Annotated in this window: 51 protein-coding genes and 4 pseudogenes (1 of these 55 running past the window's edge); 23 read left to right on the top strand and 32 right to left on the bottom strand. The window is 59.6% G+C overall.

Annotated features, from left to right (window positions below; all coding sequences use genetic code 11):
* Positions 1-564, top strand: partial view of an ABC transporter ATP-binding protein gene (locus AACY18_RS18820; protein ID WP_339432549.1) — the end only. The gene continues 1,248 nt to the left of window position 1, outside the view; the window shows 564 of its 1,812 coding nt (coding positions 1,249-1,812); the start codon falls outside the window, past its left edge; its stop codon occupies positions 562-564.
* On the opposite strand, the gene AACY18_RS18815 is transcribed toward AACY18_RS18820, so the two are convergent.
* The 3 genes from AACY18_RS18815 to AACY18_RS18805 all read right to left on the bottom strand — a co-directional run bounded on the left by AACY18_RS18815 (position 561) and on the right by AACY18_RS18805 (position 3,868).
* The gene (locus tag AACY18_RS18815; protein ID WP_339432548.1) at positions 561-1,505 is read right to left on the bottom strand and encodes an alpha/beta hydrolase; all 945 of its coding nucleotides are present in this window, start codon (positions 1,503-1,505) and stop codon (positions 561-563) included. The genes AACY18_RS18820 and AACY18_RS18815 overlap by 4 nt on opposite strands.
* Before the next feature lie 112 nt (positions 1,506-1,617).
* Complete coding sequence (locus AACY18_RS18810) at positions 1,618-2,616, bottom strand: NAD(P)H-quinone oxidoreductase (protein WP_339432547.1); 999 nt, start codon at positions 2,614-2,616, stop codon at positions 1,618-1,620.
* Positions 2,617-2,677: 61 nt separating this feature from the next.
* Positions 2,678-3,868, bottom strand: coding sequence for a YbfB/YjiJ family MFS transporter (locus tag AACY18_RS18805; RefSeq protein WP_339465668.1), 1,191 nt, complete (start codon positions 3,866-3,868; stop codon positions 2,678-2,680).
* 109 nt (positions 3,869-3,977) lie between these two features.
* Here AACY18_RS18805 and AACY18_RS18800 point away from each other — a divergent pair, with 109 nt between their 5' ends.
* Both AACY18_RS18800 and AACY18_RS18795 read left to right on the top strand, forming a co-directional pair.
* Entirely contained in the window at positions 3,978-4,853 is an 876-nt protein-coding gene (locus AACY18_RS18800) for a LysR family transcriptional regulator (protein ID WP_339465667.1), read from the top strand.
* A 205-nt stretch (positions 4,854-5,058) separates the two neighbouring features.
* A complete protein-coding gene (locus tag AACY18_RS18795; RefSeq protein WP_339432544.1) occupies positions 5,059-5,397 on the top strand; it encodes a hypothetical protein in 339 nt (112 codons plus the stop codon).
* Positions 5,398-5,804: 407 nt separating this feature from the next.
* Here AACY18_RS18795 and AACY18_RS18790 read toward each other — a convergent pair.
* Positions 5,805-6,022, bottom strand: a pseudogene (locus AACY18_RS18790) (hypothetical protein).
* A gap of 110 nt (positions 6,023-6,132) precedes the next feature.
* On the opposite strand from AACY18_RS18790, the gene tnpA reads away from it, so the two are divergent.
* The 4 genes and pseudogenes from tnpA (at position 6,133) to AACY18_RS18770 (ending at position 8,680) form a co-directional block, all read left to right on the top strand.
* Positions 6,133-6,465 carry an IS66-like element accessory protein TnpA gene (gene tnpA / locus AACY18_RS18785; RefSeq protein WP_339465666.1) on the top strand — a complete coding sequence of 111 codons (333 nt, stop codon included), beginning with the start codon at positions 6,133-6,135 and terminating at the stop codon, positions 6,463-6,465.
* A complete protein-coding gene (tnpB, locus tag AACY18_RS18780) occupies positions 6,462-6,797 on the top strand; it encodes an IS66 family insertion sequence element accessory protein TnpB (protein ID WP_339432541.1) in 336 nt (111 codons plus the stop codon). Before tnpA ends, tnpB begins: the two co-directional genes overlap by 4 nt.
* Before the next feature lie 61 nt (positions 6,798-6,858).
* A pseudogene (gene tnpC / locus AACY18_RS18775) lies at positions 6,859-8,408 on the top strand (IS66 family transposase).
* Positions 8,318-8,680: an ASCH domain-containing protein gene (locus AACY18_RS18770; RefSeq protein WP_339432591.1), complete on the top strand. Its 363-nt coding sequence runs from the start codon at positions 8,318-8,320 to the stop codon at positions 8,678-8,680. Before tnpC ends, AACY18_RS18770 begins: the two are co-directional and overlap by 91 nt.
* 424 nt (positions 8,681-9,104) lie before the next feature.
* Here AACY18_RS18770 and AACY18_RS18765 read toward each other — a convergent pair whose 3' ends face one another.
* Complete coding sequence (locus tag AACY18_RS18765) at positions 9,105-9,500, bottom strand: RidA family protein (protein ID WP_339465665.1); 396 nt, start codon at positions 9,498-9,500, stop codon at positions 9,105-9,107.
* Between the two features lie 140 nt (positions 9,501-9,640).
* Here AACY18_RS18765 and AACY18_RS18760 point away from each other — a divergent pair, with 140 nt between their 5' ends.
* Positions 9,641-10,555, top strand: coding sequence for a LysR family transcriptional regulator (locus AACY18_RS18760; RefSeq protein ID WP_339432539.1), 915 nt, complete (start codon positions 9,641-9,643; stop codon positions 10,553-10,555).
* 99 nt (positions 10,556-10,654) lie between these two features.
* On the opposite strand, the gene AACY18_RS18755 is transcribed toward AACY18_RS18760, so the two are convergent.
* From AACY18_RS18755 to AACY18_RS18745, 3 genes are all read right to left on the bottom strand, one after another.
* The gene (locus AACY18_RS18755) at positions 10,655-11,023 is read right to left on the bottom strand and encodes an antibiotic biosynthesis monooxygenase family protein (protein WP_339432538.1); all 369 of its coding nucleotides are present in this window, start codon (positions 11,021-11,023) and stop codon (positions 10,655-10,657) included.
* A 53-nt stretch (positions 11,024-11,076) separates the two neighbouring features.
* Positions 11,077-12,039 carry a zinc-dependent alcohol dehydrogenase family protein gene (locus tag AACY18_RS18750; protein ID WP_339432537.1) on the bottom strand — a complete coding sequence of 321 codons (963 nt, stop codon included), beginning with the start codon at positions 12,037-12,039 and terminating at the stop codon, positions 11,077-11,079.
* A 62-nt stretch (positions 12,040-12,101) separates the two neighbouring features.
* A complete protein-coding gene (locus AACY18_RS18745) occupies positions 12,102-12,404 on the bottom strand; it encodes an ArsR/SmtB family transcription factor (RefSeq protein WP_017338400.1) in 303 nt (100 codons plus the stop codon).
* Between the two features lie 137 nt (positions 12,405-12,541).
* On the opposite strand from AACY18_RS18745, the gene AACY18_RS18740 reads away from it, so the two are divergent.
* Entirely contained in the window at positions 12,542-12,838 is a 297-nt protein-coding gene (locus tag AACY18_RS18740; protein ID WP_339465664.1) for a hypothetical protein, read from the top strand.
* 48 nt (positions 12,839-12,886) lie between these two features.
* Here AACY18_RS18740 and AACY18_RS18735 read toward each other — a convergent pair whose 3' ends face one another.
* Positions 12,887-13,609: a pirin family protein gene (locus tag AACY18_RS18735; protein WP_339432535.1), complete on the bottom strand. Its 723-nt coding sequence runs from the start codon at positions 13,607-13,609 to the stop codon at positions 12,887-12,889.
* 219 nt (positions 13,610-13,828) lie between these two features.
* Here AACY18_RS18735 and AACY18_RS18730 point away from each other — a divergent pair, with 219 nt between their 5' ends.
* Positions 13,829-14,779: a GlxA family transcriptional regulator gene (locus tag AACY18_RS18730; protein WP_339465663.1), complete on the top strand. Its 951-nt coding sequence runs from the start codon at positions 13,829-13,831 to the stop codon at positions 14,777-14,779.
* Positions 14,780-14,869: 90 nt separating this feature from the next.
* Positions 14,870-16,339 carry an ATP-binding protein gene (locus tag AACY18_RS18725; protein ID WP_339465662.1) on the top strand — a complete coding sequence of 490 codons (1,470 nt, stop codon included), beginning with the start codon at positions 14,870-14,872 and terminating at the stop codon, positions 16,337-16,339.
* Here AACY18_RS18725 and AACY18_RS18720 read toward each other — a convergent pair.
* Complete coding sequence (locus AACY18_RS18720; RefSeq protein WP_339465660.1) at positions 16,304-19,111, bottom strand: ATP-binding protein; 2,808 nt, start codon at positions 19,109-19,111, stop codon at positions 16,304-16,306. The two genes, AACY18_RS18725 and AACY18_RS18720, sit on opposite strands and share 36 nt — an antisense overlap.
* Before the next feature lie 357 nt (positions 19,112-19,468).
* Here AACY18_RS18720 and AACY18_RS18715 point away from each other — a divergent pair, with 357 nt between their 5' ends.
* On the top strand, positions 19,469-20,038 hold the full coding sequence (locus AACY18_RS18715) for a flavodoxin family protein (RefSeq protein ID WP_339432531.1): 570 nt from the start codon (positions 19,469-19,471) through the stop codon (positions 20,036-20,038).
* Between the two features lie 8 nt (positions 20,039-20,046).
* Here AACY18_RS18715 and AACY18_RS18710 read toward each other — a convergent pair whose 3' ends face one another.
* Positions 20,047-20,499, bottom strand: coding sequence for an AraC family transcriptional regulator (locus tag AACY18_RS18710; RefSeq protein ID WP_339432530.1), 453 nt, complete (start codon positions 20,497-20,499; stop codon positions 20,047-20,049).
* A 358-nt stretch (positions 20,500-20,857) separates the two neighbouring features.
* Here AACY18_RS18710 and AACY18_RS18705 point away from each other — a divergent pair, with 358 nt between their 5' ends.
* From AACY18_RS18705 to ycaC, 5 genes are all read left to right on the top strand, one after another.
* A complete protein-coding gene (locus tag AACY18_RS18705) occupies positions 20,858-21,781 on the top strand; it encodes a LysR family transcriptional regulator (protein WP_221729543.1) in 924 nt (307 codons plus the stop codon).
* Positions 21,782-22,017: 236 nt separating this feature from the next.
* Entirely contained in the window at positions 22,018-22,434 is a 417-nt protein-coding gene (locus tag AACY18_RS18700; protein WP_339432529.1) for a DoxX family protein, read from the top strand.
* Entirely contained in the window at positions 22,427-23,053 is a 627-nt protein-coding gene (locus AACY18_RS18695; protein ID WP_339465659.1) for an antibiotic biosynthesis monooxygenase, read from the top strand. Before AACY18_RS18700 ends, AACY18_RS18695 begins: the two co-directional genes overlap by 8 nt.
* 30 nt (positions 23,054-23,083) lie before the next feature.
* The gene (locus AACY18_RS18690; RefSeq protein ID WP_339465658.1) at positions 23,084-24,922 is read left to right on the top strand and encodes an amidohydrolase; all 1,839 of its coding nucleotides are present in this window, start codon (positions 23,084-23,086) and stop codon (positions 24,920-24,922) included.
* A gap of 69 nt (positions 24,923-24,991) precedes the next feature.
* Positions 24,992-25,618, top strand: a complete 627-nt coding sequence (gene ycaC / locus AACY18_RS18685) for an isochorismate family cysteine hydrolase YcaC (protein WP_339432525.1) — start codon at positions 24,992-24,994, stop codon at positions 25,616-25,618.
* Between the two features lie 91 nt (positions 25,619-25,709).
* On the opposite strand, the gene AACY18_RS18680 is transcribed toward ycaC, so the two are convergent.
* Complete coding sequence (locus AACY18_RS18680; protein WP_339432524.1) at positions 25,710-26,729, bottom strand: alpha/beta hydrolase; 1,020 nt, start codon at positions 26,727-26,729, stop codon at positions 25,710-25,712.
* A 160-nt stretch (positions 26,730-26,889) separates the two neighbouring features.
* Here AACY18_RS18680 and AACY18_RS18675 point away from each other — a divergent pair, with 160 nt between their 5' ends.
* Together AACY18_RS18675 and AACY18_RS18670 are read left to right on the top strand one after the other, a co-directional pair.
* Complete coding sequence (locus AACY18_RS18675; protein ID WP_339432523.1) at positions 26,890-27,789, top strand: LysR family transcriptional regulator; 900 nt, start codon at positions 26,890-26,892, stop codon at positions 27,787-27,789.
* Positions 27,790-27,905: 116 nt separating this feature from the next.
* Positions 27,906-28,712, top strand: a complete 807-nt coding sequence (locus AACY18_RS18670) for a class I SAM-dependent methyltransferase (RefSeq protein ID WP_339432522.1) — start codon at positions 27,906-27,908, stop codon at positions 28,710-28,712.
* 61 nt (positions 28,713-28,773) lie between these two features.
* Here the strand turns inward: AACY18_RS18670 and AACY18_RS18665 are convergent, their stop codons facing one another.
* From AACY18_RS18665 to AACY18_RS18585, 17 genes are all read right to left on the bottom strand, one after another.
* Positions 28,774-29,466, bottom strand: a complete 693-nt coding sequence (locus AACY18_RS18665; protein ID WP_339432521.1) for an N-acetyltransferase — start codon at positions 29,464-29,466, stop codon at positions 28,774-28,776.
* A 114-nt stretch (positions 29,467-29,580) separates the two neighbouring features.
* On the bottom strand, positions 29,581-30,372 hold the full coding sequence (locus AACY18_RS18660) for a ChbG/HpnK family deacetylase (RefSeq protein ID WP_339432520.1): 792 nt from the start codon (positions 30,370-30,372) through the stop codon (positions 29,581-29,583).
* Complete coding sequence (locus tag AACY18_RS18655; RefSeq protein WP_339465656.1) at positions 30,344-31,528, bottom strand: GNAT family N-acetyltransferase; 1,185 nt, start codon at positions 31,526-31,528, stop codon at positions 30,344-30,346. Before AACY18_RS18655 ends, AACY18_RS18660 begins: the two co-directional genes overlap by 29 nt.
* Positions 31,529-31,532: 4 nt before the next feature.
* Positions 31,533-32,222, bottom strand: a complete 690-nt coding sequence (locus AACY18_RS18650; RefSeq protein ID WP_339432518.1) for an N-acetyltransferase — start codon at positions 32,220-32,222, stop codon at positions 31,533-31,535.
* 67 nt (positions 32,223-32,289) lie between these two features.
* Complete coding sequence (locus AACY18_RS18645) at positions 32,290-34,212, bottom strand: hypothetical protein (RefSeq protein WP_339465654.1); 1,923 nt, start codon at positions 34,210-34,212, stop codon at positions 32,290-32,292.
* Complete coding sequence (locus AACY18_RS18640; RefSeq protein ID WP_339432516.1) at positions 34,209-35,516, bottom strand: oligosaccharide flippase family protein; 1,308 nt, start codon at positions 35,514-35,516, stop codon at positions 34,209-34,211. Before AACY18_RS18640 ends, AACY18_RS18645 begins: the two co-directional genes overlap by 4 nt.
* Positions 35,513-36,514 (bottom strand): polysaccharide deacetylase family protein, encoded by a 1,002-nt coding sequence (locus AACY18_RS18635; protein ID WP_339465653.1) that lies wholly within the window; start codon positions 36,512-36,514, stop codon positions 35,513-35,515. Before AACY18_RS18635 ends, AACY18_RS18640 begins: the two co-directional genes overlap by 4 nt.
* 13 nt (positions 36,515-36,527) lie before the next feature.
* The gene (locus AACY18_RS18630) at positions 36,528-37,664 is read right to left on the bottom strand and encodes a glycosyltransferase family 2 protein (protein WP_339432514.1); all 1,137 of its coding nucleotides are present in this window, start codon (positions 37,662-37,664) and stop codon (positions 36,528-36,530) included.
* Complete coding sequence (locus AACY18_RS18625; protein WP_339432513.1) at positions 37,657-38,625, bottom strand: glycosyltransferase; 969 nt, start codon at positions 38,623-38,625, stop codon at positions 37,657-37,659. Before AACY18_RS18625 ends, AACY18_RS18630 begins: the two co-directional genes overlap by 8 nt.
* Positions 38,622-39,992 carry an O-antigen ligase family protein gene (locus AACY18_RS18620; protein WP_339432512.1) on the bottom strand — a complete coding sequence of 457 codons (1,371 nt, stop codon included), beginning with the start codon at positions 39,990-39,992 and terminating at the stop codon, positions 38,622-38,624. Before AACY18_RS18620 ends, AACY18_RS18625 begins: the two co-directional genes overlap by 4 nt.
* Entirely contained in the window at positions 39,989-41,080 is a 1,092-nt protein-coding gene (locus AACY18_RS18615) for a glycosyltransferase family 4 protein (protein WP_339465651.1), read from the bottom strand. Before AACY18_RS18615 ends, AACY18_RS18620 begins: the two co-directional genes overlap by 4 nt.
* A complete protein-coding gene (locus tag AACY18_RS18610; protein ID WP_339432510.1) occupies positions 41,077-42,672 on the bottom strand; it encodes a GumC family protein in 1,596 nt (531 codons plus the stop codon). The genes AACY18_RS18615 and AACY18_RS18610 overlap by 4 nt, the downstream gene beginning before the upstream one ends.
* 17 nt (positions 42,673-42,689) lie before the next feature.
* Complete coding sequence (locus tag AACY18_RS18605; RefSeq protein WP_221729562.1) at positions 42,690-43,715, bottom strand: polysaccharide biosynthesis/export family protein; 1,026 nt, start codon at positions 43,713-43,715, stop codon at positions 42,690-42,692.
* A gap of 21 nt (positions 43,716-43,736) precedes the next feature.
* Entirely contained in the window at positions 43,737-44,384 is a 648-nt protein-coding gene (locus tag AACY18_RS18600; RefSeq protein ID WP_339465650.1) for a CpsD/CapB family tyrosine-protein kinase, read from the bottom strand.
* Positions 44,384-45,130 carry a sugar transferase gene (locus AACY18_RS18595; protein WP_339432508.1) on the bottom strand — a complete coding sequence of 249 codons (747 nt, stop codon included), beginning with the start codon at positions 45,128-45,130 and terminating at the stop codon, positions 44,384-44,386. The genes AACY18_RS18600 and AACY18_RS18595 overlap by 1 nt, the downstream gene beginning before the upstream one ends.
* Positions 45,131-45,148: 18 nt before the next feature.
* Positions 45,149-46,186 carry an NAD-dependent epimerase gene (locus tag AACY18_RS18590; RefSeq protein ID WP_339465649.1) on the bottom strand — a complete coding sequence of 346 codons (1,038 nt, stop codon included), beginning with the start codon at positions 46,184-46,186 and terminating at the stop codon, positions 45,149-45,151.
* Positions 46,183-47,535, bottom strand: coding sequence for a UDP-glucose dehydrogenase family protein (locus AACY18_RS18585; protein ID WP_339432506.1), 1,353 nt, complete (start codon positions 47,533-47,535; stop codon positions 46,183-46,185). Before AACY18_RS18585 ends, AACY18_RS18590 begins: the two co-directional genes overlap by 4 nt.
* A gap of 390 nt (positions 47,536-47,925) precedes the next feature.
* On the opposite strand from AACY18_RS18585, the gene AACY18_RS18580 reads away from it, so the two are divergent.
* Positions 47,926-49,623 carry a sulfatase-like hydrolase/transferase gene (locus AACY18_RS18580; RefSeq protein WP_339465648.1) on the top strand — a complete coding sequence of 566 codons (1,698 nt, stop codon included), beginning with the start codon at positions 47,926-47,928 and terminating at the stop codon, positions 49,621-49,623.
* Positions 49,624-49,639: 16 nt separating this feature from the next.
* On the opposite strand, the gene AACY18_RS18575 is transcribed toward AACY18_RS18580, so the two are convergent.
* Entirely contained in the window at positions 49,640-50,581 is a 942-nt protein-coding gene (locus AACY18_RS18575) for a YncE family protein (RefSeq protein ID WP_339465647.1), read from the bottom strand.
* Between the two features lie 159 nt (positions 50,582-50,740).
* Between AACY18_RS18575 and AACY18_RS18570 the strand changes: the two genes are divergently transcribed.
* From AACY18_RS18570 to AACY18_RS18560, 3 genes and pseudogenes are all read left to right on the top strand, one after another.
* Positions 50,741-51,394, top strand: coding sequence for an ABC transporter ATP-binding protein (locus AACY18_RS18570; protein ID WP_221729569.1), 654 nt, complete (start codon positions 50,741-50,743; stop codon positions 51,392-51,394).
* Positions 51,391-53,862, top strand: a complete 2,472-nt coding sequence (locus tag AACY18_RS18565) for an ABC transporter permease (protein WP_339465645.1) — start codon at positions 51,391-51,393, stop codon at positions 53,860-53,862. The genes AACY18_RS18570 and AACY18_RS18565 overlap by 4 nt, the downstream gene beginning before the upstream one ends.
* Positions 53,852-54,909, top strand: a pseudogene (locus AACY18_RS18560) (lipocalin-like domain-containing protein). Before AACY18_RS18565 ends, AACY18_RS18560 begins: the two are co-directional and overlap by 11 nt.
* A 404-nt stretch (positions 54,910-55,313) precedes the next feature.
* On the opposite strand, the gene AACY18_RS18555 reads toward AACY18_RS18560, so the two are convergent.
* The gene (locus tag AACY18_RS18555; protein WP_339465643.1) at positions 55,314-56,141 is read right to left on the bottom strand and encodes a glycosyltransferase family 2 protein; all 828 of its coding nucleotides are present in this window, start codon (positions 56,139-56,141) and stop codon (positions 55,314-55,316) included.
* Between the two features lie 357 nt (positions 56,142-56,498).
* Positions 56,499-56,813 (bottom strand): annotated as a pseudogene (locus tag AACY18_RS18550) (transposase domain-containing protein); the annotation flags it as partial.

The following is a 56,813-nucleotide window of genomic DNA, read 5'->3' as shown; positions in this document are numbered from 1 at the left end:
GATGGCAGCGATTTGCAGGATTGGCAGGAAACCGCGTTACGCCGTCGCATTGGCGTGATTTTCCAGGATTACATCCGCTACCAGTTCAGCGTCGGGGAAAACATCGGCGTCGGCGATACGCTGGCGTTCAACGACCAACAACGCTGGAAGGAGGCCGCTGCCGAAGGGATGGCGGCGCCATTCATCGAAAGGCTCGACCGTGGTTATGCCACGCAGTTGGGGCGCTGGTTTGCCGGTGGCCAGGAGTTGTCCGGGGGGCAATGGCAGAAGATTGCGTTGTCCCGGGCGTATATGCGCCGTGATGCCGACATCCTGATCCTCGATGAGCCAACCTCGGCCCTGGACCCGGCGGCGGAAGCCGCGGTGTTTGAGCATTTCAGCCAGCACACGGCAGGGCGCATGACCTTACTGATTTCCCATCGTTTTTCCAGCGTGCGCAATGCCGATCACATCATCGTGCTGCAACAAGGAAAGATTCTGGAACAGGGTGGCCACGGTGCGCTTATCGCCGCGGCCGGGCATTACGCGCAACTGTTCGATTTACAGGCGCGTGGTTATCGTTAGGTGTCCCGTGCGCTGCGCACAGTCGCGGGGCCGGCGATACGAGGGGCGGGCTGGGTTTGCATCAACGCATCAATAGCCTTGCGATAATGTTGCCCGCCCAACGCCATGCTGTTGTTGTGCGTCGCTCCAGGCACCAGCAGCAAGCGTTTGGGTTGCTGTGCCGCGTTGAACAGTTGTTCGCTGAAACGCGGGGGGACTAAGGCATCGGCCAAGCCATGCACCACCAGCAGCGGCATATGAATCTCGGCGATCTTGTCGATGGAATCGAACTTCTGCGACAGCAGCCAGCGCACCGGCAGCGAGGTATTGGCCACCGCCGCGGCGACATCCGCCAGAGAGGTGAACGTGGACTCGATCACCAGTCCGCGCACGGGCAGTGGCGTGTGATCGCGGGCGGCGTCCTGTCCGAGTTCGGCTGCCAGATCGATTGCCACGGCACCGCCGAGGGAGTGACCGTAGATCAGGCGTTTGTTCGGATCCGGTTGCAACAGCTTGAAACGCTCCCACGCCACTCGCGCATCTTCATAAACACTGCTTTCGGACGGCAGATCACCCTTGCTCTTGCCAAACCCACGGTAATCGATGGCCAGCACCGAATAGCCCGCTGCGCGCAGTTGCTCGATGCGGAACAATTGCCCGGTGAGGTTCCAGCGCACGCCGTGCAGATAGAGGATGGCCGGGGCATTCTTGCGTTCTGCAGGCCACCACCAGGCATGAATGTTTTGCCCGGCCTTGAAACGTTTGGGTTGCAGATCGAGTTCCTGCACGCTGCCGGGCAAGCCGTGATACCAACCCGCCGTGCCCGGTTCGATGCGAAACAGCAGTTTGCGCTCGGTATGTTCCAGCACGGCACAACTCGCCGGCACGCCGATAATAAGCGCGGCCATGCAGGCGAATGCCAAGCGGCGACGTCGCAGGCGGGTCATGAAGGAAAGGAACATTAAACGGTTCACCACTGCGCAGACAAAGAACGCTTTTTACCAGATGCCTCGGTCTGTGCACGACATTTTCGACCATCGCCCGTGTGCAACGATTACAAAATGCTGCGGCGGCTCAGTCCACGCGAAGCACGATTTTGCCGATGTGATCGCCGGCTTCCATGTGGGCATGGGCTTTGGCCGCGTCGGTCAGTGAGTAGACCTTGTCGACCATCGGCAGACAGCGTCCGTCGGCCAGCACCGGCCATACGTGTTCGCGCAGTTGATCGGCGATCGCGGCTTTCTCGGCAGCGGTGCGTGCGCGCAGCAGAGAACCCGTTACAACGGCGCGTTTGCCGAGGATTGCCAGCAGATCAATGTCATTGGCCCGGGCGCCGCCAAGGAAACCGAGCATCACCACTCGTCCATCCATCGCCAGGGCGCTGATGTTTGCGTTGAGGTAGGAGGCGCCCATGATGTCGAGAACGATATTCACGCCTTGACCGGCAGTTTTCTCGGCGATGACGTCAGCGAAATTCTCTTCGCGATAGTTGATTGCCTGACCGCCCAGCTTACGGATCACTGCGCATTTCTCGGCGCTACCGGCCGTGGCAAATGCCTCAATGCCGAACTCACGACACAGCATCAGCGCGGTGGTGCCGATACCGCTGGTGCCACCGTGAATCAGCGCACGTTGCCCGCTGCTGGCACCACCTAGGCCGAACAGGTTGGCCCACACGGTAAAAAAGGTTTCCGGGATCGCGGCGGCCTGCACCCAATCAATCCCGGCGGGGATTGGCAGGGTCTGGCCGGCCGGTACTGCGCAATATTCGGCGTAACCGCCGCCATTGGTCAGCGCGCAAACGCTGTCGCCAAGCTCAAACTGGCTGACACCGGCCCCGAGCGCGACCACTTCGCCGGCTACTTCAAGACCGGGAATCGGGTTCATTCCGGGCTTCATCGGGTATTTGCCGGCGCGTTGCAAGGCGTCTGGCCGGTTGATGCCGGCGGCGTGAACGCGGATCAGCACTTCACCCTCAGCGGCGACCGGCAACGGTACGCGTTTGGCTTGCAGAACATCGGGGCCACCGGGTTCAGTGATTTCGATGCGAGTCATTTCGTTGGGTAAGGACATTTGGATTCCTGTTGCCAGAGGTTCTATAGATGGGAGCGCGGCCTGCCGGTAATGATTCCGTTCAATTTTCACAGAACCGCGGTTTAGGCGAAGAGGGTAGCCATTTCGGGGCATGCTCCAGCAAAATTGCCACCGTGATCGCGCCCGCGGCGATCATGAACAGCCAGGCGTGATGGCCACCTGTGGCATTGAACAACGCCGAATAGGCAAACCCGGCCAGCGCCTGGAACGTGGCAAACGATACGGTGGCGCGGCTCCAGGCGATTTGCTGGCGATGATGATCCGGCACCAGTTCATGCACACGGGCCAAGGCCAGTGGCACGATACCGGGTGGGAATGAGCCGATAATCACCGCCAGCACGGCCAGGGCCATGAAGGTGTGGGAAAACGCCAGCAGCCCCAGCGCAATCACCTGCACCATCAATACCAGCCGGATGCCTGTCCGCGCGCCAAGTCGATCAGCGAGAAAACCATAACTCACCGGCCCGACAATTGCGCCCAGGCCATACATGACCCACACCCGTGCACCCATATGCGCCCCGGCACCGAGCCCGCGAGCCACGTAATCCACCAGGAACACCATGGCCGGCACCAAACCTGCGGCCATGAACGCATATTGGCCGAACAGCAAATAGACGGCGGGAGGTGTTGGCTCAACCGGCACAACCTCGTGAGTCGCAATCGCATGCGGTAAATCGGCGGGCCAGCCAAACCAGCTCAGTGCGGTCAGCAACAACGACAAACCGCCCAGCCCCAACCAGGTGGCCTGCAGGCCCAGGCTCAGCAGCGGCGGCACGATTGTCCCGGAACCGGCAATCCCCAGGCCGATACCGAGGAAGATTGCGCCGCTGGCCAGCCCTTTACGGGACGCCGGCACATGGGGCAGGACGGTCGCCGCCACCAGCACCATGATCGCGCCACCGGTAATCCCTGACAGCAAACGCCAGCCAAAGAACCAGCCCACCGACAACGGAAACGCACAGGCAAAAAACGCGGCGGTGACCAGCAGCATCATCAGTCGCAGGGCGTTTTTATTGCCAAGTTGCCTAGCTATCGGCCGACCGAGCAGGGCGCCGATCAGGTAACCGACCAGATTGGCCGCGCCGAGATAGACCACGTCGTTGGCAGAAAACCACTGCGCCTGAATCAGCGAGGGAATCAACGGTGTGTAGGCGAAGCGCGCCAGGCCGATGCCGACCAGGCTGGCGCAGAGTCCGGCGAAGATCGGTAACGCTGAGGATGATGTACGCATGGGAGCGATCCTGAGAGGTATATGGCGCTCAGCATATCGGCTATTGTTGCTGCGCTGGTGCAGCGAGTTGGCATCGTATTGATGCATATCTGCATCATCAGGAGGCAAGATGAATTGGGACGATGCGCGGGTATTTCTCGCGGTATGCAGGGAGTCGACGTTACGCGGCGCGGCGCGGGTACTGGGCGTGGATCAGGCGACTGTCGGACGACGGATCACGGCGTTGGAAAAGTCGCTGAGTGCGACGTTGTTTTTGCGCACGTCCGACGGTTACGCGTTGACAGCGGTCGGCGAAGCGGCGCTTAAAAGCGTCGAAAAAATGGAGCACTCGGCGCTGGAGCTGGAGCGGCAGATTCAGGGCCTGGACGATCGCCTGACCGGCAACGTGCGCGTCAGCACCACCGATTCGCTGGCCATCGATTTCCTGATCCCGGCCATCGCCCGACTGCACGAACTGCACCCGGACGTGCGCGTGCAACTGGATGCTTCCACGCAGATCCTCAGCCTGGCCAAACGCGAGGCGGATATCGCCGTGCGCAACACCCGTCCCGACAATCCAGACCTGATCGCTCGGCGGATTGCCCGCTGGCCGGTGGGATTGTTTGCGTCACAGGCGTATATCGACGCCAAGGGCATCCCTCAGCAGGGTAAGGCGTTTGAGGGGCATGACCTGGTGGTTTACGAACCCTATCTAAAGGGTAACAAGGACATGACACTGGTCTGCGAGCCGTTGCATCGCGGGCGAATCGTCGCCAGCCTGAGTTCCAGCTTGTTGGTGCGTCGCTCGATTGCGGCGAGCCTGGGTGTAGGAGAAATCCCTGTTTACATGGGCGAACGTGATGGCCTCGTCAACCTCTGGCCGGCGCGCAATCGCCCACAACCCTATGAAGTGTGGCTGGTGACCCACGCAGACTTGCGCCATACGGCGCGGGTAAGGGCCGTGATCGAGCAGATTGTCGAAGCGTTTGCGCAGGAGAATGAGTGAGCGCTGAGTGGCTTTGGAGAAGCTACGTAGCCTGACGAAACGGCCTACACCCAGAGCAGAATTCGCTGGCTTGTGGGTGTTGGGGAGGGGCTCCATGGTTGTTGCAGCTCGCGGTCATACAACACTCGCTTTTTGAGAGATGAGCCAGGAAAGGTATCGGTCACCCAAGGAAGGGGATCGGATTGAAAGCCAGGGAATTTTTGTAATGGTCAAATTGGTAGGCTTTCATCGCAGCGAAGCTTTCATCCTGCGTGAGGACGATGAGGTAATCGTCGTTTTGCCAACCTTCGTTCATAAAATACTGACTCACTTCCAGGATTCGGTTTGCTATCAGTTGCCCATGGCTGCAAGCCGCCTGTTAGTACATATCATATTGCCCATCACCGCGAGGAGTCTATGTGACCGTAACAGCGAGAACCGCCAAATTTCCCACTATACCGAGAACCACCCACGCAAACGCTACCAGCGCCTTGAATACCTTCCGCGAGGGGCTGAAAACAACGCCAAGCAATGCCCCAATGAGGATGCCTGGAAAGCTGAATAAATAGAAAAGCCACCCCATGGAGTCTGTGACCCAGAGGTCGAAAAGGAACAAGTACAGCCCCATGGCAGTAGCCATTCCCCCCAGCGATTCTCGTGACGCTTTGCACAGCAGCGCTATGCAAAGCACTGCCACTTGCGGTAACCAGGAGTATGCAAAGTTATCTAGGAAGAAGGGGCCTTTTCCAGTTGTATAGACGGCAACGGCAAGGCCCAGCCCGACGCCGATGGCTGCCAGCGGAATACGAGTGAACTGTGGAGGATTATTTTCTATCGATCTCATTCCCTGTGACCTTTTTGAAGCGGGTTGTTCGTTGAAAGTCCGCAGCCTTTTTACAGTGAAATCCCGTCAAATCAAGCGACATTCGAAATGCCAGCTTTCAGCCGATCGCTGCCTTCTAGGGCGACACCCTAAAACTGCCTTAGTCGTGCAATCGCATCTGTAATCGCTTTGGCATTTATGTCTAAGGTTTCCATCGCCACAAGTGCGTTCTCGGCGACAGTATCTACGCCATTCTCTGAAAGCCACTTGGTGACCTCCTCTATTGGGCTCCCAAGGCATGCTGGTTGTGTAGAACCAATGTCAGTGCATCCCCAGTAGCAATGTTGGACTCTGAGTCATGCGCCATGAAAATCGTATGCGTCCGGCCAAGTCATCTACCCAACCTCGCAAGGCCAAGACATGGTGTGCACTTAAATTTAAGTGGGCACCAGTTCTAGCCTTTTAAGCGGGTATTTCATGCAACCAACACGCCGTTCCTATTCAAAATCCTTCAAGGCCCAGGTCATTCAAGAGTGTGCCCAGCCCGGCGCTTCTATTGCCAACATCGCACTCGGCCATAGCCTCAACGCAAACCTGGTCCACAAATGGATTCGGATGCACGCGCAGAAAAGCATGGCGCTGCAACCTGCATTTATTCCGTTACCCATGCAGTTGGGCGGAGCAAGTTCGCAAGCTACATCGTCGAATATCTACGTCGAGATCCAGCATTCGCGCGGCACCGTCAAAGTGAACTGGCCAACCGAAAATGCTGCTGCTTGCGCCACCTTTCTTCGAGACCTGCTGCGATGATCCGCATCGACTTCATCTGGCTCGCTACCGAGCCGATGGACATGCGAGCGGGCACCGAAACCGCGTTGGCCAGGGTGATCGCGGTGTTCGGTGCGGCGAGGCCGCACTGTGCTTATCTATTTGCCAACCGCCGCGCTACTTGCATGAAAGTTCTGGTACATGACGGCTTCGGTATCTGGCTGGCTGCTCGTCGGTTGAACCAGGGCAAATTCCATTGGCCAAGCATCCGTCATGGAGCTGAAATGCAGTTGGACACCGAGCAACTTCAAGCTCTGGTAGTGGGCCTGCCATGGCAACGTGTGGGTTGCGGCGGCGCGATCACACTGCTTTAACGGCTGCAATTCGGCTATCGGTCTATCCCCGCGAACTGCCTGCTCTGGCAAAATCCGCAGCATGACTTCTTCGCCCAATCTCGACCAAATGTCCTCCGACCAACTGCGTGCCTTGGCAGCGCAGTTGCTGTCGCAAGTCGACACCATGGGCAAGAAGATCAACCGAGACCAAACGGTGATCGAGAAACTGACTCACGAGATCGCGCAGCTCAAGCGATTGAAGTTTGCCAAGCGCAGCAAGCAGATGAATCCCGAGCAGGCCAGCCTGCTCAATGACCTGATCGATACCGATATCGCGGCGATTGAAGCAGAGCTTCAGGCGTTGCAAACAGTGCCAGCGGCGACCGAGAAAAAGCAAAAGCCCAAGCGCACTGCATTGCCGGCAGGGTTTCCACGCACGTTGATCCATCACGAACCGGACAATACTCACTGCCAATGCGGCTGCGCACTCAGCGCATCGGTGAAGATGTCAGCGAAAAGTTAGACTACACGCCCGGCGTATTTACCGTAGAGCGTCATGTCCGTGGCTAGTGGATCTGTAATGACTGTGAAACACTGATCCAGGCGCCGGTTCCGGCACAGGTCATTGATAAGGGCATCCCGACCGCTGGGCTGCTTGCTCACGTCATGATCGCCAAGTTTGCCGACCATCTTCCGCTTTACCGGCAAGAGTCGATTTTCGGACGAGCTGGCTTGGCCATTCGACGTTCAACCTTGGCGCAATGGGTTGGCATGACGGGCGTACAGTTACAGCCTCTGGTCGATGCGTTGCGTGATGTAGTGCTCGGACAGCAGGTCATCCATGCCGATGAAATACCATTGCAGATGCTCACGCCGGGTGCGAAGAAAACCCACCGTTCTTATGTTTGGACCTACGCCACCAGCCAGTTCTCGGACTTGGCGGCGGTCGTTTACGACTTCAGCCCCAGCCGTGCCGGAGAGCACGCTCGCAACTTTCTGCAAGACTGGAAGGGCAAGCTGGTCTGTGATGATTTTGGCGGTTACAAGGCAAGCTTCGAACTTGGCGTTACCGAAATCGGCTGCATGGCCCATGCGCGACGCAAGTTCTTCGAATTGCATGCCACCAACAAGAGCCAGCTCGCCGAGCAGGCTTTGCGATACATCCAGTTGCTTTACGAAATCGAGAGCGAAGTCCGCGACCTGGAACCGGATTTACGGCGCCGAATACGGCAAGAAAAAGCCGTACCAGTGATGGACATGCTGCATGCTTGGATGATCGCCCAGCGCGATGTTGTGCCCGAAGGTTCGGCTATCAGCAGAGCACTCGATTACAGCCTGAAACGCTGGGCAGCGCTGTCGCGCTACCTCGATGACGGGGCCGTACCCATTGATAATAATTGGGCAGAGAACCAGATCCGGCCGTGGGCTCTTGGGCGCAAGAACTGGCTCTTTGCAGGGTCGCTACGCAGCGGGCGAGTGAAATCGATCAGTTGCTGCCGCATAAGTGGAATCCCATTAAGGCGACTATTTTCCAAGCGCCCAACTGTTAGGAGAGAACCATCAAGGCTTTATCAATTGTACGGCCCAGTGGCGGTCGAATCGCTTCTGGCGAGAAAACCCTCGAAGTTCGTCGTTGGTTTCCAGACTTAGATCCTTTCGAGGATCTTCTGATTGTCGAAAACGGGAGGTTTCTTCATAACGATGGTGACGAAGACGATAACGGTATTGCCGTCGCAATTGTGCGCGTGAAAGCCGTGCGCCCATTCGTCCTGGCTGACATGCAAGCGGCCTGTGCAAGTTATTTTGAAGACGGCTGGCTCGCATGGGAGCTGAGTGACTTAAGGCCAGTCACACACTCAGTGGCCATCCGAGCGGCGCGCGGTATCTACGAGGTAGACTTCTTGCTTCCAGACAAGCGCTGACCATTAAGCAAGACGTGTTGAGCAGACGCTTACTGAAAATCGGCCTTGGATTCGGGTTCGCAAAAGCCTAGTTCATATCGTCAAAGGCGAAGACTGATCACTCATCCAGTCGGACCAATTTACGCACCAAAATAGCGCACCAGTCCCATCTCAGTCCCATATGGCTTTTTTTCAGACACCAAAAACCACAAACTCCCAACTTTCTCTAGGAAAATCAGGAATTTGCGTTTACTTAATGTGGCGGTGAAGTAGAGATTCGAACTCTAGAACTCCTGCGACCATAAATATTCATCACGATAACTTCCCACTGGCAGCATCCGGCCAAAAGCGGACGGTGACAACAGGTAGCGAACGGTAGGGAGCGGAGGGGCGCGCCAGAAAAAAAAGGGTTCCCTTTGGCGGTCGGAGGAGTGCTGAGCCGATTCTATTGGGGTAGTTTGGCGATCACTTTGATCTCGAAGTCGAAGCCGGACAACCAGGTCACGCCGATAGCAGTCACTGTCGGGTAGGGAGCTTCGCCCCAGTACTCGGCCGCTACTTCCCAGATAGTTTCGAATTTCGAGTCGGGGTCGACCATGAAGATGGTCGTGTCGACCACATCCTCGAAACTACTGCCGGCCTCGGCCAAGATCGCGTTGAGGTTGGCGAAGGCCAGGCGAACCTGTGCCGCAAGGTCCGGCTCGGCCGAGCCATCCTTGCGGCTGCCGACCTGACCGGATACGAACAGAAAACCGTTGGAGCGAATCGCCGGCGAGTAGCGGTGGAGTTCGTACAGTGCATGGCGGTCAGGCGGGAAAACGACATCACGTTTGCTGGTCATTGCATACCTCCTTCGGGGCCATCGCGGCCCGCTGTTTACGATGAAGCCACTGTAAAAAAACGACCAACCTGAATAAACAAGCAACTCTGGTCATGACTGTTTGTAGAATCCAAACTATCCAGACCCGAGTGAGGCGTGAAATGGACCGTTTCGATGCAATGCAGGCCTTTGCCCGAGTGGTGGAAACCGGCAGTTTCACCAAGGCGGCAGCCACCCTGCACATGAGCAAGACCACCGTGACGCAGCTCGTTCAGCAACTGGAAGCGAGGCTGCGCGTGCGCCTGCTCAACCGCACCACACGCAAGGTCAATGTCACCGCCGATGGCGCGGCCTACTACGAGCGCGTCATCCGGCTACTGGTCGATATGGACGACGCCGAGACCAGCTTGTCCAGCGCTTCGATGACACCGCGCGGGCGGCTGCGGGTGGATGTACCCAGTCCGCTGGCGCGAATGCTGCTGATACCAGCCTTGCCGGGGTTCTTTGCACGCTACCCGGAAATCCAGCTGACCGTGGGCGTGAGCGATCGCATCGTCGACATCATTGGCGATAACGTAGACTGCGTGGTGCGCGGCGGCGAGATCATCGATCAGTCCCTGGTGGCAAGGCATGTGGGCGATCTGAAACTCGGCATCTATGCCGCGCCCGGCTATCTGCAGCGCTTCGGTACGCCGGCGCACCCCAGTGAGCTGGAGGAGGGCAGGCACAGTACCGTTGGCTTCCTCTGGTTTCGTACAGGCAAATCCTTGCCCTACGCGATGCAGCGGGGTGAGGAACGCATCGAGGCCCAGGGCCGCCCGCAACTGACGGTCGACGACGGCAATGCGTACCTCGCCGCCGGCTTGGCTGGTCTGGGCATGCTTTGGCTACCGCAGTACATGGCCAAACCGCACCTGGTCAGCGGTGAGCTGCTGCCGCTATTTGAGGACTGGCACATGGCGCCAATGCCGATGTATCTGGCATTCCCGCCGAATCGCCATGTCAGCGCCAAGGTGCGGGTATTTATCGACTGGGTAATAGATTTGATGGCCGAGCATGCGCCGGTGGTTAGGTGAAACAGGTGTAAAGCCATTTCAGGACTAGACACTCTAAACGTCCATTTTTGACAAAAGTTGTCGGTCATGAACGTCTGTTTCCGACAACGGCTATTTGCTTTAAGGCCACAAGCCTCTTAAGCCGCTGGTAGCACCCATGCCAACGGTATTGTTTGGATCATCATGTTCGTCAGTCCTAAAAGCGGTCTCCTCAATATGGTAGACCTTCGGTTCTTCCGAAAAGTATCCCTCTAAGCCCATCATGAACAGCCGATGGTCTTCACTCGCTTCGAAGCCCGGCGTGTGATCTTCGAGTGATTGCCATCTCACTATCAGGTTGAACAGCTCGGGGCTTTCGATCCCTTGCGCTAGCAAGTGGCCGCCGTAGCCCTTTGCGCGGCTGAGCAAAGGAGCGACCTCGGCAAATGCACATCTGAACTTATCAATGTGTTCTTTGTGTACGGGGAGCAAAGCAATTTCATAAATCATGGCGTGCCTTTAAGTGAGTTCAACGGTTAAAAATACGCACTTACGGGATGAGCCTATGGCTCGACTGCGATCGCGATTTTTCCTTGAATGCCGTTGTTGGGACTCTCCAACCGGGCATGGGCGAGCGCAATGTCGGCAAGCGAATAGACAGCGCCAACGTGTGGCCGCAGCTGACCGCGCGCTACCAACGCGCTCAGTTCATCAAGCTTGCCGCGGTTTTGCCTGGTGAAAACGAAGTGATAACTCGCGTTCTTGCCCCAGGCCTGAACGACGTTTTGTGGCAGTGCAATGTCCACAATCGTGACCACGCGGCCAAGTTGTGCGAGCACGTCGGGGCTACGCGACAGTGTGTTGCCGCCGATGGTGTCAAACACGACATCGACTCCGCGGCCACCTGATTCCCGGATGATGGCGTCGACGTAATCCTCCTTTTCGTAGTCGATGACCACATCGGCACCTAAACTTCGTGCGAACTCGGAGTTTGCCTCGCGCACGGTCGTGTACACCCTTGCCCCCATGGCTTTTGCCAGCTGGATCGCCACATGACCGACTCCCCCCGCGCCACCGTGTATGAGGATGCTTTCCCCCACTCTGAGCGCTGCACGCACGACCAGTGCTTCCCACGCCGTCCCGCCAACCAAGGTCAGGCTTGCCGCCTCAAGATGGCTCAGCGAGGGAGGCTTCTTCCCGACAATGCTTTCTGCAGCGACGTGGTACTCGGCATAACTTCCTGGCCCGTCAAATATTTGCGGGGTGTACCAGACTTCGTCTCCTGGTACGAAGGTCGTCACACCTGGCCCAACTTCTTCGACAACGCCAGATACGTCGTGTCCGGTAATGGCCGGCAGTTGCACCAGGTCGGGATAATCGCCACGTCGAACCTGGTAATCCAGTGGATTGATGGAGGTTGCGTGTACCCGGACCAGGACCTGTCCCGTGTGTGGCACGGGCTTGGGCACGTCGCAGAGTTCGAACGATTCAGGACCGCCAAATGATTTAAGTATCATCGCTTTCATAGTAAATCCTCGTATCTACAAAAAGGAATATCGAGATATCTAGATATATTGCGGTAAAAAAATTACAGATCTTTCCCAATGATCTCGGCAAGAGCACTGATGGTTGCCTCATTTCGTTTGTAGTAGGTCCACTGACCGATGCGCCTTACTTCGACCAGGCCCACTCGTTGCAACGTGGCAAGATAACCGGACACCGTTGACTGCGACAGTCCGATACCTTCTTGAATACTACTGACGCAGACTCCGACCGTGAGAACGTCACCTTCATCCTGCGGAGGGAAGTTCTTTGCGGGATCCTTCAAACCTTTCAAGATTTCAAGACGCGTAGGGTTTGAGAGGGCTTTGAATATTTCGATCAATTCCATAAGCTTAGGGTATCGAGATTTATCGATATGTCAATACGGGAGATTAGAACAATTTTGAACTTCGAATTGCCAACGGTTTCGTTGGCTAGACCGAGTGTCCGCTTCTGGCCGTTCTCTGCCGATCATGGTTACAAAGCGTGCTGGTCAAATCCGATGCGATCGGTGGTCAGGTCGAATGCAAACGGGTGGTCAAGTGGAGTGCAATTTCGCAGACAAAAGAGGCGGTCCGACAGGCCTCTACGATCAAGGCAAATTATTGGGCTTCAACCGCGGTGTATTTTCTTGGCATCGTCGGCATCGTCGTTGCGACCTATTACGCCAATCAGGCCAACGTCTTTGTAGCGATTCAAACGACTCTATCGGCGGTTCAAGCAGGCAAGGTTACCCCTCCACCTAACCCCGCGATGTTGCCATTACCGATCACGCCACCCTAAAAAACGGCCTTCAAAAGAAGGCCGTTTTTGTGGGCGTTAAACACTCGTTTATGGCATCTGCGGCAACTCTTGCGGGCGCAAGTCAAACACCAGCACTTCGGCATCCACGCCATTGCTCAAGGTCAGCACCTGCTCCTCGCGAACCCGCACGCCGTCACCTTCCTGCAACCGCTGGCCGTTCAGTTCAACGCTGCCACGCGCCACATGCACATAGGCGTAACGGTTGGCCGGCAAATCCAGCGTGGCGCTCTCTTTGCCATCGAACAGCCCGGCGAAGACTCGCGCATCCTGGCGCACGGTCAGCGAACCATCACGGCCATCCGGCGAGATGATCAGTTGCAGGCGACCGCGTTTTTTCTGCGCACTGAAATGCTCCTGTTGATAGCGCGGTTTGGCGCCGCCGACGTCCGGCACGATCCAGATTTGCAGGAAGTGCACAGGCTTGGTCGCCGAATGGTTGAACTCGCTGTGCGCCACGCCACTGCCGGCGCTCATCAGTTGCACATCGCCGGGGCGAATCACTGAGCCTGTGCCCAGGGTGTCTTTATGTTCCAGCGCGCCTTCGAGCACGTAGGAAAAGATCTCCATGTCGCGATGTGGGTGCTGGCCGAAGCCTTTGCCGGCGGCAACACGGTCATCGTTGATCACCAGCAGATCGGAAAAACCCTGTTCACGCGGGTTGCGATAGCTGGCGAAAGAAAAGGTGTGGAACGACTTCAACCAGCCATGATTAGCGAGGCCACGATCGGAGGCTTTACGAAGAGTCAGCATGATGAAATCTCCTTGCGGGACGTGAATTCGTCCGAGTGAGGAGAAGGTTACTGGTTACTTTGCGATGCAATAAGTAGATGAAAATTGAAATACTGTCCCTCTCAGGTTGACAGTTTTGCGGTTCAGTTCACGCATTCTTTTTTAACGACTTCGCTGTACTTGGCCATAATGCTCACTCTGCCTCATGCCTTTCATTTTTGCTCTCAGTGAAGTCTCCCCATGAAAACCGTGGCAATGGTGTTGTTCCCTGACTTTCTTCTGCTCGACATGGCCGGGCCGCTGGAGGTGTTTTCGGTTGCCAACCGGTATTTGAAACCGCAACTGCATTATCAATTGACCACCCTTGGCACTGAACGCGGCCCTCTGCGCGCATCCAACGGTGTGCAAGTGCTGGCCGACTGCTCTATCGAAGACGCACCGCAGCGCTATGACTTGTTGCTGGTGCCCGGTGGTCCCGGCGCTTACAACGAAAAGCCTCCCGCATTGCTCGCTTGGCTAAAAGAGGCCGTCCCGCGCGCCGAGCGCTACGGCTCGATCTGCACCGGCGCGTTCATTCTTGGGCATGCCGGATTGCTCGACGGTTATCGCGTCACCACGCACTGGAATTACACCGAACGCCTGATCAAGGCATTCCCGAAGGCGAGCGTCGCGACCGATCAGATTTTCATTGAGGATCGCAACCTGATTTCCTCGGGGGGTGTCACTGCCGGCATCGACCTTGCGCTGGCGTTAGTCGCCCAGGATCACGGCAAGAAGCTGGCTCAGGATGTCGCCAAAGTGTTGCTGGTGGTGATGAAACGGCAGGGCGGGCAGGCGCAGTTCAGCCCATTGATGGCGGCAGTGGCGCCCCAGGAAACCCCGATCACGCGGGTGCAGACTTACGTGCTCGAACACCTCGACGAAGCCTTTAGCGTCGAACGCATGGCTCATTTGGCGAACATGAGTACGCGGCACTTCGCGCGGATTTTCGCCCGTGACATCAATATGACTCCCATGGAATTCCTGCAGAGTGCGCGCATCGACTGTGCACGCAACCTGTTGGAAACCAGTGACCTGCCATTGAAAACCGTGGCCTACAAGAGCGGTTTCGGCAGCGTGCGGCACATGCGCTTGTTGTTCGCTGAAAAGCTCGGTCTGACGCCTGTGCAGTACCGCGAACAGTTCAGCTAGAGCCATTGTGTCCGTCACGCGCACTCGTATGTCCGTGATGCGCCCTGTGTGGTGGTTGTACCGTCAGCCGGGACTGCCAAGATAGCGGGTATGAACAACCGCCACGATGTGAACCCGGCGTCGGTGCTGTATTTCGGCCCCTACGCGTTTCATTTGCGCCAACGGTTGATCCTGGAAGGGGATCGGCCACTGCGTATGGGCGGGCGTGCGCTGGACATTCTGCAGGTGCTGGTCGAGCGAGCGGGGCGCGTGGTCAGAAAGGAAGAGTTGATTGCGCGGGTCTGGCCGACGTCAGTGGTTGAGGAAATCAACCTTCGCGTTCACATCGCGGCACTGCGCAGAGCATTGGGTGAGGGTGAGAAGGGGCATCGCTACATTGTCAATGTGCCGCAATGCGGCTATCGCTTCGCGGCGCCGGTGCACGGTGACAGCGCCGGGCAAGTGGTGTTCGAAGGTCTGCAAGCGCCCCTGCACAACTTGCCGGCGCGACTGACGCCGGTCACGGGTCGCGATTCATTGGTGGGTGCCATGGTGCGGCAATTGCCGCTGTGCCGGCTGATGACCGTGACCGGCCCGGCGGGCGTCGGCAAAACCACCGTCGCGTTGCGCGCGGCAGAGTTGTTGCTGGAGCATTTTGGTGACGGCGTGTGGCTGGTGGATCTGTCTGTGATCGACGAGCCCGCGTTGCTGTTCGATCATCTGCTGCAAACACTCGAAACCGATTTCGACACGCTATCTCGCCGCCACACCTTGCTGGTGCTGGATAACTGTGAGCACCTGCTCGACGCTTGCAAGGCGTTGGTTGAACGCTTATTGGACGCAGCGCCCAGGCTGTCGATTCTTGCGACCAGTCGTGAAGCCTTGCACGCCAGCCTGGAGACCGTGCAACAACTGCCGCCGCTGGCCATTCCCAAATCCACGGCACTGAACAGTGTTGCAGAAGTCATGGGTTATTCGGCGGTGCAGTTGTTTGTCAGTCGTGCCCGCGCGCGGCAGCAGGGATTTACGCTGCGCGAACAGGATCTCAACGCTGTGCGTGACATCTGTCGGCGACTCGATGGTTTGCCGCTGGCGATTGAACTGGCAGCGGCACACATTGATGCTTTGGCGATGGTCGGGTTGCAGGCCCAACTCGACAACTGTCTACAGATGCTCAGTCATGGTCGGCGCACCGCCGTGCCTCGTCATCAAACCCTGACGGCCGCGCTGGACTGGAGTTATCAGCACCTGAGCAAGCAGGAACAACGGGTGTTGCACCGACTGTCGGTGTTCCAGACGGCGTTTGCCCTTGATGCCGCGTTGAGTGTGATCAGTTGCGCACAACTGCCGCCCTCGATGCTGGCCTTGATGATTGAGCGGTTGGCGCAGAAATCGTGGCTGGTGGTGGTGCGGGGCACCGGTGGGCTGCGCTATCGCATGCTCAACACCACCCGGCGTTATGCTCGCGAACGACTGGAACGCAGTGGTGAGTCGAGTGATTTCGAACACCGCCATGCACGCAGCCTAAGCCGCAGCCGTTGGCCTTCAGACTCGCAGTTGACTGCTCAGCTCGTCGAGTAGCGAGCGCACCTTGCGCAAGTCCGGCGTGGCGTAGCCTTCGGTGAAGCGTTGGTAGATCGGGTTCAGCAGATCCAGCGCTTCGCGGCAGCGGTTTTGCCGTTGCCACAGTTGGGCCAGCGACGTGGCGCTGCGCAGTTCCCAAGCCAGGGCGCCCTGGCTTTGGGCGATCGAGAGTGCCTGTTGCAATACTTCTTCTGCCTGGCGGGTATTGCCGCCCGAACACCCTGATTCTTCAGCCAACAACCGATCCGCGCGAGCGCGCAAAATCTCCGCTGTACTCCAACCCGCTGCGCCGCTTTGCGCGCGTTCAAGCAATGCATCATCAACAAATCCGCTGTCCAGGGTCACCATGACTTCTCTGACCAGACCGCTGCTCTGCAACGGCATTGGCGTAGCGCTATCCGCGTCGATCACCTGCGCGTAGTGCCGTGCCCACGTATAGAACAGCATGACCGAATGCTTCTGTGCCTGCTCCAGCAACAGATGCAGCAGCGCGCGGGCGTTTTGCCGGTCACCGTTGTAATGAGCAATCAAACAACTGGCCAGCGCCAAGGTGTAACAGATCGAGGTGCCGTGGTTGATCTGCACGGCAATATCCAGCGCCTGTCGCGCGGTGCGCCAGGCTTGCTCCGGGAAACCTTGCAGCCACAGCACACGGGCGAGCACTGTCAGCGAGGCGACGCTCTGGTCGTACTGCACGCCAAAACCGTGGGTAAAACGGTTGAGGTGACCGCTGTGTGCCATCCGTTCGATCACCTGCTCGGCATGAATGCGCGCCTGCGTCTGGTCGCCCGCGTAGTGCAGGGCCAGCACCCGCAACCGGTGCATGCTCAGCGACAGCAGCGGGTCGCCATGCAGGCCAATGCGGTCGAACTGCTCGCTCTGCTCCAGCGCTGCCTGGTAATGACCGCAACTGAGATTGACCGCCATGTGTCCGGACACCGCCCGCAGTTGCCCGGCGATATCGTCGTGTGCTTGCGCCAGCGTACGGGCGTCGACGAAGGCTGCGATGGTTTCCGGGGTGCCGCCCCAGGTGTGGTAGCAGGCACTGCCGAGCGCCAGTTTCAGAGCGATTTTCACACGCGGACAAGGTTCGGCGGCCTTGTCGAGCAGGGCCAGCGCCCGACGCACGTAACCGCCGTACTCCTTGAGCAGCGACAACTCTTGCCACAACGGTGCCGAGGTCGCGGCCAGATAAATCCCCACTTCATTGGGCCCGGCACCGTTCAGGCTCCAGTCCAGCGCAGCACGCAAGTCTTCGAGACCGCGTGCATAGCGTTCGATCCACAAAGCGGTCGAGGTGCTCTCCCAATCACTTTGCGCTTGATGCATCAGCGCCAGGCAGCGTTCGGCGTGGCGTTTGCGGGTGTCGGCAAGTTCCGCGCAGTGGTCGAGTTTTTCCAGGGCGTAGCGCCGGGTGGTGTCGAGCAAGCGGTAGAACACCTCTTCATCACCGACCTCGACGTTGAGCAGAGATTTGGCGACCAGTTGTGTGACGGAGCCAAAGACCTCGTCGGGTTCAATGTGCTGACCGACAATCACGGCGGCAGCGGACTCCAGTGTGAAACCGCCACGAAAGACCCCCAATCGTCGCAAGCAAGTCTGTTCGCAAGGCGTGAGCAGATTGAAGCTCCAGTCCAGCGTCGCGCGCAGGGTATGGTGGCGTTCCAGGCTGCTCTGATTACCTGCTGGCGAGGCGGGCAGGCGCCCCTGCAATTGGCTCAGCAAACCGCTCAGCCCCAGTTCGTTGACCTGCGCCGCCGCCAGTTCCAATGCCAGGGGGATGCCATCCAGCCGTCGGCAGATTTCAATGACATGAGGCAACTCGGCATCCTGCAATTCGAAGCTCTCGTGAGCGGCAAGGGCTCGTTCGACAAACAGTTGCAGTGCCGAAAAGCTCAAGGCTTGCGCACGATCGAGCACCGCAATCGGCGGCGGGTAATCCAGGGATTCCAGGCGCTGCACATACTCGCCTTCGGCGCGCAGGCTCTCTCGGCTGGTGGCCAGAATGTGCACTTGCGGCGCGCCGCGCAAAATGTGCTCGCTGAGCAGCGCTACGGCATCGATCAGGTGTTCGCAGTTGTCGATCACCAGCAACATTTGCCGTTTGCTCAAGCCGTCGATCAACCTGTTAAGCGGTTCGCCATCGTGCAGCGACAGGTCGAGCAAGGTCGTCAGGTGCGAGCAGATCATTTGTGGGTCGTTGATTGGCGCCAGGTCCAGCAGCCGGATACCGTCCTGGTAGCGGCCGATCATCTGTTCGGCCACACGCAGGGCCACGGTGGTTTTGCCGATCCCGCCGGGGCCGACCAACGTGATGCAGCGCTGACGTGGCAGTTGGGCCACCAAGCTGTCGACCAGTGGCTGACGGCCGATCATCCGTGTGCGGCGCAGCGGCAGGTTATGCCGGGTGCCGCTATCGGCGAGCGGGCGCTGCCCGATGGACTCCAGCAGGGTCGGCGCGACAAAACTGTAGCCACGCTGCGCCACCGTGATGATGTAGCGCTGGCCGGCCTGGCCGTCGCCAAGGGCTTTGCGTAGCGCCGCCATGTGCACCCGCAGGTTGATGTCTTCCACAACACTGTTCGGCCACACCTCGGCGATCAACTGCTGCTTGCTCACCACTTCGCCGGCGTTCGCCAGCAGGATCAGCAGAATGTCCATGGCACGTCGCCCCAGACGCAACGGCTGGTCGCCCTCAAGCACCAGCCGTTGTCCGGGATGGATCCGATAGGGGCCGAAACCGATGGCCTGATTCGGGGAAAGACTCAACAGCTCACTCCTGCAATGTTTTTATGATCCTGACCGTACTGTGCGAAGCCTTTGTGACGAGCAGGGCGGAGGAAGAGAACAGCGCACGCAAGCCCTCTAATCCGCAGTATCGGGACATATTCCTCAGGTTCTTGCCTGCGTGCAACGTGCAGAAGGACGGCCTCGATGAACGCGAAGCGGCGTAACCCCCGTTTTTACGGACTGCCATGTTCCAAGCCGCGTCTTCAGGCACGCCACAATTAACAACGATTAACTCGTCTGTGTCCGGTCTAGCCCCAAAAATCCAATCAGACAAGTTCAGCGACAGGCACCGGCCTGCTGGCTGCAATGGAATGCACACGTCCGGAGGACGGCGCAATGAGCAACGTGGTGGTTGTCTATCACAGCGGCTATGGGCACACGCGGGTCATGGCCGAAGCCGTGGCGCGAGGCGTCGAACGGCATTTGGGCAGCACCTGTCGGTTGATTGCGGTAGAGGAAGTGGATGCCCATTGGGATGAGTTGCATTACGCCGATGCGATCATCTTCGGTGCGCCGACCTACATGGGCAGCGCTTCGGCGGGGTTCAAGCAATTCATGGAGGCCAGCGCGGCGTTCTATCTGGCCAAACCGTGGCGCGACAAAATCGCCGCCGGGTTCACCAACTCGGGCAGCCTGTGTGGCGACAAGCTCAACACGCTGCTGCAAATGGCGGTGTTTGCCGCGCAACATTCGATGATCTGGGTCGGTCTCGACCTGCTTCCGGCGCGTTCAGCGGCCGGATGCTTTGATGGGCAATTGAATCGTCTCGGCAGCTCACTTGGCGCCATGTCGCAATCCAATGTCGAACAGACGCCCGACCAGGCGCCACCGCCTGAAGACCGGTGCACAGCGGCGCACTTGGGCGAGCGGGTCGCGCGTTTGGCGCAGCGCATGGCGCAAACGTGAGCCCCACCCTACAAAGCGATGCAAACGCTTGCGACTGGCGCAGGCTGCGATCGTTTGATTTTGCTGCCTTGCGCCTCACGACAGCGCCAGGCGAACGGATTGATCCCCTCGCTGCGGGTGAAGATGTGACAGAAGTGCGCCTGATCGCAGAAACCGCATTCCAGGCTGATTTGCGTCAGGCTCAAGTCGGTGTGCAGGATCAAAAGCTTGGCGCGGGCGATGCGTTGGGTGCGGATCCATTCTTGCGGTGAAAGCCCGGTGCTGCACTTGAACGCCCGGGAAAAGTGACTGCGCGACAGCGAACACGCTTGCGCCAGTTCCGTGACTTCCAGACTGTCGTCCAGACGCTCCAGAATCAACTGTTTGACCCGCCGTTCGCGTTGCGGACTGAGACCGCCGAGGCGCGGTGCGTGAGGTTCGCTGGCAGGGGCGAGGGCGACGCTGTGTTGTACGTGAACCATGGCCAATGTCCGTGTCGGTGGGGAACGCACGTTCGGCACTTTCCCCCAGGTCAAAAAAACAACGTTTCGCTGAGGGTTTCATTGTTGGGCGGGGCCAGAGGGCTGACGAGTTAAACGTTGTTAATTGCGCCGCGAAGCGTTGAACTCAGCACATCGCTGCAAGTCAGCCTGTGGCAGATCGGCGAAGATGATGAAGACGCCGGGCGCGTCCGCGTGTCCGCTGATGTTGGAGGCACGCAGAGTGGCTGTCGGGGATGTAAGGCCCTGACAAACCCGCCGCCAAAGTGCCGTTGATCGAGTAAAGTAAGTCGCACTCGCGCCTGACTGAACAAGACTTCCAAGTAAGGAACAGATGCTCATGAACCGTAACGATCTGCGTCGCGTCGACATGAACCTGCTGGTGATTTTCGAAGCCCTGATGTTCGAAAAAAACCTCACCCGGGTCGCGGAAAAACTGTTCATGGGTCAACCCGCCGTGAGCGCGGCGCTTGGTCGTTTGCGTGATCTGTTCGATGATCCGCTGCTGCTGCGCAACGGTCGCGCCATGGAGCCGACCGCCCGCGCCCTGGCCATTCTCAAGGAATTGCAACCGGCGATGGACGTCATTTCCGGCGCTGTCAGCCGGGCCAAGGAGTTCGAACCGGCGAGCAGTTGCGACGTGTTCCGCATCGGCCTGTCGGACGACGCCGAATTCGGTCTGTTTCCGCCGCTGTTGCGTAACCTCCAACAAGAGGCGCCGGGGATCGTTGTGGTCGTACGGCGTGCCAACTACCTGCTGATGCCGGCGTTGCTGGCCTCCGGCGAAATCTCCGTCGGCGTCAGCTACACCACCGACCTGCCGGCCAATGCCAAGCGCAAGAAGCTGCGCGACATCCCTTGCAAAGTCCTGCGCGGCGACGACCGCCCGGGGCCAATGACGCTGGACGAATACTGCGAGCGTCCGCATGCGATGGTGTCGTTCTCTGGCGATTTGAGCGGCAACATCGACCTGGATCTGGCCAAGCTCGGCCGTTGCCGTCGCGTGGTGCTCGGCGTGCCGCAATTCAGCGGCTTGCGCGCGTTGCTCGCCGGCACCGAAATGATCGCCACCGTGCCCGATTACGCCGCGTGCGCGCTGGTCGATGGCTGCGCTCTACGCGCTGAAGACCCGCCGTTCCCGATTGATGCCGCGCAACTGTCGATGGCCTGGAGCGGGGTGCATGACAACGACCCGGCCGAGCGCTGGCTGCGATCCAGGATCAGTCAGTTCATGTCGGCATCGCTGGACATCCCGCCCGCCTGACGCTGCACACCTTTCCTGAAAATGACACAACACCCTGTGGGAGCGGACTTGCTCGCGAAGACGTCGGATCAGCCAGCATCATCGTTGAATGACACAGCACTTTCGCGAGCAAGCTCCGAAAGGTCTCTTTAGTTCCTTTTGGTTTTTGCTCGATCTGAGAAGAGAGCACATCCATCCAATTTCGCCCCGCCCCGCATTGGCATTATTGAGCTCAATGACATTTAAAGGGTCGGGTCATGAATGCCTTGCAACGCGACGAACGGGCGCGCGACGTCGGTTTACTGTTTCTACGGGTCAGCGGCGGTCTGTTTCTGCTGTGGGTGCACGGTTTGCCCAAGCTGCTGGACTTCACCGCGCAACTGCAACTGATCGAAGACCCATTCCACCTCGGTGCCCACCTCACGCTGATTCTGGCGATCTTCGCCGAAGTCCTCTGTCCGCTGTTGATCGTCGCCGGTGTCCTGGCGCGATTGGCCTGCTTGCCTATTCTATTTGTGCTGCTGGTCGCGCTGTTGGTCGTGCATCCGCAATGGAGTGTGGCCCAAGGGCAGTTCGGCTGGTTGCTGTTGATCGTGTTTGCCACTGTGTTTATCGCCGGGCCGGGACGGCTGGCGCTCAATGTTCGCCTGCCCGGAGTGCTGCGTTATGCCTGATAGCCCCTTTCAGAATGCACCCGGGAGCGATGAGATTGTCACGCTGATCGTCAAGCATCGGGTCAAGGCCGGTTTTGAAAAGCCCTATGAGGCCTGGTTGCGCAATATCGTCAGTGTGGCGGGGCGCAGCGACGGGCATCTGGGGGTCGATGTGATGCGCAGCAAGCATGGCGGGCTGGATCTGTTCACCTGCGTGCTGCGGTTTTGCTCGACCGAGGCGATGCAGCGCTGGCTCGACTCTGAGCAACGCCAGGCCCTGATCAATGAAGCCGCACCGATGCTCGCCGACGGCGACCAGACCGAAGTCGCACCGATCAACGAGTTCTGGTTCTCCCCACTGGCCGATGCCGCGTCACCGCCACCGCGCTGGAAACAAGCGGTCATCACATTGCTGGTGATTCTGCCGCACACCTTGCTCGTGCCGCTGATCTGGGGGCCGCTGCTCAAGCTGCATCCGCTGCTTTCCAACTACGTGGTGGCCACGTTCCTGATCACCCTGAGCATCGTCGTGTCAGTGGTGTACGTGTTCATGCCCCGCGTGACCCGTTTGTTCGCGCCGTGGCTGGAAGCCAGTCAGGCCCATGAACACATTGACCCCGACGAACACCCGTCACGCTGAACCCCATTCACTTTTGTCGAAGGAACTGCGATGAACGCTGATCTGATTCTGTTCAATGGCCAATTTCATACCGTAGACCGAACCAAACCGCTGGCCAGCGCCGTGGCGATCAAGGACGGTCGCTTCGTGGTCGTCGGTAACGACACCCAAGCCATGGCCCTGCGCGGCTCGGCCACACAAGTGGTCGACATGCACGGGCGCTGCGTCATCCCCGGTCTCAATGACTCGCACTTGCACCTGATCCGTGGTGGTTTGAACTACAACCTCGAACTGCGCTGGGAGGGCGTGCCATCGCTGGCCGATGCGCTGCGCATGCTCAAGGAGCAGGCCGACCGCACACCGACCCCGCAATGGGTACGCGTGGTCGGCGGCTGGAACGAATTCCAGTTCGCCGAAAAACGCATGCCGACCCTTGAAGAACTCAACCAGGCCGCGCCGGACACCCCGGTGTTTGTCCTGCACCTGTACGACCGCGCCTTGCTCAACCGCGCCGCGTTGCGTGTGGCCGGTTACACCCGCGACACGCCCAACCCGCCGGGTGGCGAGATCGTGCGCGATGCCAACGGCAACCCGACCGGCATGCTGGTGGCAAAACCCAACGCGATGATTCTGTACTCGACCCTGGCCAAGGGGCCGAAGCTGCCACTGGAATATCAGGTCAACTCGACCCGCCAGTTCATGCGTGAACTCAATCGCCTCGGCCTGACCAGCGCGATTGATGCCGGCGGCGGTTTCCAGAACTACCCGGACGATTACCAAGTGATCGAGCAGTTGGCCAAAGACGACCAACTGACCGTGCGCATCGCCTACAACCTGTTCACCCAGAAACCGAAAGAAGAGCTGACCGATTTCCAGAACTGGACCGGCAGCGTAAAGTTGCACCAGGGCGACGACTTCCTGCGGCACAACGGCGCCGGCGAGATGCTGGTGTTCTCGGCAGCGGACTTCGAAGACTTCCTCGAACCGCGCCCGGACCTGCCGCAAACCATGGAACAGGAACTCGAACCGGTGGTGCGTCACCTGGTCGAGCAGCGCTGGCCGTTCCGTCTGCACGCCACCTACAACGAATCGATCAGCCGCATGCTCGACGTGTTCGAGAAGGTCAACCGCGACATTCCGTTCAATGGTCTGCCGTGGTTCTTCGACCACGCCGAAACCATCACCGCGCAGAACATCGAACGCGTAAAAGCGCTGGGCGGCGGCATTGCGATTCAGGATCGCATGGCGTTCCAGGGTGAGTATTTCGTCGACCGCTACGGCAAGCAGGCCGCTGAAGCCACACCACCGATCAAACGCATGCTCGCCGAAGGTGTGCCGGTTGGCGCGGGCACTGACGCAACGCGGGTTTCGAGCTACAACCCATGGACGTCGCTGTACTGGATGGTCAGCGGTCGCACCGTCGGTGGTCTGGCCTTGTACGAGGAAGGTTTGCCGCGCACCACCGCGCTGGAACTGTTCACCCACGGCAGCGCCTGGTTCTCGTCCGAGCAGGGCAAGAAAGGCCAGATCAAGGTCGGACAACTGGCGGATCTGGCGGCGCTGAGCGCCGACTTCTTCCACGTCGAAGAAGAAGCCATCAAGTGGATCGAGTCAGTGCTGACCGTGGTCGGCGGCAAGATCGTTTACGCCGCAGGCGACTTCCAGGACCTCGGCCCGGCCAGCGTGCCGGTGCTGCCGGACTGGTCGCCGGTGGCGAAAGTCCCGGGCCACTGGCGCCAGAACGCGCCATTGCAGGCGCAAGTACACCAGTGCGTCGGCGCGTGCGCCGTGCACTCGCACAGCCATGAAAAGGCCCGCCTGTCGAACGCACCGGTCAGCGATTTCGCCGGTTTCTGGGGCGCGTTCGGTTGTTCCTGCTTCGCGTTCTGATCCTTACAACAAAGCGCCGACCCCGACGGTCGGCGTCTCACGCAACAACCATCCACCGAGGAGTTTCACATGAGCAACGTTCCTTACTCGCGCCTGAACAAAGACGATGCCGTCGTGTTGTTGGTCGATCACCAGACCGGTCTGATCTCGCTGGTGCAGGATTTCTCGCCGAACGAATTCAAGAACAACGTGCTGGCACTGGGCGACATCGCCAAGTTCTTCAAACTGCCGACCATCCTGACCACCAGTTTCGATGCCGGCCCCAACGGCCCGCTCGTGCCTGAACTGCTTGAACAATTCCCGGATGCGCCATTCATTCAGCGTCCAGGTCAGATCAATGCCTGGGACAACGAAGATTTCGTCAAGGCGATCAAGGCCACCGGTCGCAAGCAACTGATCATCGCTGGCGTGGTGACCGACGTTTGCGTGGCATTCCCGACCCTGTCGGCGATTGCTGAAGGCTATGAAGTGTTTGTGGTGACCGATTCATCCGGCACCTTCAACACCACCGTGCAGCAAGCGGCATGGGCACGCATGTCGGCCGCCGGCGCACACCTGATGAACTGGTTCGCCGTGGCTTGCGAGCTGCAAGGTGACTGGCGCAACGACATGGAAGGCTTGGCACATTTGCTCTCGGAACGCCTGCCGAACTACCGCAACTTGATCAACAGCTATACCAAGTTCACGGCCAAGTGATGAACTGAAAAATGCCCGCAAATTTGCGGGCATTTTTGTCTCTTCGCCGCCGCAAAACTGCGTTGGCAAACGTTGTGGCGAGAGATTTCGCTTAGTTCAGATGAGTCTTGAGTTCAGCCGCTGCCTGACGTACTGCAGCCTTCACCTCAGGAATCTGACTCAGCGGGTTGAGCAGCCCGAAGTCATGAATCATCCCGTTGTAACGCACGGCGGTCACCGGCACACCCGCTGCATCCAGATGCCGCGCATAGCCTTCGCCTTCATCACGCAACACGTCGAATTCGGCAGTCTGCACCAATGCAGCGGGCAAACCCTTGAGTTGTTCGGCGCTGGCATTCAAGGGCGAGGCGTGGATCTGTGCACGTTCGGCCGAGCGGGTGGTGTAGTTGTCCCAGAACCACTGCATCATGTTTTTGGTCAGGAAGTGGCCCTCGGCAAACTGCTGGTACGAACCGTCGTCGAATTGTGCGTTGGTCACCGGCCACATCAGCAACTGGAAACGCAGGGCCGGGGTTTTCTGTTCCTTGGCCATTAACGCTACGACCGCCGCCATGTTGCCGCCGACGCTGTTGCCGGCCACCGCCAGACGCTTGCCGTCGACGCCGATGTCCTTGCCGTGCTCAGCCACCCATTTCGTGGCGACGTACGCCTGGTTGATTGCGGTCGGGTACTGCGCTTCCGGCGACGGCGTGTAATCGACGTACACCGCGACGGCGCCGGAGCCCACCACCAAGTCACGAATCAGGCGCTGGTGCGTCGGGAAGTCCCCCAGCACCCAGCCGCCACCGTGGAAGAACATGAACACCGGCAACTCGCCTTTGACGTTGGCCGGACGCACCACTTTCAGGTTGATGGTCTGACCGTCGACGTTGATGGCCTTGTCGCTGACTTCCACGCCGGACAGATCAACCTTCACCGAAGCCTGTGCGCCGGTCAGCACGGCACGGGCGTCTTTCGGGCTCAGTTGCTCAAGCGGTTTGCCACCGCCAGCCGCGAGGGCTTCGAGGAAGGCTTGAGTGTTGTGTTCGACGCCGGGGCTGCCCGCGGCAAACGCGTTGCCGATGGAAAGAGCGAGGAGGGAAGCGGTCAGGGTTTTCTTGACGAGGGTCATGGTTGAAATCCTTTTGAGTGTTTTTAGGGTCTGTGCCTTGATGGCGGGCTGCTGTGGCACTGGGGTTCAGGCCTCAGCAACACCGTGAGCACAGATTAGTGGGGTGCCGAACAGCGAAAAAGCGGCTATAAAGCGTTTAACTGTCCACCAGAGAGTGACAATGAACCCGTTCGAAGACATGCGTATTTTTTGCCAGGTCATGGACTCCGGCAGCTTCACCGCAGCGGCCGATCAGTTGGGCCTGTCCAAGCAGTTCGTCAGCCGTCGGTTGATGCAATTGGAAGAGCGCCTTGGCGTGCGCTTGTTGAACCGCTCGACCCGGCGCCTGGACGTCACGCCGCTGGGCCAGAGCTATTACGAGTCGGCGCTGCGGCTGCTCGGCGAAGTCGAGCAAGTGGAGCAGAGCATCGCCGGACAAACCGCCGAGCCGCGCGGGACGATTCGCCTCAGTGCACCGCTGTCGTTTGCCGTGGCGCATCTTGGATGCCTGCTGCCGGTGTTTTTGCAGCGCTATCGTGAAGTGACGGTGGAAGTGGATCTGAGTGATCGCCCCGTTGACTTGCTGGGCGAGGGTTACGATCTGGCGCTACGCATTGGCGTGCTGGAAGACTCGACCCTGATCGCCCGTCGCATCGCCTCCATCGAGCGGGTGTACTGCGCCAGCCCCGCATACCTCACCGAACGTGGCACGCCGCTCAGCCCTGAAGATTTGCACAGCCACGACTGCCTGCCTTATGGGCACGGCCGCTCGGTGCAGTGGCGGTTCAATGCCGGGCAAGGCAAGCCGGTGTTGGTCAACGTCACCGGACGGATGCGCGTGAACAACGGCGAGTTGCTCAGGGACGCGGCGGTGCAGGGGATGGGGATCACTTACCTGCCAACGTTCATTGTCGGCGCGGCGCTGAAGGACGGGCGACTGGTGCCCGTACTGGATGACCTGCGGCCCGAGCCGCTGACGTTGTCGGCGGTGTATCCGCAGCATCGTCAGGCCTCGCGCCCAGTGCAGGCGCTGATCGAGTTTTTGCGTGAGCGCCTCAATCAAGGCAACGTCGCTCTCTAAGCTCACGCAAATGGAAATGTGGGAGCGGGCGACGGCTTACAAAGTCGCAACAACCACAATTGCCTGGCTGATCTAGACTCCGACCGCTCAATCAAGCGCATCGTGCGGAGTACGCCATGGAAGTGCCGAACAATAAGAACGCTATCGAAAGCAATCGTCAGGCGTGGAACGATTCCGCCCGCCACCATCAGGACTCCCCTGACTGGCAGGCGCTGCTGACTGACGTCGCACAGGCAGGTTTCTCGTGCCTCGACGACACACTGCGCGGGTTGCTGGAACAGGTCGGCGTTGACGGTAAAGATGTGATTCAACTGGGCTGCAACAACGGTCGCGAAAGTCTCTCGCTGTTCGCCCTCGGTGCGCGGAATGTGGTGGGTGTGGATCAGTCGAGCGCGTTTCTCGATCAGGCCCGCGAGCTGAACAGCCGTTCAGCGCACAACGCCGAATTCGTTGAATGCGATATCCATCACCTGCCGGCGTCGTTGCAAAACCGCTTCGACGTAGCGTTGATCACCATCGGCGTACTGAACTGGATGCCGGACATCGGCGAATTCTTGCGCCACGTTGCGCAGACCCTGAAACCGGGCGGGAAACTGGTGATCTACGAAACCCATCCGTTTCTGGAAATGGTCGATCCTGACGCCGAGGACCCGTTCCGCCTCGCCAGCTCCTACTTCCGCGCCGAACCGTTTGTGCAGCAAGAGCCCATCGTCTACGTCGGTAAGGTCGAGCAACCGGCGGCGAAGTCGTACTGGTTCGTGCACACCCTCGGCGCGATCTTCAGCGGCGCCATCGGGGCAGGGCTGAACATCGCGCACTTCAAGGAGTATGCGCATTCGAATCGGGAAGAACTGTACGACCGGTACCTGAATCAAGAGGCGCAGTTGCCGTTGTGTTTCACCCTGGTTGCCAGCAAGAGCTGACGCTGTCGCAGCCACTGGCCGCGAAGGCGGCACCAAAGCCGCCACACCTTTTGGGGTTGATTCAAGTCTGCGCCGCCGCACTCACCACTGGCCGCCCCGGTTTGCGCAGTAGCTCCAGGCGTGAGCCCTCGTAGCGGGTCTCACGGAAGAACCGCCACCGCCCAAACAAGCAGTAGAGGTGCGTCACGCGGCCCTGTTCTTGATAGCCCATACGAATGTGCAGTTTCATTGCCGGGATGTTGCGGGTTTCGCAGACGTCGACGACTTTGTTACAGCCCTGGGCGGCCATGGCTTCCCACAACGCCACTTGCACGTCCACCGACAGGCTGCTGCCGAAATAGGCGCGGGTCATTTCGCCGCCGAATTCGAAGAACTCGCCGGGTTTGACCGGGAAGTTGCAGCCGTAATAGTGGCGGTCGTGATAGTCGCGAATGCTGCCCCAGATGAACGCCACCGCGTGACCGTCGGCGTCGAGGTACATGTGCCCGGTGTGACCTTCGGCGGCGAGTTCGGCCATGGTCGCCACGCGGTCACCAAAATGCTTGGCAAACGCGCCGGCATTGTGCGGTGTGATATCGACTTTGCGCAGGCCCTCATAGGGGCGCAGCTTGTGCGGCGGCACCGGGCTGACCAGGTCACGTTCCATCCACAACAGTTCCCAATGGAAGAACACGTAGCGTTTCCACAACGTGCCGACGGTGTGGCTCAGGCCTTTTTGCTTGATGCGTTCACGCAGTTTTCCGATAACGTTCATGATGCCCTCTTTGGCCGAAGCCCAGTGTTGTGGATGTCGCTTTTTGTGTTTATAGATCAAGCCTTTACATGCCTTTCAGAGTGCCATTTTCGAAAATGTTGAAACGTATGCAAGTCAATCGAGTGCCGTGGCACCGCTTGGAAAGTCCTTGTTCAGGTCGGCGTAGCAAACCCGTGGAACGCCCATCAGCCGCTGCGCTAACACGCGGCTCAGGGATTCGCCGGGGTTGAGATACGCGTCACCAAAGTCGGCCCCGAGTTGAGTCGGATGGGCGACGATTTCCAGTACGCCGTCGGTCGGCGAGCTGCCGTTGCGCAAATCCACGGGGGTGCACACGTAGTCCGCCGTTGCGCCGGCCAGACGCTGCAAACGCCAATTGAGCCAACCTTTGAAAACGCGTTTGGGCAGATTGAGGTTTTGCCCCAGATTGCGCGCCAACCGAATCGGTACACCGTGATGCGCAGCGAAGCGCGCGACGATCTCGCCGATCGGCAAAATGTTGTGCACATGCTGGTGCGAGTCGATGTGACTGGGACGCACGCCATGATCGACGCAGCGTTGCCACTGCGCCTGCAATTCTTCATGCACCGCCTCACGGTCTTCGCGACTGAGCCACAAACGGTGGCGCGGCAGGTTGAGGTCGAATACGCCATGGCTGTCGCAGAACGTTCGGCGCTCCACAATCGTCCGGCTCAGCGGTCGCCCGTAAGTCAGGTTGAAGTGCAGCCCGACCCGGCCCTCAAGCAAGGGCTGCCGAGCCATGGTGCACGCGGCTTCGAACGCTGGCATGTTGGCCATGGCGGTGGCGGAACTGATGACCCCGGCCTGAAACGCCGCGAAGATCACCGCGTTTTCGTTCGGGCTGAGGCCGAAATCGTCAGCGTTGACTATGACTTGGCGAGGCATGTTCGCCCTCCGTGGTGATCGCGACAGGTTTGACGACAGGTGCAGGTTTGGCCGCACGTTTTGCCCGCCACCGTTGCAATGGCGGTTTGAGCCGGTGCCAGACGCGTAATGCCAGACCCAGCGCCAGGCCACTCGGGCGCCAGGAATAGAAACTCCAGCGCCAGTGTTCCAGTTGCCCGGTCATGCGTTCGTGCAGTTGGTGGCTGGAGTTTTCCAGGCTGACCCGTGAGGCATCGATCCAGCGCCAGTGGTCGTCCAGGCCCCAGCGAATCCATTCCTCCAGCAGCACCCGGCCGCTGCCCAGATCGGCGTATTGCGGCAGGAAGGCGAGGTTGTAATCGTAGAGCCGGCCCTGTTCGAGCAAGCCCAGGCGATAGCTGATGCAGCGCCCGTTCAACTCCAGCGTCACCACCCGCACCAAGCCTTGGCCGGCGAGGGCAATGAAAGCGCGCTCGATCAGATGGCGACTGCGTTCGCTGGCGAAGATCCCGACGCCTTCGTCGCCTTTCCAACTGACCGCTTCGACTTCGCCGATGACCTGCAACAGCGGACCCATGCTGATCGCGTCCGGAATGATCCGCCGTACCTGAGCCCCGCACGCGGCGATGCGCTTGCGAGCCCGGCGCAGTTTGTAGCGTGGATCGCCGGACACTTCCTGATGATCCGCCTCGCTGATCAGGTGCACAGGCGCCCGACAACTGAGCCGTCGCTCGCCCGCAGAGCTGTGTGCCATCCATTCGGTGAGGCTACTTTCCTCACCGGCCGGCTCCGAGAGTTCGTTGAGCTGAAGCAGTGCATGGGGCAGGCGTTGGCGAATCAATACAAGGGCCTTGCGCATGTCCTCGCCGGCCAGCAAAGAGAGCAGGGCCAAGCGATCAGCCAACGGATACCCCAAGTGGTGCAACACCCGAAACCGCAACCCGGCGAAGCGCTCACGACTCGCCACCAGCGGTAGGCACAGACGCAATTGATCCGCCTCCCATCCCAGCAGGATGTGCAGGCGCTCACCCTCGCCAAGGGCCTGCTCGGCCGCACACAACCAGCCAAGGTTGTTGAACGGCGTGTGGTCCGTCACGCGCAGGCGCAGCGCTTCATACGCTGTTGCCGGAAAGTCGGCGGCGCACAATGAAGTACGCCATTCGAATCGCGTCGCCATGGGCTCAGGCCGCCGTTACTGTGACGGGTGGACGGGAAGGTTTGCGTAGCGCTTCCAGGCGCGAACCGCTGTAGCGGGTTTCGCGGTAGAAGTTCCAGCGACCGAACAGGGTGTAAATGTTCATGATCCGGTGTTGCTCGGTGTAGCCCATGCGCAGGTGCAGTTTGAGCGCCGGGATGTTGTGGAATTCGCAGACGTCCACGACCTTGTTGCAGCCCTGGGCGGCCATGGCTTTCCACAGCGCCAGTTGCAGATCCACCGACAGTTCGCTGCCCCAGTAGGCTCGGGTCAGTTCGCCGCCGAATTCGAAGAACTCGCCGGGTTTCACCGGGAACAGACAGCCGTAGTAATGCCGGTCGAGATAGTCCCGCGCGGTGCCCCAGATGAACGCCACGGCGTCGCCCTGATCGTCCAGGTGCATGTGCCCGGTGTGGCCTTCTCTGGCCAGTTCGGCCATGGTGCCGACGCGGTCGCCAAAGTAGCGGGCAAAGGCACTGGTGTTGTCCGGCGTGATTTTCACCACCCGCAGCGGCGGGTAGGGTTTGAGGTTGTGCGGGGGGACGGGACTGACCAGATCACGCTCCATCCACAGCAATTCCTGATGAAAGAATACGTAGTGCTTCCAGGCCTTGCCGAAGGTGGCGCGCAGGCCTTTTTGTCTGATGTGTTCGCTGAGTTTTTGCACAATGTTCATGGTCTTGACTCCTGATGACGATGCATCGCGTGGCCCAGGCCAACGCGGCGGAACATCAAAGGACGGTTCATGACGCTCTCCAGCGGAGCGAGAACAGGGTTTGCCCCGGCAGGTCGAAGCGCACGCGTCCGTCCTTGCAGGCAAACGGCGCATCGCGGCTGCGGTTGTCGGCGCCGAAGTAGCGCAAGGCGCCATTGTTCAGCGGACACTGGGTGCCGCTCAGGTCTACACGTTGCAGGCGGGTGCCTTTGTTGACGCCCAGCAAGCCACGCTGCTCATCGCTGGACATCGCCAGCACGTCGACTTCAAACCCATCGTTGTCCAGCGCCAGGACGTTATGCAGCCAGTGTTGCGCGATGAATTGCTGGGCCAGACCCACTGGTTTGAGTTCGAAGCGTTGTTCATCGGCCGAGACGCGCAGCATGCCTTTGGGGTACTGCGGTTCATCGGCGGCCTGGAACCAGTTGAGCATGCTCAGCAAGCCGTCCTGGGAGGCGTTGATCACCACCGACGCCCACCACAGCGCGGCGTAATGGGTTTCCTGATCGTAGGGGCTGAGGCTGGAGCCGCTGGACAAATTGGTCTGATCGAGCAGCAAGGCTTTGCGTGGCTGGCCTTTGTCGTCGAGGCCAACGAGTTCGGCGGCGCGGCGTACGCTGTCGCGGTAGACGCGGGTGGCGAGCAGGTCGCGAATCATCCATTCGTGCCACGCCAAGGCGTCGACCTGATCGCCGGATTCGCTCAGCAAGCGCCGTGCCCAATCGATACCACGCTTGTCTGCCGCGTTGTCAGCGAACGGCCCGTTGACCAGCCGCGAACTGGCCGGCATGGCGATACGCACGCCAGCCTTGGCGTTCGCCGGGTCGCTGCGCACCTGCCGGGCCATGCTGGCGAAGATCGCCTGATACTGCGCGTAGCTGGAGTAGTTGAGGTTCGGTTCGTCGGCAAACCCGATGTAGTGGGTGCCTTTGCCGCCTAGCGTGCGGGTACTGGCGAGCCACGCATCAAGGCCGCTGTTGCTTTGTACGTCGGCGCGCAGATCAGCCTGACGCTGGCTGCCGGCGAGCAAGGTGATGTCCTGCTGGATGCCGAAACGATCCTGATAGAACTGACGGAACGCGTCCTCGAAATGCCGGTTCCTCGCCGTCACATCAACAAAGCTGTAGTAACTGGCGGCAGTGGGTTTCAGCGCATCGAGGGCGGCATAGCTGGTGGTGGGCGGCATCACATAGGGCAGGGCGATGCCCAGATCCGGCGTGCGCCCGAGCACTTTGTCGTGCAGGGTCAAGCGGGTCTGGCCGACGTCTTCGCGCAGCGGTTTGAGCTGTTGTGGATTCTGCGCAAACAGATTGGCCGTGCCGTCGAGCCAGAACGCGGCTTTGCCGCTGCCTTGCAGGCGCAGGCGCCAGACTTGTTCACGCTCACTGACCGGCAGCGCGACCTGATCGAACTGCCAATAGGCGCGGTACGGTTTCAGGGCCAGCGTCAGTGCCTGACCATCACCCACCCGTTGCGCCTGCAGCGCACTGACGCCGCCATGAAATTTACCGGCCAGCACCGCGCGCTCACCGGGCGCGACCTTGAAATACAACATGTCGCCGTTCTGGGCTTGAACGCTGAAGTGCACTTTGGCCGGGGCGAACAGCGCGACCGTGTGTTCATCGTGTTCTATCCGGTAATTGCGGAAGCTGTAGCCGGGGATTTCCAGTCGATAGCTGGCGGCGCCGGGCGCCAGACTCCAGCGCTGGCTACCACGGGTTTCACTGGCCTTGATGAACCTGTCACCTTGCAGTTTGCCTTGGCCGTCGAGCAGGTACAGATGCTCTTCGTTGGCATCCGCTTGCCACGCCGGGGTCCAGCGCACGGTCACGCTATCGGGTTGATCGGTTTGCAGGTACAGGCTGGCGTCGCGGATTTCGCCCCAACGCATCGACGCCGCGAAGGCGTCCAGCGAGAGGCCGAGACCGAACAGCAGGGCCAGGCCTTTCATGCGGCTTTGCGACGTTGCAGCATCAACCACATCGGGGTGATGTCGCTGGGCAGGATGATCAGGGTTTGCCAGAACGGCACGCCGCTCAGACGGCAGTACAACACCAGCATCGCCACCGTGACGGCGAGATAGGCAATCGACGAAGCCGCCGCTGCGCCGACAATCCCGTAGGCCGGAATCAACACCAGGTTCAGCGCCAGATTGAGCAAGGCCCCCAGCCCCATCAGCAAGGACACCGTGCCGGGGCGATTTTTGCCCAGCAAGTCCAGACGCAGAATGCTCGCATAGCACAAACCCAACAGCCCCGGCAGTAACGCGAGCAGCGCCGGATAGGCCGGTTGGTAGGCGATGCCGAACAGGGTGACGATCAGCCAATTGCCGATCACCGCCATGCTCAGGCATGCGCCGAGCATCACCGTTGCGGTCAGGCGTAGCGCCAGCGGGGTGACTTTGTCCATGCCTTCGTCCTGTTGCAGCAGGCGTTTCATCAACGGCGTGGTCACCGCTTCCGGGACGATCAGCAGCAGTTCGGCGGCGGCGCTGGCCATGGCGTAATGACCCAGCGCGGTGCTGCCGAGCAGGGCGCCGATGAACAAATAATCCGAGCGCAAAATCACTTGCTGGAACAACAGGTCGGGATGGCTGCGGGCGCTGTAACGCAGCAGCTCTTTCTGGCTGGCGCGATCCCATTGCAGTTGCAACGGTTGCGCCCGTTTGAGCCAGACCCAACCGACCAGCACCACCAGGCTGATCCCGGCCAGCCAACTGATCAGTGCCGCTTCAAGGGCGGCGCTTTTCCACATCCAGAAAAGCCCGAGAAACATCAGCAGCGGTGCCAGCGACTCCACCAGGCGCAAGGCATTGAATGCGACCACGCCGCCGGACGCGTTGTGCAACGTCAGCAAGCCGCTTTTCAACACCGTCAGCGGCACTGCCAACAGCAACAGCCAGGCGAGCAGGCCAAGCTGCGTGGTCACATCCAGTTCACCGCCAAACTCGCGCACCAGCGCGACCACCAGCAGGGTTAACAGCGCCGCCAGCAAGCATCCGAAAACCAGCACCTGACTGAGCAACACCCCCAGCGGCCTTTGTTTGGCGGCCTGATAACCGACCGCCGAATTCAGCCCGCCACTGGTGGCCGCGCTGATCAGGTCGGGCAAGGTGCTGAGCAATGCAAACAGCCCGCGTTCACTCGGCCCGAGGATCCGCGCCAGCAGCACGTTGCGCAGTAAACGCAGGGCGATCATCGCCAGTTTGGTGCCCATGCTCAGCGCCAAGTGCTTGAGGTAGCGGCCTCGGCTCATGGTCGTGCTCCGCGAAATATCCGCCACGACAGCAGTTGCGGATTGCGCGCCGTGCGCTGACTGACACCGAAACGCGGCAGGTTCAGCGGATTGCCTTCACCGCGATAGAGGCCGGTGCTGGTGCCCAGCGCAAACGGATAATCGTGATCGGCAACCTGCTTGCGCACGCGCTCGTCGTTGTCGCCGTTGGGGTAGCAATACACCGGCAGCGGCCGGTTGCAGCCGTTGTGCAAGGCATCGCGGCTGCGGCTGATTTCTTCGCTCAGGCGCACATCGTCAAGGCCGGTAAGGATCGCGTGACTGGCGCCGTGGGGGCCGAAACGCACCAGACCTGAGGCTTCCATCGCGCGCACCTGATGCCAGTCCAGTGCCTGCGGTTGTGATTCTTGCGGGCACTCATCGGTCAGGCGTTCAAGTTCTTGCGGTGCCAGTGTCTTGAGCCCTTGCAGGTAATGCAGCAGTGTCAGGCTGCGCCGATCGACATCAATGTCATCGAGCAACACCGGCAGCGGATGGCCCGTGGCATGCAAGCGCTCGATCAAATGCATCCGCGCCTTGTCGCCGTGGCTGCCCCACAGGGTTTCGCCCACGGCCTCCCACCAAAAACGTTGACGGCTGCCGATGAAATCGGTCGAAAGGAAAATGCTCGCCGGCACCTGGTGTTTTTGCAGCAGCGGGAAGGCGTTGACCGCGTTGTCGCGCCAGCCGTCGTCGAAGGTCAACGCCACCCTTGGGCGCTCGGTGTGCAGCGAATTGGGCTGAAGGATTTCCATCAGCGGTACGCATTCGAAGTGGCGACGCAGCCACACCAGCCAATGCTCGAAGGCCTTGGGCCCGACGCACAGCTCATTGCGGTGGGGCAGGTCGGCGGCGCGGTCGTTGGACAGCACCCGGTGCAACATCAGAATCACCCCGGCGCCCTGCAACTGGTTTCGGCCCACGGACGAGTTGAGATAGAGCCAGCCACTGGTGCTTTTAATTAATTGTTTGATCGCCATGGCTTCGGTCCTCTTAGCGGTTCTGTTCAGGATTCCACTGGGCATAGCGCTGGCCGCGCAGGAACTGCCACAAGCCAAGACTCATCCCGGCGAGAGTGACCAGCACAAAGGCGGCGAGGCGGAAGGGTTTGGGCAAGCGGTGTTGCGAATCCATCAATCCGGCTATCGCCACGGCGTAGCCGAACAGTTGTGCAATGAGGCTCAGGCGATAGAAACCGTGCTCGCTCCACAGCCAGAAATTGCTCAGCAACAATGGCAGCAAAAGGATTGGTGCCAGGCGGCGGATCAGTTTGTGGCTGATCAGCGCGATCGAATACAGGCCATATTTCAGCGGATTGAGCAGTTCGCGGCGCTGAGCGAGGCTTTGCAGCCCGCCGACGGTGACGCGTTGACGACGACGGAACTGTTTGTCGGCTTCATCGACGCCTTGGTCGATGACCTGCGCTTGCGGTACATAGACGATGCGTTTGTGCGCGACCGGCGCGCAGGTGCTGATAAAGAAATCGTCGTTAACCTCTGCCGGCACGTTCTGGAACAACTCGCGGCGCAGCGCGAGCAGGGCACCGTCGGCGGACACCATGCAACCGGTGCGGTTTTCCACCCGGCGCAGCCAGCCTTCGTAATGTCGATACAGGCTATCGCCGACGCTCAAGCCGCCACCGGTGACCGGGATCACCATGTGCCCGGCACAGGCGCCGATTTGCGGGTCGCTCAATGGCGCCAGCAAATGTCCGAGGGTGTCGCGTGACCATTGGTTGTCGGCATCGGTGAACACCAGAATGTCGCCCGTGCTCAGGGCCACGCCGGCGTTAAGCGTCGCCGCTTTGCCTTGGCGCGGCAGGTCGAGCACGGTAATGCGCGGATCGACGACGTTGTGTGCACAAGCCACGGTGTCATCCGTCGAGCCGTCGCTGGCGAGAATGATCTGCAAACGGGCAGGCTGATAATCCTGGGCCAGCAGCGTGCGCAACTTGTGCTCGATGTGCCGCGCCTCGTTGTGGGCGGCAATCACGATGCTGATGTTCAGCGGCGGCGTTGGGCCATGCCGGCTGGCCGCGAACAGAGGCGCCAGTATCGTCAGCAAAAGCGGGTAACCCACATACGCGTAGACCGGTAGCAACAGGCACATCCAGAAAATGAACTCAGCCACGGGCAGGCCTCCTGGCATTCCAATGACACAGACTGAGAATGAACGCGGCGCCGGCCAGGTGCAGGCGTACCCAGTGCAGGCCCCACAGTTGCAGGGTCAGCAAGAGGTCACGATGCTTGATGCTTTGGCGAATGCTCAGCACCAACCCCGGCACCAGGGTCAATATCAGCATGGCCGCCGCGTGATGAGGAAAATTGTCGAGCAGGGCCGAGATCGCCAGAAAGTCGAGGAGCCAGACCAGCAGCGAAAGCATCGGGAAACGCAGCAGACGCAGGCTGTAACCGTGGGTGCGCAGCAGTTGCAGATGACTGCCCTGACGCCACATCTCCTTGCCCATCCACTCGCGCCAGTTCATTTCGTAACCCCAGTGCAGGGCTTCGTTGTCGTTGATCGACAGCAGCAACGCACCGTTTTCACGCAGGCGCAGGGTGAACTCCTTGTCTTCGCCGGTACGCAGGCTTTCATTGAAACCGCCGACCTTGTCGAACCAGTCACGGCGCATCAGCAGGTTGGAGCTGGGCAGCCAGTCCACGACGTGCGAGGCCTGCGCGCAAATACGCTGGGTGCGACGCTGCCACGCGATGGCGTACCACGGCGCTTGTGCCGGGATGCCCAGGTCCAGCGCAAACACATCGGCCTGACCACTGGCGTGCAGATCGAACAGCGGCTGCAGCCAGTCTTGCGGCATCTCAACATCGGCATCAATGAAGGCCAGCCAATCACCGGTTGCGACCGCCGTACCGCGATTGCGCAGGGCGCCGATCAGCAAACCCGGATGCACCAGCACTTGTGCGCCAAACTGGCGGGCAATGTGCGGGCCGTCATCGCTTGAACCGTTGTCGACCACGATCAGTTCGCACTCGACGCCGGCGGCGTGGGCGGCTTTTTCTGCCGACAGCAAGGTGCGGCCAATGTGCCGGGCTTCGTTGTACATCGGGATGATGATGCTGATTCGGCTCATGCGACGGCCTCCGTGATCGGTTCTTGTTCGGCTTTCAGGCGCAGCACCCAGGTCATGGCAAGCATGATCCACACGTATTTCTGGTTCGGCGCACTGAGGAACATCAGGAACAACGTCAGCGACAGGAAACTCACGCTCAGATGGGTCATCAGGTCCGCCTGTTGCCAGTCGCGTCGGCGCATCCACACGGCGCGTGCGCGGATCAGGTTGTACAAGCCGAGCCCGAGCATGCCGACGAACATCAGGCCGGCGGGAATCCCCAGTTCGCTGAAGATTTCCAGATAAGTGTTGTGAGCGCGGCGATAGAGGTCACCGATCTTGCGGTTGGCCGAAAACGCCTTGGCGTAGCCGGTGGTCGCGTAGTGCAGCGCGAAGGTGCCGGGGCCGGAGCCCAGCAGCGGGTTCTCGCGGATCATCTGCGTACCGACAACGATGTAGGAAGCACGGCGGCCGAGGGATTCGTCGTTATGGCCCTTGGCGCCGGCACTTAATACGCTCAAGGATTGAATGCGCGCCAGGTAACCGGCGGGCATCGCATAGATTGCCAGCGGAATCACGATGGCCGCGCCGAGCATGGCGAAGCCCAGGTGCCGTGGGCGAATTCGTGTCATTTGCGCGCGGTAATGCCAGCCGCCGATCAACAGACTCAAGGCCACGACCACCAGCCCTGAGCGCGATTCGGTCTTGGTCATGCCGCCGAGCAACAGCAGGCAGCACGCGCCCCAGAACAACCGATGCAGCAGGTTAGGGCCGCGAATCACCAGCAGCAGCCCCAGCGGGATGGCGAAGGCGATCAGCATCGCGAAGGCGTTGGGGTCTTCGAGCAGGCCGGCAGCGCGGCCCTGATCCTGGAATCTGGTCGAGAACATCGCCATTGCGCAGGTGCTGCTGACGGCAAGGGTGACCAGTCGGGCGAACAGGTCGAGGTTCAGCTCGCGGCCGATCAACAGGGTGATGACAAACAGGATCAGCCCGACGCTGAGCTCGCGCAGATGCTCCAGCGACATGCCCATGTCATCGGTGTTCAGCAGGCTGAGGAAGTACAGAACCATGAACCCGATCAGGTAACGCCAGATATTGCTGCGCAGGCGTTCGGAGGGAATCTGATGCAGCGCCAGTTGCAGCATCAGAATCACCGCCAGCGAGGCACCGAGCAGTTTGCTGCCGGACAGCGAACTGTCCTTGAAGAAACCTTCGAACGGCACCAGTGCGGCGATACCGAGCAGGCCCCAGGTTGGCTTGCGGTACAACACCGTGAAACCCACCAGGCCCAGCACCGCTCCCGGTGCCAGATACGGATAGGGGCTGGCCAGCAAAGCGATGCAGACCAGACCGAGCAGACTGACGATCGAGAGCGGGAAAATCATGCGCGTGCCTCCCGTGCCGTGCGGATGTAGAGCTGCGACCAGCGTTCGGCCAGGGCCTTGAGGTCGTAGCGATCCTGTTGCGTGCGTTTGGCGTTGTCGCGCAGTTGTCGCGCCAGTTTGGGCTCGCTCAACAACGTTTCGAGCTGATGGGCGAGGGCGGTGCTGTCGGTCGGAGCGGCGAGCAAGCCGTTGTGCCGATGTTCCAGCACATCGGGAATTCCGCCGACACCAAACGCCACCACCGGCACGCCGGCCTGCATTGCCTCCAGCAAAATCATCGGTGTGCCTTCGGTGCGCGAGCTGATTACCAGCGCATCGAGCTGCTGCCACCACGGTTGCATGGCCGTCTGATAACCCGGTAAACGAATCCGTTGCTGCAAACCGGCGTTGTCGATGCGTGCCTGCAACGCCTCGCATTCCGGCCCGTCGCCGAGCATCACGGCGTCCAGTTGCGGGTGCTGATGACACAGCGGGATCAGCGCATCGAGAAACAGATCCGGGCCTTTCTCGCTGCTCAATCGGCCAACGTAACCGGCCAGCCAGCGTTGCCGACCCGCATCGGGAACCATCGCCGCAGCCGCCGGCAAACCATTGGGGATCACCTGCAACTTCTCGGCCTGTACGCTGGCATCGCGGTGCAACACCGCGATGCTTTCTGCCACGCAGACCACCCGATCCACCGACGCGGTGCGGCACAGTTGCAGGCTGAGCCAGGTGTAGAACTTCTGCTTGCGACTGCGCGGCGTGAAGCCGTGTTGGGTGATGACCAGCGGCAGGCGCAACAGTGTCGCGCCCATCCAGCCAAACAGCAGGCCTTTGAAGTTGTGCGTGTTGATCAGCGGCTTTTCACTGCGACGCTGACGCAGGTGCCGCAACAACTCCCCAAGCCCGCCGCAGCCACGGCCATCCACCCCGGCTTCGCGAAAGCGCTCGATCAATTCTGGCGGCGCGTCGAGAAACAGCACCTGATGCTGCCCCGGCGTCGCCAGACAATGATCCAGCAACATCCGCTCGGCCCCATAGAAACCGCCGCTGCTGAGCAAATGAATGATCGGCAGCGAGGTCTTCGGGGTGGACACGGTGTTCAATTGCGCACCCAGTGCAGGAAGCTCGGCACCGTCCAGTTTTTGTGCGGATTGCTCGGTAGCACGTTCTCGTCGTTGATCACCAGCAACACCGGCAGACCAAGCTCGTGGCTGATTTGCGCCGGGTGTTTGAAGCGATGGTCGAAGAACTCACGCACATAGACCAGGGCAATGGCCAGCAGCAGACCGGTGAACAGGCCGAATGGAATGATCAGCATCGGTTTCGGGAACGCCGCTTCGGTGGGTTCGAACGGCGGGCTGAGCACCCGGGCGTTGGACAGATCGTCGTTCAGCGCGCCGACGGTGCTGCTCTCGGCGAAACGCTGGGCGTAGGTCGAGAACGCGGCGTGCATGGCGTCGATTTCGGTGTCCATCTGCCGCAGCTTGCTTTGGGTTTGCTGCAGGTCACGGATACGGTTCTTGAATTCGGCGATGCGTGCGGTTTTCTGATCGATCACCTGCTTGACCACCGAAAGATCGTTGGTGCGCTCCTGAATCCGGTTGCTCACCACCTTGAGGAACTGCTGGCGGGTGCGGCCGATTTGCTCGCGGGTCAGCAACATGGGTTCACTGCCAGGCTGGAACACCGCAAGGTCGTTCATGTAGCGGCTGACCTGAGTGGTCAGTTGCTCGCCCAGTTGTTTTATTTCCCGATCTTCGAACGCCACATTGTCGACGGTCGTGGTGAAGGTGAAGGGGAAGGTGTAGTCGTTGAGCTTGTTGTTGCTGCTGGCGGCGGCCAGCGCGGTTTTCAGGTATTCGAGCCAGCGCTGGCTTTGCAGCAGGCGATCGCGATACAGGTTCAGTGCCTGTTCCTCGGTGTTGATCGCGTTCAGGCGGAAGGTGATTTCTTCCTTGGGATCCGCCGCACCGACACTTTCGAGCAGTGCCTGACGGTTGCCTTCCAGGCCGTCGAGCCGTACTTGATACAAGTGCTTTTTGGATTCGTAGAAGGACTGCGGCAGGTCGATCGATTGCAGCGCCTGACGGCTCACCAGATAGTTTTGCAGCAGGGCCGTGACAAAGGTCGTGCCTTGGTGCGGGTCCGGGAAGCTGTAGATGATCGAGATCACGTTGGAGCCCGGCAGGGTCTCGATTTTCAGGCTGTCGATGGCTTGTTGGGTCAGCGCATCTAGGGCTGTGTCACGCACCGGGTCGGTTTCCAGCCCGAGCATGTTGCGCGTCGGGTTGATCACGTATTGACGCAGTGGCGAGGTGAAGTAGCGCTTGAAGGGCTCGCTCACCAGTTTGTTGAACATGCCGGGCGAGGGCGTGTATTCGCCTTTGTCGCGCAGTTCGCTGATGGTCTGACGGATCAGCGCCGGCGAGCGGAGGATGTTGCTCTCGGTTTCCATGTCCGCCAGCGACGGCGGAATGAACGTGGCGTTATCGACCGTCAGTGACGTGGTGGCGTCACCCTGGGAGAGTTTTTTCGACTGCACGATCACCTGTGCGGTGATATCGAAGCTCTGTTTGAGCACCAATGGCAGCAGCAGGGCGATGACTGCAAAGATCAGGAAGACCCGTTTCACCAGTTGCTTGTTGGCGAAGAAGATCCTGAAGAACTCATGCAGGTAGTTTTCCTTTGGATTCATGATCGTTCACCTGGGAGTCAGTTACTGCTGCTGCTTTTATTGTCGACGCGGTAGCCGAAGCTGAACCCGACGCCCTGGAACAACACCACGTCGGCCAATTGCCGGGCGAGTTCGCCGGCGCTGGCCAGTTTGGTTTTCGGTACGAAAAGCATGTCGTCCGGTTGCAGATACGCGATCTGCGAGGCGTCGCCGGCCAGGGCTTTTTCCACGTCGTAATGCACGGCCTGCACCTGATTGCCGTTGCGGCGCATGATCACCACCGAATCCAGGCGCGCCTTGACGTTGGTGCCGCGCGCCAGGGTCAGCGCTTCTAGCACCGATACCGGCCGACGGATCGGGTAGGAACCCGGTTGGCCGACTTCACCCAGCACGTAAATCTCGTTGCCGGCGGTGGATTTGAGCAGTACATCCACGGTCATCCGCCCCGGCAGTTGTGCGTATTTCTGGTTAAGGAACGTTTCCAGTTGATTGACGGTCATGCCTTGCAGCGGCACGGCGCCGATCTCCGGGAAACTCGCGTAACCGTCAGTGCCGACGGTGATCTCGCGGCTCATGCCGGTGGCCGGGTGGTTCAGCGCACTTTTCAGGTTCTGCTCGTTAGTCAACGGGCTGATGATCTGCACCGTCAGTTGATTGCGGTTGGGCTGGAACAGTTGTTTGCGCTGATAGGCCCGCTGGATTTCCTGACGGGCCTCATCGCTGGTCAGCCCGGCGATTTTCACCGAGGTGTTGGCGCCCGGCAGTTCGATGGTACCGTCGGGCAGCACCAGTTGATTGCCGTTGAGCTGGCTGGCAGCGGTGAAGTTCAGGCCGATCTGGTCACCTGACTGCACGCGGTAAGCGTCCGAGCCGCTGGTGCTGATGTGGAAGATCACGTCCAGCACATCCTGCGGGCGCAGGGTCTGCTCGATCTTCGGCATGTCGGTGGCCTGGGCGTTGGCCGGAGTGGCGGTGAGAATATTCACCGGCATGGTCTGGACTTCGGAAGTGCTGGAGCAACCTGCAAGCGGCAGCAACAGCAGGACAAGCATTCTGGCGTTCATGGCGTCATCCTTCGCGGTGGCCTAGAGGTTTTTGTAAAGCCATTTGGGCATGTAGTACTTGCGCCGGTTAAACACGCTGCCGACCACTTTCGCCCCGGCCTGGGTCAGGCGTTGCACGGCGGCCTGGGCGACTTCCCAGCGGGTGTCTTCGGCGCGTACGACGAACACCACGCCATCGACCTGAGTGCTGATGACCAGCGTGTCGGCGGCGGAGTACACCGCGTCGCCATCGATCACCACAAAGCGGTACTGGCTGCCCAACTGGTCGAGCAACGGGCTCAGGCGCTCGGCGGTCAGGTGTTCCATGGTGCGAATCGGCCGGCCGTTGGGCAGCACATGGAAGGGCAGGCTTGAGACCTGCACCACACAGTCCTGCAACAGCGGCGGGTTGTCCGGGCTGAACAGCAAATCCCGCAGGCCGCGCTCCTTGCCCAGGTTCAACTGCTGGGTGAGGTTGCTCGCCGACTGGCTGGCATCGACCAGCAGCACTTGGCCGCTGCTCATTTGTGCCAGTTGACTGGCCAGCGCCAGAGCACTGGTGGTGGTGCCGGCACCGGGGTTGGCGGCGGTCAGGAACAGGATCCGCAGATTGAGATCCAGCACGGTCGAGGTCAGGTTCGATTCGCTGGGACTGGCGATGCTCAGGCTTTTGTTGGTTGAACCGTCCATTAGCTTGCTCCGTGGCCGCTGAATACTTTGAAGGGGGTTTTCAACAGGATCTTCAGATCAAGCAAAAGGCTTTGCTCGGCGATATAGCTGAGGTCCAACTCAACGCGCTGGTCGAAGTCGATGTTGCTGCGTCCGGAGATCTGCCACAGACCGGTCATGCCGGGGTAGATCGCCAGACGTGCGAGGTGGTTGTCCTTGTAGCGATAGGCGTTGAACGAAGTCGGACGAGGGCCGACCAGGCGCATGTCACCGGTCACCACGTTGATCAGGTTGGGCAACTCGTCAAGGCTGGTACGCCTCAGGAAACCGCCGATGCCGGTGATGCGGGGGTCCTTGTCGATCTTGAAATCGATGGCTTCGGCACCGTGCTTGTTGAGATGGCGCAGCGACTCCTTCAACTCTTCGGCGTTGGCGACCATGGTGCGAAATTTGTACATGCCGAACTTGCGGCCGCGATAGCCGGTGCGTTGCTGCACGAACATCACGGGCCCCGGGCTGGTGAACTTGATGGCCAGGGCCAGGCCCAGCAGCACGGGGGAAATCAGCAGCAGAATCAGCAGCGCGCCGAAACAGGCGACCACCCGATTGGTGCGCGACAGTTGCCATGGACGACCGCCATCGCGCCCTGTGAACCACCCGCGGCCTTGGCGGTGGATCGCCGCATCGAGGCGCATTCGGTGCTCGGGGTCGACGCGCTTGTCACGCCGCATCTCTTGGATCGGCACACCTTTTTCATGTCCAGTCATGGAGTCCTCCACATAAATTCAGCCGCGAGCGGCGCGTGGGCGATAGGCAGTGGGGTAGTAGTCGCGGAACCAGGCGATGAAACGCCCCAGTCCTTCATCCAGTTCTATCCGCGGCTGGAAGCCGGTGGCCTGGGCCAGATCGCTGGACTCGGCGCAGGTGTTAAGCACGTCGCCCGGTTGCAGGGGCAGCAGCTCGACAATGGCTTTGAGGCCAAGGTGTTTTTCTATCAGGGCCAGGTAGGTTTTCAGCTCCACCGGGTGTTGCCCGCCGATGTTGAACAGCCGCCACGGCGCCATGCTGCTGGCCGGGTCGGGTAGCTCGCGATCCCATTCAGGACGGGCCAGCGGTGGCTGGTCGGTGAGGCGGGCGATGCTTTCGACGATGTCGTCGATGTAGGTGAAGTCGCGCTGGTGTTCGCCGTAATTGAACAGCTTGAGCGGCGTGCCTTGAGTGATTGCGCGGGCAAACTGGATCGGCGACATGTCCGGCCGACCCCAAGGGCCGTACACAGTGAAGAAGCGCAGCCCGGTGCAGGGAATGCCGAACAGGTGGCTGTAACTGTGGGCCATCAACTCATTGGCTTTCTTGGTCGCGGCGTACAGCGACAGCGGATGATTGACGCCGTCCTTCACGGAGTAGGGCGTGTGCTGGTTGGCGCCATACACCGAGCTCGACGAGGCGTAGATCAAATGCTCGACGGGGTGGTGACGGCAGCTTTCCAGGATATTCAGGAAACCGTTGAGGTTGCTGTCCAGATACGCCCGAGGATTGTCCAGCGAATAACGCACGCCGGCCTGCGCCGCGAGGTGGACCACCACTTGCGGGCGTTCGCGGACAAACAGCGCTTCGATGGCCAGCGCATCGGCCAGGTCAACCGTGGCGAGCTGGAAATCGCCGACCTGCTCGCGCACCCATTGCACGCGGTCGTGCTTGAGTTGCGGGTCGTAGTAGGCGTTGAAATTATCCAGACCGACCACCGAATGCCCGTCGCGCATCAGCCGCAACACGCAATGGGCACCAATGAACCCGGCCGCACCGGTGACCAGAATCTTCATGGCCGCAGCCCTTCAGGGGCGACATGGCGCAGGCCGATGCCGCTGTAGTGCAGGCCGGCCGCCGCCAGGTGTTGCGGGTTATAGAGGTTGCGGCCGTCGACCACGACCCGCGAGCGCAGTTTGCTGGCCAGCAACTCGAAATCGACCACGCGGAAGTTTTTCCACTCGGTGCAAATCACCAGGGCGTCAGCGTCTTCCAGTGTGTCGTCGCGGGTGGCGCACAGATGCAGGTCGTTGCGATAACCGTAAAGGCGCCGGCATTCGGACATGGCTTCCGGATCGTAGGCCTGCACGCTGGCGCCTTCGGCCCACAGTGCGTCCATCAGATAACGGCTGGGGGCTTCGCGCATGTCATCGGTGTTTGGTTTGAACGCCAGGCCCCAGATGGCAATGGACTTGCCGGCCAGACCTTGTGGGAATTGCGCTTTGAGTTTGCTGAACAGAATGTGCCGCTGAGTGTCGTTCACGTCGGTGACGCTGCGCAGCAGTTTCAGCGGCATGCCGTTGTGTTCGGCAGTGTGCAGCAGGGCACGCAGATCCTTGGGAAAGCACGAGCCACCGAAGCCGCAGCCCGGATAAATAAAGTGGTAGCCGATGCGCGGATCGGAGCCGATGCCTTTGCGCACCGCTTCGATGTCGGCGCCGAGCAGTTCGGTGAGGTTGGCCAACTCGTTCATGAAGCTGATGCGGGTGGCGAGCATCGCATTGGCCGCGTACTTGGTCAGCTCGGCGCTGCGGTTGTCCATGAACATCAGTTTTTCGTGGTTGCGGCAGAACGGCGCGTAGAGTTCGCTCATCTGCTCGCGGGCCTCGTCGTCGAGGGTGCCGATGATGATCCGGTCCGGGCGCATGCAGTCAGCGAGCGCGCTGCCTTCCTTGAGGAATTCGGGGTTGGAGACCACGCGTACGGTCAAGGTGCTTTTGCCACGACGCAGCAGTTCGCTGTTGGCGGCGGCCAGCACTTCATCCGCTGTGCCGACCGGTACGGTGGATTTGATGATCAGGGTGCGATCAGCCTCCATGTGCGACGCAATCTGCCGGGCGACGTTGAGCACATGGGAGAGATCAGCGGAGCCGTCCTCATCGGCTGGCGTGCCGACGGCGATGAAGATCAACTCGGCATGGGTGACGGCGTCGCTGGCCTGGGTGCTGAACAGCAGACGACCAGCCTTGATATTTTCTTCAAGTGTGTTCGACAAACCCGGTTCGCTAATGGGCGGCACCGCTTGTTGCAGTTGTTTAATCTTGTTCGGATCAATATCAACGCATAAAACGCGATGTCCGACATCGGCAAGTGCGGCGGCTTGAATCAAACCAACGTAGCCCGTGCCAAATACACTCACGTCCATAATGCGCACCTCTCAAAAACAAAATGAGAACTTAAGAATTGAACTGTCAAAATGGGTATAGCGCAGCGTGCGCAAAGCGTGTCAGCAAAATGACATGTTGCACGTGTATAACACCCGGCTTTTTTCAGGCTATTGGCCATCAAGTGCTTGCTATTACTGGGTTTGTCGCGTTCTTGACGCTTTTTCCCTGTTGAGAAGAAAGCGATAAACGGTCGAGAGCCCTGAAATTAAAGACTTGTAGCCGCTGGAGTGTGTCAGGAATGAGTCAACGTTTTTTTGACGCTTTAGGGAAAAACCAGTCTTTTCTTGCGGTTTGATGGCCGGGTGCTAGTGTCAGGTTTTGACCGACAAACTATTGACCCAATACCGTTTTGTACGACCGGGATTGCCATGTTTCGATATTTTAAAGAACTGCTTTTAGTTGTTTATCTGCTGCTTTATTCCGAATATTACATTGAGCGGTTAAATGCTATCGGTGTTGGTTTTGCTGTACTCCTTTTTGGCGCGATGTTTTTGGCGCTTACTTTAGCGTTATATCTAACGGCTTATATTCGTCAGGCGCTCATTCGGCATTTATTCGCGATAACGATGTTTGTTTCGGCGGTGTTTTTTGATGTCTACACCCGGGTTACGGCCGATTACCTGAGCTACAGCAGCTTCATCTCGCTGGTGTATTCCGGCGGTTTCATTCAGGAAGCGGCTTACCAGTATCGCGATGCGATCATCCACGGTGCGCTCAGTGGCTTGCTGTTGTTGGTGGGCATCGGTCTCAAACCGCGGCATTCGCTTGTCGTGCCCAACGCATTGCGCGTGGCGGCGCCGATCTGTGGCGTGATCGTGCTCAGCGCTGTGCTGTTTCTGCGCGCCGGTGAGGGCGCCCGGGGCTTGCCGATCATGTACACGCCGCTGGCCTATCTGAACCTGTTCGCCTATGAGGCGCTGCACAACACGGTCGGTCCGCGTGAACCCGTCACACTGGCGCGCAATGGCCAAGCGGTCGGGCATGACATCGTGCTGATCATCGATGAAAGCATCTCCGGCAATTACCTGGACATCAACGCGCCATTCGGTGTGCACAGCAACCTCAAACAACCGCACGCGGGCGTCGACATCTTCAATTACGGTTACGCCGCGTCCATCGCCAATTGCAGCGCCGACACCAACGTCACCTTACGCTACGGCGGCACCCGCGCCGACTACATGCGCATCAACAGTACGCTTCCGTCGATCTGGCAGTACGCAAAAAAGGCCGGGATGCGCACGGTCTACATTGACGCCCAGCGCACCGGCGGCCACTTGCAGAACCTGATGACCGACGCCGAGAAAAAGGACATCGACGAGTTTGTCCAGTTCGACCGCACCAGCGTGCGAGATCGCGACATGGCGGCCGCGCAGAAACTGATCGGTTTGCTCAACGACGACAAGCCCGAACTGATCCTGATCAACAAGGTCGGCGCGCATTTTCCGGTGCACGACAAATACCCGGATGCGTTCATGGCTTACCGTCCGACCTTGCCGCGCGGACAGTTCACCGAAGTCGCCGACACCGGCAAACGCGATGGCTTCAATGGTCAACCGGATGACTGGGTGCTGTATCGCAATGCCTACAAGAACACGGTGTTATGGAACGTCGGCGAGTTTTTTGCGCGGGTGTTTGCCCAGGCCAATCTCAACAATGCGCTGGTGATCTATACCTCGGATCACGGTCAGGATCTTCATGAACGTGGCAACCCTGGGCTGAATACGCATTGCGGTGGCGATCCGGTGGAGGAGGAGGGCCTGGTGCCGCTGGTGGTGATTCAGGGCCGCGACTTGAAGACGCTGGATTGGTCGACGCAACTGGCCGCCAACAAGGATCGCTCCAGTCACTACAACATCTTCCCGACGCTGTTGCAGTTGATGGGTTACGACCTGGCGGGGATCGAGGCGGTGTATGGCAAGCCGTTGACAGTGCCGACGGCGGATGAATTCACCTTCAACTACCGCTTCAACGCGCGGCTGGGGGCCAAGCCTGAGTGGAAACATATTGATCTGGGCAGCATTGTCACGCCGTCGCAGGCACCGACCAGTGTGGCGGCGGGGCAGTAGATTTCGAGGCAAACGCTCAGTCGGCTTGCAAGGCAAACACCCAGATCGCATCGGCTGACGAGTCACAGACATACAGCTTCTGGCGGTCGCGACTGAACACAGGGCTTTGCGGATATTCGCCAGCCGTAAACGTGTGAATGCTGCGCCGCGATACGGTATCGATGATTGAGACGGTTCGTTCGCCGGCACTGCAGCAGCAGGCGAGGCGGCCGTCCGCGCTGACGACAAACCCGTGAGGCAACTGAGCGGTCGGGATCAAGTCAATCAGTTTGCCTACGCCCAGATCAATGACCGCCGTGCTGCTATCGGCGTTGCGATAGGGTACGTAGGCCAACTGATTGTCGGGGCTTAGCGTCACTTCCTCAAAGGAGTTGGGGAGGGTCAAAACACTCTGCGTCTCGGCATTGCGGGTGTTCAGGAACCGCAGTTCATGATGGATGTAGTCGCAGTAGTACAACCGACCGTCGGCACTCAATGCCGCGCCACTGGTGAACGGCCCGGTATCGACGCAGGCGACGACCTTGGCGTTCGCCGTATCGATTTCATGGATGTGCCCGTTCACATGACTGTTGCTGTGCACAAACAACCGCGCGCCGTCAGCGCTGAGCACCAACGAATGTCCCTGGGCAGCGCTGATGGTCTGACGGATACGTTGGCGGCGGGTATCGATGGCCAGTATCAGCGGTTGATCGAGGCCGGTGATGTATGCGGTCACACCACTGTTTTCGATAACGATTGCCATGGGCCGGATTGGTAGCGGTATCACCGCGCTCACCCTGTGCAAGTGCAGGTCGATGATCGACAGGCTGCGGCCTTCGGTATTGCACACGTACGCAACCGGCAGTTTCGGGTGCAGGGCGATGGCTCCGGGTTCACGCCCCACGGTGATGGCCTCGATGACCTGGGAGGTGCATTTGATCGGAGCAGTGAGCGTTTCATACATGATTGTTGTCTTCATGGCGGAGTGGCCTTTTGGATTCAACTGCCTCTGTTCGACGGCCTGTTTATTAGATACCCGTGCCCTTTGCTCCGCTACTGTCAGAGTTGACAGGTACCGGCACACAAAAAACACTCGCGGCCGCTATCCTAGAGCCACTTGCAAACTTTGGATGACGGCATGCTTCAGGTTCTGGATGTCTTTAAAAGTTACCTCACCCCCCAAGGCCCATTACCGGTGCTGCAAGGCGTCGACCTGACGCTGGAACCTGGTAGTAGCTTGGCGCTGATGGGCGAGTCCGGCAGTGGCAAAAGCACCCTGCTGCACCTGGTGGCCGGCCTCGACAAGGTCGACAGCGGCAGCATTCGCTGCGGTGAGCATCGACTTGAAGCGATGAACGAAGCGCAACTGGCGAACTGGCGCCGAACGGAAATCGGTCTGGTGTTCCAGCAGTTCAACCTGATCGGCAGTTTGCGCGTCGAGGACAATCTGGCGTTTCAGGCGCGTTTGGCCGGGCGTCATGAACCGCGTTGGCTGGCGCATCTGGTGCAACGCCTGGGGCTGGGCGATTTGCTCAAGCGTTATCCCGAGCAACTGTCCGGTGGCCAGCAGCAACGGGTTGCACTGGGGCGTGCGCTGGCCTCGCAGCCGAAATTGCTGTTGGCCGACGAACCCACGGGCAGCCTCGACGAAGCGACCAGTGATGAAGTACTGCGACTGTTGCTCGAACTGCTCGACGACACGCCGACGACGTTGTTGATGGTCACCCACAGCACGCGTGTGGCACAACGGTTGGCACAGCGTGTGGTGTTGTCCAACGGGCGTCTGCTGTGATCGTCTTCAAACAAACCCTGCGCGCGCTGCTCAGCCATTGGCGGCGGCATCCGGTGCAGTTTTTCAGTGTGCTGACCGGGTTGTGGCTGGCGACCAGCCTGCTGACCGGCGTCGAGGCGCTGAACAGTCAGGCGCGTGACAGTTACGCGCGCGCCAGCCAGTTGATTGGCGGCGAGCCGCAAGCCAGTCTGAGCACACCGAGCGGCGCAACATTCCCTCAGCAATGGTTCATCGATCTGCGCCGTCAGGGCTGGCCGGTCTCACCGTTGTTGCAGGGCCGCTTGAGTCTCAAAGATCACGACAACCAACGTCTTCAGTTGATGGGGATCGAACCGGTGTCGCTGCCGGCGGATTCGGCAGTGGCCGGGAAGGCGATGCCGATCGAGCGGGTCGTCGAGTTTCTCACGCCGCCGGGCAGCACCTGGATTTCCCCGCAAACCTTGCAGGCGTTGAACCTGCAAGAAGGCGCCACGCCGCAAACCCTGGGGGGCCAGAAATTGCCACCCTTGCTGGCGCAAAAAGACATGGCGCCGGGCGTGTTGCTGGTGGACATCGGCGTTGCGCAAACCCTGCTCGAACAACCCGGGCAACTGTCACGCTTGTTGTTGCCCAAAGATTTTCACGGCGAGTTGCCGCCCACGTTCAAGGGGCAGTTGCAACTCAAGAGCCGTGGCGAGGAAAACAATCTGGCGCGACTGACCGAGAGTTTTCACCTCAATCTCGATGCCTTGGGCTTTCTTTCGTTCGTCGTCGGTTTGTTTATCGTTCACGCCGCCATCGGGCTTGCGCTGGAACAACGGCGTGGCCTGCTGCGTACCTTGCGAGCCTGTGGGGTCAGTGCGCGGATGTTGATCGGCTGCCTGATCGTCGAACTCGGTGTGCTGGCGCTGATCGGTGGCGTGTTTGGCGTCATCAGTGGTTATTGGCTGGCCAGTGTGTTGCTGCCCGATGTCGCCGCCAGCCTGCGCGGTTTGTATGGCGCGCAGGTGGCAGGGCAGTTGCAACTGAGCCTTTGGTGGTGGTTCAGCGGGATCGGCTTAAGCCTGCTCGGCGCCTTGCTGGCCGGTGCCAACAGCCTGATACGGGCGGCGCGTTTGCCGCTGTTGGCGGTGGCCGATCCGCAAGCCTGGCATCAGCAATATGCGCGCTGGCTGCAGCGCCAGGGTTGGCTGGCTTTTGTGTTGGGCGTGATCGCGCTGCTGGCACTGATCTGGGGCGACAGCCTGGCCAGCGGTTTTGTGCTGATGGTCGGGCTGTTGATCGGCGCCGCGCTGGCCTTGCCGGTGTTGCTCAGTGCGCTATTGAATCAGTTGCTGGGGCGCCGTCGTTCAGTGCTCGGCCAATGGTTTCTCGCCGACTGCCGACAACAACTGCCAGCGCTGAGCCTGGCGTTGATGGCGTTGCTTTTGGCGCTGGCCGCCAATATCGGCGCCGGTAGCATGACCGCCGGTTTTCGCCAGACCTTCAACGACTGGCTCGAACAACGTCTGAGCGCGCAGTTGTACATCAATCCGGTGAATCCGGCACAGGCCCGCGAGATGCACAACTGGCTCAAACAGCAGCCACAGGTCACGGCGATACTGCCCAACTGGCAGGTGTCGGTGACGCTGCATGGCTGGCCGGCGGAGGTGTTCGGGGTGATCGACGATGTCTATTACCGTCAGCACTGGCCGTTGCTCGACTCGGTTGGCGGTGAACCGTGGGCGCATCTGGCGACGGATGATGCGGTGATGCTCAGCGAACAAATGGCCCGACGCTTGAAGGTCCACCCCGGCGATCACATGACGATCCCGACACCCAACGGGCCATGGTCACCGCGCATCGTGGGTATTTACGCCGATTACGGCAATCCCAAGGGGCACCTGCTGGTCAACGTCAATCATCTGTTGCACAACTGGCCGCAACTGACGCCGAACCGCTTCAACCTGCGCATCGACCCGCAGAATATTGCGCCGTTGCTCAGCGCATTGCAGGCGCGTTTCCAACTCGATGACAGCCGTATCGTCGATCAGGCACAGCTCAAGGGCTGGTCGGTTCAGGTGTTCGAACGCACCTTTGCGGCGACGGCGGCGTTGAACAGCCTGACCCTTGCGGTCGCTGGCGTTGCGCTGTTCATCAGCCTGCTGACCCAGAGCCAAAGCCGCCTCGGCCAACTCGCACCGCTGTGGGCATTGGGCGTGACACGACGGCAATTGATGCTGCTCAATCTCGGCCAGACCTGGCTGCTGGCGGTGCTGACGCTGGTCTTGGCGTTGCCGCTGGGGATCGCGCTGGCGTGGTGTCTGGATGCGGTGATCAACGTGCAGGCTTTCGGCTGGCGTCTGCCGCTGCGGGTCTTCCCATGGCAACTGCTGCAACTGATGGGGTTGGCGTTGCTGGCGACATTATTGGCCTCGGCCTGGCCTCTGTATTCGCTGTACCGCACGCAACCGGCAGATCTGCTGAGGACGTTTGCACATGAGGATTAAGCGGGTTGTGCTGTGTGTCGCACTGCTGCTGGGCGGATGTGATCAGTCCACGCCCGAACAGAAGGGTTTTGCCGGAATGGGCAATCAGGCTCAGTCGTTTAAGCCGGTGGTACCGGGGCGAGCGTTCAGCTTTCCGGCCGATCATGGCGCGCACGATGGTTTTCGCATCGAATGGTGGTACGTGACGGCCAATCTCAAGGATCAGCAGGGCAATGATTTCGGTGTGCAATGGACGTTATTTCGCAGTGCGTTGAAACCTGTGCCGGAGCAGGCGGGGTGGGGCAACCAAACCATCTGGCTGGGGCATGCGGCAGTGACTTCCCGTTCTGTTCATCATGCGGCCGAGCGCTATGCGCGGGGCGGTGTGGGGCAGGCGGGCGTGCGGCTGGCGCCGTTCGAAGCGTGGATCGACGATTGGCGGTTTGCCAGTCAAGCGCCGGACCCTCTCAGCGATATGCAGCTGAGTGCTCGTGACACGTCATTCGCCTATCAACTGCACCTCACTTCGAGCCGTCCGTTGGTGCTGCAAGGTGACAAGGGCTTCAGCCAAAAGTCCGAACAGGGCCAGGCCTCGTACTACTACAGCCAGCCATTTTTTCAGGCCAGCGGCACTTTGCAGGTCGACGGTCAGACCTACACCGTCAGCGGCCCGGCGTGGCTTGACCGCGAGTGGAGCAGCCAGCCACTGACGGCCAACCAGACGGGTTGGGACTGGTTCTGGACAACGGCGAACACCTGATGCTCTATCGCATGCGCCAGAAGGACGGTGCGCCCTACCTGACCGGCACCTGGATCGCCGCCGACGGTCAGACGCAAACCCTGCGCGCCGAACAGATCAAACTCACTGCGCAAGACACCGCCGATGTGGCCGGCCGCTCGATGCCGGTGAAATGGTCGATCAGCATCCCTGACAAACACCTCGACATCCGCCTCGACGCACTCAACCCCAACGCGTGGATGAACTTGCGCATTCCTTACTGGGAAGGCCCGGTGCGCATCAGCGGTAACCAGGGTGGGCAAGGGTATCTGGAAATGACAGGTTACTGAGCGTCCTAAAGAACTGACAGTCGGGCGGAGCGTTATTGTCACTTACACGGATGTATTAAAAGTGACCCGTCAGTGTGAAAGTTGAGTATTAGCTCTATCGATGTTTGTTCTTGTACAGGTTGAGGCATGAGGGCACTACATATAAAAGTATGCGTTGAAACTTTCTCGGTAAATTTCGGCGAGATACAGTTTTTAACTTTTCAGTACATAAATTTCATCATTATCCATGGCGACATATACGCCAACTTCCATTAAAATCCTCCCCGTTCGCCCAGTGTCAGGGCTCTTTACCGGTGCATGGATTGCCAGGCCATAACACTGGGCGAACACCATGCAGGAGCAGTTGTATACAATTTCACATAAAAAAGGGGCGACTTTGAAGTCGCCCCTTTTTTTTCCTTGAATCAGACCGGCGTTTGCATCCCGGATTTACCGTGTTGCCCTTGAAAGCGTTTGAGCGTCGCCTGATACATTTTCGTGCGCCGGTGATCTTTCCCGTAGGTGCCTGCCGCAGCGACGGTTCCTGCCTGAATGTGATCCAGATAGCTGAAAATCTTGCGCGGCGACAGGAACTTGATGCCGTAGCCCAAGCCTGCCATCCGGTCCTGCAGCGTATAACCGGGCACTCGGTCATCCATGCAAAAGTGCAGCCCCAGAGACTTCATCAAGCGGACATTCCACAGCGTACAAAAACTTTTGAGGTGAGTTTCCTTATAGGGCTTCGGCTCTTTTGTATGCAGGCCCAAGTGTTTCTTTGCGCGTCGAACATGATGCTTGCAGAAACGCGAAGTTAAACGCCAGGTATCTCTCACCACGCCACGATTGATTTGCTCGACACAACCGACGGCGGCGATATCCGGCGTCTTTGTACATTCGCGCATCATCATGGCAAACACTTCCTTGTCGTAGACAAAGGTATCGGTGTGCAGCAGAAACAGATAATCGCTGTCGACTTTTTCCAGCGCCATATCCAGCGCCTTGCCATGCGCAATATGCCCGGCCTCTTTGCAAGGCGATGGCCGTTCGATCAGATTGATCCAGTCCAAAGAACGCAAGTAATCCAAGCTTGCATCCGCCGAATCGTTGTCCACCACCCACACCGCAATACGTTGCTCTTTGACGTGCTCACGCAAAAGCTCAAGGCACATCCTGGTGATGTCCAAGGTTTTGTAATTTACCAAGACAAGGCTGAAGTTCGCCGGTGGCTGGGCTGGTAAATCAATGGCTTTCATATCTGAAGGACTCATCCGCGATTCATGGGCAACAGTGGTTTCATGAGCCGCAACGGTAGCGAGGCAACCTTAGGCGAAGCTTAATTTCCGGGTTCGCGTGGGTGAAAGGCTAAACTGCGAGCCCATTTAAGCTTCAAGGAAGAGAAGGCCAGCGCCGTTACCTCACGGATGAACCCACTTTCCCTCTACCACCTGGTCCTGTAATGGCTGCGCGTGTGGCCGAAAAAACTGTTCCGCCAAATTGCCCGGCATTGCTCGCGCAAACGCTATGCACGTCTCGCCGGCGCCGTTGAGCGCTTGCTGTTTCGCTACCTCAAACACACCTCAAAACTGAGTAAGCGCTCCATAAACCCCACCGTGTTCGGGTAGTTCGTGGATGACTTCGATACGCGGCAGATCAGCCGACAGTGGCTTGCGTTTGCCTCGGCGCGGTGTCGCGGCAACAACTTCTTCATCAGCGTCGCCAACCAACGGCATGGGTTCGCTTTCGGGCTCGTTGAACAAGGCCAATTGCGGGGTGTTGGGCTCGATGGTTTGCTCGGACTTACGCCCGAACAGACGGTCGCGCAACAGCTTGATCTGTTCTTTCAGGTCGACGATGTGGGTCTGATAAGCCTGGGCCGATTCCTCTTGGCGACTGAGTGCCTCAAGCAGCAGTTGCTTGAGCAAAAC

The sequence above is a fragment of the Pseudomonas sp. EA_65y_Pfl2_P74 genome, from assembly GCF_963970575.1.
Taxonomy (GTDB): Bacteria; Pseudomonadota; Gammaproteobacteria; order Pseudomonadales; family Pseudomonadaceae; genus Aquipseudomonas; species Aquipseudomonas baetica_A.
This window is presented reverse-complemented; position numbering and strand designations above follow the sequence as displayed.

What these genes read in the sequence shown, in the direction of transcription:
- AACY18_RS18815 (WP_339432548.1), bottom strand. Translation starts at nt 1,505, where the DNA reads ATGTTCCTTTCCTTCATGACCCGCCTGCGACGTCGCCGCTTGGCATTC.
- AACY18_RS18810 (WP_339432547.1), bottom strand. Translation starts at nt 2,616, where the DNA reads ATGTCCTTACCCAACGAAATGACTCGCATCGAAATCACTGAACCCGGT.
- AACY18_RS18805 (WP_339465668.1), bottom strand. Translation starts at nt 3,868, where the DNA reads ATGCGTACATCATCCTCAGCGTTACCGATCTTCGCCGGACTCTGCGCC.
- AACY18_RS18800 (WP_339465667.1), top strand. Translation starts at nt 3,978, where the DNA reads ATGAATTGGGACGATGCGCGGGTATTTCTCGCGGTATGCAGGGAGTCG.
- AACY18_RS18795 (WP_339432544.1), top strand. Translation starts at nt 5,059, where the DNA reads ATGGTCAAATTGGTAGGCTTTCATCGCAGCGAAGCTTTCATCCTGCGT.
- tnpA (WP_339465666.1), top strand. Translation starts at nt 6,133, where the DNA reads ATGCAACCAACACGCCGTTCCTATTCAAAATCCTTCAAGGCCCAGGTC.
- tnpB (WP_339432541.1), top strand. Translation starts at nt 6,462, where the DNA reads ATGATCCGCATCGACTTCATCTGGCTCGCTACCGAGCCGATGGACATG.
- AACY18_RS18765 (WP_339465665.1), bottom strand. Translation starts at nt 9,500, where the DNA reads ATGACCAGCAAACGTGATGTCGTTTTCCCGCCTGACCGCCATGCACTG.
- AACY18_RS18760 (WP_339432539.1), top strand. Translation starts at nt 9,641, where the DNA reads ATGGACCGTTTCGATGCAATGCAGGCCTTTGCCCGAGTGGTGGAAACC.
- AACY18_RS18755 (WP_339432538.1), bottom strand. Translation starts at nt 11,023, where the DNA reads ATGATTTATGAAATTGCTTTGCTCCCCGTACACAAAGAACACATTGAT.
- AACY18_RS18750 (WP_339432537.1), bottom strand. Translation starts at nt 12,039, where the DNA reads ATGAAAGCGATGATACTTAAATCATTTGGCGGTCCTGAATCGTTCGAA.
- AACY18_RS18745 (WP_017338400.1), bottom strand. Translation starts at nt 12,404, where the DNA reads ATGGAATTGATCGAAATATTCAAAGCCCTCTCAAACCCTACGCGTCTT.
- AACY18_RS18735 (WP_339432535.1), bottom strand. Translation starts at nt 13,609, where the DNA reads ATGCTGACTCTTCGTAAAGCCTCCGATCGTGGCCTCGCTAATCATGGC.
- AACY18_RS18730 (WP_339465663.1), top strand. Translation starts at nt 13,829, where the DNA reads ATGAAAACCGTGGCAATGGTGTTGTTCCCTGACTTTCTTCTGCTCGAC.
- AACY18_RS18725 (WP_339465662.1), top strand. Translation starts at nt 14,870, where the DNA reads ATGAACAACCGCCACGATGTGAACCCGGCGTCGGTGCTGTATTTCGGC.
- AACY18_RS18715 (WP_339432531.1), top strand. Translation starts at nt 19,469, where the DNA reads ATGAGCAACGTGGTGGTTGTCTATCACAGCGGCTATGGGCACACGCGG.
- AACY18_RS18710 (WP_339432530.1), bottom strand. Translation starts at nt 20,499, where the DNA reads ATGGTTCACGTACAACACAGCGTCGCCCTCGCCCCTGCCAGCGAACCT.
- AACY18_RS18705 (WP_221729543.1), top strand. Translation starts at nt 20,858, where the DNA reads ATGAACCGTAACGATCTGCGTCGCGTCGACATGAACCTGCTGGTGATT.
- AACY18_RS18700 (WP_339432529.1), top strand. Translation starts at nt 22,018, where the DNA reads ATGAATGCCTTGCAACGCGACGAACGGGCGCGCGACGTCGGTTTACTG.
- AACY18_RS18695 (WP_339465659.1), top strand. Translation starts at nt 22,427, where the DNA reads ATGCCTGATAGCCCCTTTCAGAATGCACCCGGGAGCGATGAGATTGTC.
- AACY18_RS18690 (WP_339465658.1), top strand. Translation starts at nt 23,084, where the DNA reads ATGAACGCTGATCTGATTCTGTTCAATGGCCAATTTCATACCGTAGAC.
- ycaC (WP_339432525.1), top strand. Translation starts at nt 24,992, where the DNA reads ATGAGCAACGTTCCTTACTCGCGCCTGAACAAAGACGATGCCGTCGTG.
- AACY18_RS18680 (WP_339432524.1), bottom strand. Translation starts at nt 26,729, where the DNA reads ATGACCCTCGTCAAGAAAACCCTGACCGCTTCCCTCCTCGCTCTTTCC.
- AACY18_RS18675 (WP_339432523.1), top strand. Translation starts at nt 26,890, where the DNA reads ATGAACCCGTTCGAAGACATGCGTATTTTTTGCCAGGTCATGGACTCC.
- AACY18_RS18670 (WP_339432522.1), top strand. Translation starts at nt 27,906, where the DNA reads ATGGAAGTGCCGAACAATAAGAACGCTATCGAAAGCAATCGTCAGGCG.
- AACY18_RS18665 (WP_339432521.1), bottom strand. Translation starts at nt 29,466, where the DNA reads ATGAACGTTATCGGAAAACTGCGTGAACGCATCAAGCAAAAAGGCCTG.
- AACY18_RS18660 (WP_339432520.1), bottom strand. Translation starts at nt 30,372, where the DNA reads ATGCCTCGCCAAGTCATAGTCAACGCTGACGATTTCGGCCTCAGCCCG.
- AACY18_RS18655 (WP_339465656.1), bottom strand. Translation starts at nt 31,528, where the DNA reads ATGGCGACGCGATTCGAATGGCGTACTTCATTGTGCGCCGCCGACTTT.
- AACY18_RS18650 (WP_339432518.1), bottom strand. Translation starts at nt 32,222, where the DNA reads ATGAACATTGTGCAAAAACTCAGCGAACACATCAGACAAAAAGGCCTG.
- AACY18_RS18645 (WP_339465654.1), bottom strand. Translation starts at nt 34,212, where the DNA reads ATGAAAGGCCTGGCCCTGCTGTTCGGTCTCGGCCTCTCGCTGGACGCC.
- AACY18_RS18640 (WP_339432516.1), bottom strand. Translation starts at nt 35,516, where the DNA reads ATGAGCCGAGGCCGCTACCTCAAGCACTTGGCGCTGAGCATGGGCACC.
- AACY18_RS18635 (WP_339465653.1), bottom strand. Translation starts at nt 36,514, where the DNA reads ATGGCGATCAAACAATTAATTAAAAGCACCAGTGGCTGGCTCTATCTC.
- AACY18_RS18625 (WP_339432513.1), bottom strand. Translation starts at nt 38,625, where the DNA reads ATGAGCCGAATCAGCATCATCATCCCGATGTACAACGAAGCCCGGCAC.
- AACY18_RS18620 (WP_339432512.1), bottom strand. Translation starts at nt 39,992, where the DNA reads ATGATTTTCCCGCTCTCGATCGTCAGTCTGCTCGGTCTGGTCTGCATC.
- AACY18_RS18610 (WP_339432510.1), bottom strand. Translation starts at nt 42,672, where the DNA reads ATGAATCCAAAGGAAAACTACCTGCATGAGTTCTTCAGGATCTTCTTC.
- AACY18_RS18605 (WP_221729562.1), bottom strand. Translation starts at nt 43,715, where the DNA reads ATGAACGCCAGAATGCTTGTCCTGCTGTTGCTGCCGCTTGCAGGTTGC.
- AACY18_RS18600 (WP_339465650.1), bottom strand. Translation starts at nt 44,384, where the DNA reads ATGGACGGTTCAACCAACAAAAGCCTGAGCATCGCCAGTCCCAGCGAA.
- AACY18_RS18595 (WP_339432508.1), bottom strand. Translation starts at nt 45,130, where the DNA reads ATGACTGGACATGAAAAAGGTGTGCCGATCCAAGAGATGCGGCGTGAC.
- AACY18_RS18590 (WP_339465649.1), bottom strand. Translation starts at nt 46,186, where the DNA reads ATGAAGATTCTGGTCACCGGTGCGGCCGGGTTCATTGGTGCCCATTGC.
- AACY18_RS18585 (WP_339432506.1), bottom strand. Translation starts at nt 47,535, where the DNA reads ATGGACGTGAGTGTATTTGGCACGGGCTACGTTGGTTTGATTCAAGCC.
- AACY18_RS18580 (WP_339465648.1), top strand. Translation starts at nt 47,926, where the DNA reads ATGTTTCGATATTTTAAAGAACTGCTTTTAGTTGTTTATCTGCTGCTT.
- AACY18_RS18575 (WP_339465647.1), bottom strand. Translation starts at nt 50,581, where the DNA reads ATGAAGACAACAATCATGTATGAAACGCTCACTGCTCCGATCAAATGC.
- AACY18_RS18570 (WP_221729569.1), top strand. Translation starts at nt 50,741, where the DNA reads ATGCTTCAGGTTCTGGATGTCTTTAAAAGTTACCTCACCCCCCAAGGC.
- AACY18_RS18555 (WP_339465643.1), bottom strand. Translation starts at nt 56,141, where the DNA reads ATGAAAGCCATTGATTTACCAGCCCAGCCACCGGCGAACTTCAGCCTT.